We start from the raw sequence: 56,206 nt of genomic DNA on the forward strand, positions 1-56,206 counted from the left end.
CCGCCGGCCCCCCCCCCCCCCCGCCCCCGCCCCCCCCCCCCCCCCCGCCCCCCCCCCCCCCCCCCCCCCCCCCCGCGCCCGCGCCCCCCCCCCCCCCCCCCCGCGACTCGTGCGTTTCCGGCGTCCCGACTGTCCGGCATCGCGCCGATAACATTTCGCAAGCATCTTCCGACAAAAGGGTTGACGCTTCGCATAACGAGCCTTTACCATCGCCCCCGTCTGAATTACATGGAGTGTTCTGTGAACACCGATGCGAGTTGTAGTTGGTCCTCGACCAACTTGACTGCTGCCTGAGGAAACCGCGCAGAGCCTCGTCTTCTGCCGCATCCCGGGAAGCAGGATGCGGCGTCCTTCCGGCCTGACCGGCCAGAATCCCCCGCCGAATTTTTTCGATATCGCCGAATGTCCGCGCTGCGCAACCCTGCGTTGCAGCGTGCGTACGTTCGTGCTGCGCGCAGCGCAAGCTGCGTGCGTGTTCCGTTCGCGTGCCGTCCGGCCGCGCGCCCTCGTGCGTGCGTGGCTTCCGATCGCCCGTGCCGCCTACTCGCAACCGACAGGAGTGCAGATGAACTCGGACGACAGTAGTCGATTACCGCTCGCCGGTGCGACGCCGCGCATCGATCCTTCGGCCGCACTCCGCGCGCCGGCGAGCGTTCCCCCCTTCACCGATCCACAGCCGATCGCGCCTGACGCGATGCGGCGGGGAGCGCTCGTGCGTCGCTGACGTCACGGTCGCTCCCCGCCCGCCGCCTCGTGCGCAAGGAGCGACTCATGACACGACACAACACTTCGCAAACATCGCAAAAGAAACAGCGCGGCTTCATCAACGCCGGCCCCGGTCAGCAGAACGAACCGCGCAACATGCGCGCCGCGCAGGAAGCGGCCCGCCCGCTCGAAGAAACCTTCAAGTCGCTGCGCACCAGCACGCGCGGCCTCACCTACGACCAGGCCGCCGATCGCCTGCAGCACAACGGTCCGAACGAGATCGCGCACGACAAGCCGCCGCACTGGACGCGCCAGCTGCTGCACGCGTTCCACAATCCGTTCGTCTACGTGCTGCTGGTGCTGGCCACGATCAGCTTCTGCACCGACGTCTACTTCGCAGCGCCCGGCGATCGCTACTTCGTCGGGATGACGATCCTGCTGACGATGGTCACGATTAGCGCGCTGCTGCGCTTCGTGCAGGAATTCCGGTCGCTGCGCGCGGCCGAAAAGCTCAAGGCGATGGTCCGCACGACGGCGACCGTGCAGCGCGCGGTGACCGACGTGTCCGAGCCCGCGCGCCGCGAGGTGCCGATGCGTGAAGTGGTGGTCGGCGACATCGTGCACCTGTCGGCCGGCGACATGATCCCCGCCGACGTGCGCCTGCTCGCGTCGCGCGACCTGTTCATCAGCCAGGCCGTGCTGACCGGCGAAGCGCTGCCGGTCGAGAAATACGACACGCTCGGCGCGGTCGCCGGCAAGTCGGCCGGCGCAGGCGCGACGGGCTCGTCCGCCGCCGCGAACGATGCGTCGAAGTCGCTGCTCGATCTCGAGAACGTGTGCTTCATGGGCACGAACGTGGTGAGCGGCACCGCGACGGCCGTGGTCGTCGCGACCGGCGAAGACACCTACTTCGGTTCGCTCGCACGCAACGTCGTGAGCCACAAGCGCATCGAGACCAGCTTCGACCGCGGCGTCGCGAGCGTGAGCTGGCTGTTGATCAGGTTCATGTTCGTGATGGTGCCGATCGTGTTCATGATCAACGGCCTGACCAAGGGCGACTGGCTGAGCGCGCTCACGTTCGCGCTCGCGGTGGCCGTCGGCCTCACGCCCGAGATGCTGCCGATGATCGTGAGCGCGAACCTCGCGCGCGGCGCGATCGCGATGGCGCGTCGCAAGGTCGTCGTGAAGCGGCTGAACTCGGTGCAGAACTTCGGCGCGATGGACGTGCTGTGCACCGACAAGACCGGCACGCTCACGCAGGACAAGATCATCCTCGAGCACCATCTCGACCTGTCCGGCCACAAGAACGAGGACATCCTGCGGCTCGGCTGGCTGAACAGTTTCCATCAGAGCGGCCAGAAGAACCTGATCGACATCGCGGTGGTCGCGCGCGCCGACGAGATCGGCGAGCGCGTGAAGCCGCACGGCTACAAGAAGATCGACGAGCTGCCATTCGACTTCGTGCGGCGCCGCCTGTCGGTCGTGGTCGAGGACACGCACGGCACGCACCAGCTGATCTGCAAGGGCGCGGTAGAGGAAATGCTCGCGGTGTCGACCCACGTGCAGGACGAGGACGGCGTACGTCCGCTCGATTTCGTCGCACGCAAGCGGCTGCTCGAACAGGCGAACGCGTACAACGAGGACGGCTTCCGCGTGCTGGTGCTCGCGACGCGCACGATCCCGCGCGGCGACGAACTCGAACAATACCGCACCGCCGACGAGCGCGATCTCGTCGTGCGCGGCTTCCTGACCTTCCTCGATCCGCCGAAGGAATCGGCCGCGCCGGCGCTTGCCGCGCTGCGCGAGAACGGCGTGTCGGTGAAGGTGCTGACGGGCGACAACCCGACCGTCACGATGAAGGTCTGCCGCCAGGTCGGCCTCGAACCGGGCAAGCCGATGCTCGGCGCCGAAATCGAGGCGCTCGACGACGCGACGCTCGCCGAGGTCGTCGAACGCACGACGGTGTTCGCGAAGCTCACGCCGCTGCAGAAGGCGCGCATCGTGAAGGCGCTGCAGGCGAACGGCCACACGGTCGGCTTCCTCGGCGACGGCATCAATGACGCACCGGCGCTGCGCGACGCCGACGTCGGCATCTCGGTCGACAGCGGCGCCGACATCGCGAAGGAAACCGCCGACATCATCCTGCTCGAGAAGAGCCTGATGGTGCTCGAGGAAGGCGTGATCAAGGGCCGCGAGACGTTCGGCAACATCCTGAAGTACCTGAACATGACCGCCAGCTCGAACTTCGGCAACGTGTTCTCGGTGCTCGTCGCCAGCGCGTTCCTGCCGTGGGAGCCGATGCTCGCGACCCAGCTGCTCGTGTTGAACCTGATCTACGACACGTCGCAGATGCTGCTGCCGTGGGACAAGATGGATCCCGAGTTCCTGAAGAAGCCGCGCAAGTGGGAAGCCGGCAACATCGGCCGCTTCATGCTGTGGGTCGGGCCGACGTCGTCGGTGTTCGACATCACGACCTACGTGCTGATGTGGACCGTGTTCGGCGCGGGCGCGATGTATCACCTGCACGGCGGTTCGGGCGGCCAGATCGTGATGAACTCGGGCTGGTTCATCGAGAGCCTCGTGTCGCAGACGCTCGTCGTGCATCTGCTGCGCACGCAGAAGATCCCGTTCCTGCAGAGCACGGCCGCGCTGCCGGTGCTGCTGTCGACGTTCACCGCGATCGCGATCGGCTGCTGGCTGCCGTTCTCGCCGTTCGCGGATTCGCTCGGCTTCATGCACCTGCCGGGCACCTACTGGCTGTGGCTCGCGGCGACGATGGTCGGCTACATCCTGCTCGCGCAGATCGTCAAGACGATCTATGTGCGTCGCTACAAGCAGTGGTTCTGATCGCCTCCGAAACGACGGCGTGCCGGCCCGCGCGGGCCGGCCGCCCACGACACGACAACGGTGACTTCATGAAAAGAATGCTTTCTCTCGCGGCCGCGAGCGCCCTGCTCGCGCCGTTGTACGCGTACGCAGCCCATCCGCTCGTCAGCGACGACACGGGTACGCAGGGCAACGCGAACTGGCAGTTCGAGTTCAACGGCGAGCAAACCTCGAAGCAGGACGAAAACGGCCGCCATCAATTGTGGAACGCAACGCTCACGCGCGGGTTCGGCGAGCACGTCGATCTCTACGTGAACGCGCCTTACACGCATCTGCAAACGCGCACCGACGACCACGGCGCAGGCATCGGCGATGTCGAGATCGGCATGAAGTGGCGCTTCGTCGAACACGGGCCGCTGTCGCTTGCGCTGAAACCGCAGGTGACGATGCCGACCGGCAACGACGATCGCGGGCTCGGCACAGGCCGCGTCGGCACCGGCGCCACGCTGCTCGCGCAAGCCGACGTCGCGCGCTTCTCGCTGCTCGCGAATGCGGGCCTCGCGTACCAGCCGAACCGCCAGAGCGACCTGCGCTCGGTCTGGGCCGTGTCGGCCGCAGCGCTTTACAAGGCGACCGACAAGGTGCAGCTCGTGGCCGACATCGGCCTGTCGCGCAACACCGAGAGCACGGCCGGCGCGAATCCGGCGTTCGTGATCGCGGGCGCGATCTACTCGCCGAAGCCCTGGCTCGATCTCGACGTCGGCTACCGGCATGGGCTGAACGACCAGACCTACCGTCATTCCGTCATGGGTGGGGTAACGGCGCGGTGGTGATGTTGCATGTCGAACCACAATATGACGGGTCGCCTTCGGGCGACCCGTTTTTTCATCCGCGGTCGTTCCCACCGAACAGTTGCGCGCACACGGCGCGCCCCTCTTCGGTCAAGGCGGCGCTGCCGGTGCCGTCGTCGTTCAGCGTCGTCGCGCTCAGGCCGGCGGCGTCGAGTTGCGTCAGCACGCGGCGCAGCGTGCTCATCGGCAATTGCGTGCGCTTCGCGATCTTCGGCAGCGACCACGTTTTGCCGGACGGATCGGTCGCGGCTTCATGCAGCGTCGCGAGCGTCGCAACGAGTGCGGGATCGAGCGGGGAGTCGTCGGGTTCTGAAGTCATCGGGTCGGGTTCGTGAGCCGGCGCCGGGCCGGCATTCGGGCGGAAGGCGATCGCGGACACTATACGCCCGGTCACGCGCCCTTGATCGAGGCGCGCATGAACGACACGAAACGCGTGGTCACGGGATCGTCGCGGCCGGACAGCCACGCGAGCCCGACGCGCCATTTCGCGTCCCTGCCGGCGAGCAGCAATACGGTCGCGTCGCGCAGCAGGTACTGCGCGTGCGACGGAATGAACGCGACGCCGACCCCGGCCGCGACCGACGTGAGCACCGATTGCACGTCCTCCGCCTGCTGCGTAACCTGCGGCACGAAGCGCCGCCCGACGCACCACCGGTCGATCTGCGCGGCGAGCCCGGGACCGCGTGCGCGCTGCAGCGCGATGAAGCCGATCTCGTTGAGCACGTCGAGATCGGCCGGCACGCGCTTGAAGCCGAGGTGCGGCGGCACCGCGAGCGCGAGCGCCTCGTCGATCACCTTGAACGACGACAAGCCTTCATCCGACGGCAAACGCAGGAACCCCGCGTCGAGCTTGCCCGCGCGCATCCGGCGGGTTTGCTCGGACGACGACAGGTCGCTCAACGTGACCGCGACACCCGGATTGCGGCGCCGGAATTCCGCGACGAGTTTCGGCACGAGCGTCAGCACGGACAGGCAGATGCCGAGCCGCAGATGGCCGCGTTGCCCGCTGGTCGCCTCCCGTGCACGCGCGAGGATTTCGTCGGCATCGCGCACGAGCGCCTGTGCGTCGGGCAGGAAGCGTTCACCGAACGGCGTCAGCTCCGCGCCATGCCTGCCACGTTCGAACAGCTTGCCGCCGAGGCTCGCCTCGAGCGCGCCGATCTGCTTGCTAAGCGCCGGCTGGCTCATGTGCAGCGTGTCGGCCGCGCGGCTGAAATGGCTGAGCTCGGTGACCGTCAGGAAGGTTCGGAGCAGTTTCAATTCCATTCTTTAAAGGAATCATAGCGATCGAAACATTCATTTTACTGATTGAACGGCGTGACGTTCAATACGGGCATGCCCTTCGCGGAATTCACTGTCATGCCTGTTGATCAAGCGGCCGAGTGCTTGGCTGATACATCGTGCGATGCCGTCGCCGCAGCCGATGCACGCGCAACGAAGCGTCGTGCTGGACGCAGCGACGGACGCAGCCGCCGTTTTCGCTTCGGCGATGCGATTGAAGACGCGCCGGAACGCACCGTGACGGGTTCGATAGCGATCAGCTTTGCGGTAGTGTCGCGGCGGAACTGGCCGCGCTGAACCACGCCACCTGCTGCGGTGTGCCCCCGTCGAACATTCATCGTCATCGGTTTGTAGCGTCGTACCGCCATCTCCAGCGTTGCGCGGCAAACGACGACATTCGGCCACGTGCATCGCGATCCCCTCAAGGTTCTCTTGATGGATGCTGATCCGCTCGTCGGTCGACACGCACGGTGTTCGGGCCGCCGTCATGCGCGCGACCGGTAGTCACAGGCGACGCGGTGCTTCGTCTTCCATTCGCGATAGGTCGAATCCAGGCAAACCGGTCCATGCTTTCGACTGCGTCGCGCAAAGCGCGACTACGGCCCAGCACCGCCTGTAATTCGTCATGTTGGGACATGTACGACAAAGATATGCGGCCGCCAGTACGAAATGTAGAAAGCCGTTTCGGGTTCGCCGATCGTGGCATTGGAATTCCCCGAGTCAATCGACGGTTTTTTTCGTCAAGCGGTTATCATGGCAAAGACATGACGTTAGCGTGCCCGACACCATTCAGCGCAACCGAAACAGTCGGCGAATCTATCGGTTCGCCGCCTTGCAGGTTCATCACTTCACGCAATGGATCAACTGCTTCCGCACTACGAACGAGAACTTGCGCTACTGCGCCGATCGATTGGAACCTTCGCGACACGCTATCCCAAAATTGCCGTTCGCCTGGGGATTTCCGGCGACCATTCCGAAGATCCCCATATCGAACGGATGTTGCAGTCGTTCGCCCTCCTCGCCGCGGATATAGGTACTCGGCTCGACGACAACTATCCTGAATTTGCCGAAGCGCTCCTCGGCATGCTGTATCCCCAGTATCTTCGAGCGGTTCCGGCATGCGCAGTTGCCCAGTTCGATGTCTCGGACATGTTCGAAAAGCTCACTGAGCCGTCGGTCATTGCCCGCCACACGCAACTCGCAAGCAAGGTAGAAGACTGCCGTTTCCGCACCGTCTATGACGTAACGCTGGCACCTGTGCGCATTTCGGCAGCGCGCTACGCATCGGCTACGGCGGTGCCCTCCGACGTCGTGCTGCGTCCGGGTACGACCGGCCTGCTCTCCATCACCTTCGAGGTTGCGCGGCCCGACTTTCGCATCGAAGCCGTCCCCAGCCCGTTGCGCATCCATGTCAACGGCACCCGCGAAGTCGTCGGTGCAGTAATGGACACGATGACGATGCGCACGGTTGCGGCCTTCGTCGAAAACATCGAACGTCGCTGGTCAATGCTGCCCACACCGCCGCTCACCCCCGCAGGCTTCGATGGCGTTGAGAAACTGATCGACGAAGACGACGGGCCGCCGGCCCTGCGGCTACTGAGCGAATATTTTGCGTTTCCGAAGAAATTCGATTTCATTGACGTCGACCTCGCCGCGCTCGCGCATGCGGCAGGTTCCGACCAGCAGCTCACGTTGCATCTCGCCATTTGCGGCGTTCATCCGGATTCGTGGACGGCACAGCGACTGAAAAATCTGTCGGCGGACAATCTGAAGCTCTTTTGCACGCCGATCGTCAACCTGTTTCGGCTTACGTCGCTGCCAGTCAAGCGGAATCCGATCACGGACACGTACCCCGTGCATTCCCAGAATACGGATGCCGCCGGCGTCGAAATCTGGTCCGTCGACGCGGTCCGCACCACCACGGGCCGGTCCGGAGCGAACATCATTCATCCGTTCACGTCGCTCATGCACGGCAGTTCCGCCAAACCGGCCGGTCCCTATTGGGTTCTCAAGCAACACAACGTCGCCTCGCCATCGGGAAAGAAGGAAACCGCGCTGAGCCTGGTCGAACTCGACGGCCGACCGGCGACCGACACCGGGATCGAACAGATAACGGCGGATGTCTCCTGCTCGAATGGCAATTTCCCTCGCACGATGCGGGCTGGCGCCGAGGATGTCCGCCTGCTCGAAGTACGGAAACACGCCGACTTCTTCAAGGCTGCGGTGGACGAAGTTCAGGTCATATTCCCACTGCACTCGATTCGAATAAGACGGCAGCGGCTTGTGAAGATCGTAGCGGAACGCGCCGCGCGCTTGAGGATGCTCGTTGAATACATCGGTCAGAATTTGCTCGCCGTTCTGCTCCTGCCAGTCGCGCATATCGCGACGCAGCCGCAAGAAATAGAGCCAGGACGAGAATGCCAGCTTGTAATAGGTCAACGTCCCATCGAATCCCAACCGGCTGAATCTGTGAACGTAACCGTGGATCGGCATGTACGTGCCGTCGGTCTGTTGAATCCAAAGCGTGACGGGTTTGCCAAGTAGCGCGTTGAGTTCGATCTGACTGCCGCGCGGCGAAACCGCATCAACCACGAATTCATAATCGCGGCCCAGCTTGGCCGTTCCTTTTACGTAGAGCGGCAATAGCCAATCGACGCCAAGCGGCGTGTCGAGTTTGACTAGACGATTGTATTGCGCGTTGCCCAGACGCAACGTCTTATAAAGTGCGGTGTGGCCCATGCAGCTTGCCCTTGGTTTGGTATACAGGTGGGTTTCTGCCGAGGGCTGATTATAAATGTCTTTCTGAACAACACGACAGTGCTGAACGCCCGCCCACTAATCTCAATAAATTTACAGCTCAAAAGGTAACATTTACCAATACAATCCAATTAGGTAATTATTGCCATCCTGTGTAATCCATAACTTTGAGTCATATATCATTTCCCTGAGCATGGCCCGGATACGGCTACTCCGCCGACAGCCAAGGAACAGCATGAATCCGCGTGCATCACGCGCCATTGCGCGCGATCCAATCGTCATCGCCACACAATCGACCTTATAATTTCCCGCACCCGCTGACCGCCCACGCATTTCGCGCCGCCGCAACGCGCGTGAAAAGGAGACTCTCGCTTGACCGGCCTCATCGCGCGCCTGCCTCGCGCCCGGACCACCACCCTGCTCATCGCCCTTTCGTTCCTGACACTTGCGTTCGCAACGAACGCGACGGCGCAGCGTGCGCAGCCGCATCGCACGGCGACGCCCCATGCGCATGCGAAAGTCGTCAAGAAACAACCCGCCCACCGCAAGCACAAGGCCGTCAAGCACCGCCGCCCGCGCGTGACGCATCATGCAGTCAAGCGTCACGCGGCGCCCGCACCGCAGCACCGGCGCGCGAAACGCACGAACGCGGTTCGCCCGCGCCCCGCCGCGCAGCCGCGCCTGCTCGCGAGCTGCGGCTACAGCCCGCGAGCGGTAAGCTCGCTACATTCGCGCGCGGCCTACGTGCTCGACGTCGACTCCGGCACACCGCTGCTGGCCCGCAACGCACGCACGGTGCGGCCGATCGCGTCGATCTCGAAGCTGATGACCGCCGTCGTCGCACGCGACGCGGACCGGCCGATGAACGGCGTGCTGCGCGTCACCTCTCGCGATCGCGACACGATCAAGTTCACCGGTTCGCGGCTGCCGATCGGCGCCGAACTGTCGCGCCGCCAGATGTTCCATATCGCGCTGATGTCGTCGGAAAATCGCGCGGCCGCCGCGCTGAGCCGCGACTATCCGGGCGGCCGTGCCGCGTTCGTGAAGGCGATGAACCGCGAGGCGCGCCGGCTCGGGATGCGCGATACGCATTTCCGCGAACCGACCGGCCTGTCGCCGCACAACGTGTCGACCGCCGAGGATCTCGCGCGGCTCGTCGGCGCGGCCGCGCAGGATCCGCTGATCCGCTATTTCTCGACGGACACGTCGACCACCGTGCAGGCCGGCGACGGCGAGCTGCTGTACGTGAACTCCGATCCGCTCGTGCGTGACGGCCGCCTGCCGATCCGACTGCAGAAAACCGGCTTCATCAACGAATCTGGGCACGGCGTCGTGATGCGCATGCGCGTGAAGGGCCGCCGCGAAACGGTCGTGCTGCTCGGCGCACCGACGCGCGCCGGCGTGTCGAGCGATGCGCTGAAGATCCATCGCTGGCTGACCTGCTCGATCCGGTAAACGCGACGCGCGCGGCCGGCACATTCATCCACGAAGGAGCGATGCCATGCAGGACGAGTACCGTTTCAACGCGTTCGGACGCCTGCTCGCCGTCGTGCGCTCAAACGGCCGCTGGGCGGTGTTCGATCTCGGCACCGAAGGCAAGCGGCGACCGGCCAACCTGCACGTTCCGTCCGCGCTCGCCGCGGACGAACTCGCGCAATATCTCGGCGACCTGCTGCACGAAAATGCGTCGCCGAAGTACAACGACGTCGTGCCGGTTCCGTTGCCGCGCCGCGCATAGCGTCCGGCCGCACACTGCCCACAGTCCGACAATCGGCGGTTGCCGAGCCGCCGCCCGCTGTTCCTCTCCCGGCCTCGCCGGCGCATCGTGCGTCGGTGCGCGGTGCGTCGTACGTCATGCGCCGTGCATCGCGAACGCCCGCCAAACATGACAGTTAAACTTGCAAGTTTAACTGTCATGTTCTATGATCCGCCGCATGACTCCGCCACGCACGCCCCGCATTTCCGCCGACACCGTCGCCGCCGACTTGACCCTCGCGGTCGGCCAGCTGATTAGACGGCTGCGCGCCGAGATCGAATCCGAAGGGCTCGGCATGTCGCAGACGAGTGCGCTCGCGCGGCTCGAACGACAGGGCCCCATGACGACCGCCGATCTCGCGCGCGCCGAGGCGATGAAGCCGCAGTCGATGAAGGCGATTCTCGCGAGTCTCGAGGAAGACGGGCTCGTCGAACGCGAGCCGCATCCGACCGACGGCCGCCAGATCCTGTTCCTGCTGACCGCGGCCGGCCTGGCGGCACGGCGCAAGCGCGACACCGCGAAGCACAAGTGGCTCGGCGCCGCGATCGAGAAGCTCGATGCCGAAGACCTCCGCACACTCGCCGCCGCGATTCCGCTGATCCGGCGCATCGGCGAGCAGTGATCCCGCGTGCGTGCCGCGCGGCATTCGTACGGCACGTGCCCCTTCTCCCCATGCACGGAGCATCCGCATCATGAGCACAACCCGTCTCGACACGCATACGGCACTCGTCGTCATCGACCTGCAAAAGGGCATCGTCGCGCTGCCCACCGCCCACCCGGTCGCACCGGTGATCGAGCGCACGCGCGAACTGCTCGACGCCTTCCGCAGCCGCGGCCTGCCGGTCGTGCTCGTCAACGTCGCCGGCGGCGCACCGGGCCGGACGCAACTGCCGCCGCGCAAGGATCCGTTCCCGGTCGACTGGGCCGACCTCCTGCCCGAACTGAACCGCCAGCCTGGCGACCACGTCGTGACGAAGAAAACCTGGGGCGCGTTCACCGGCACCGATCTCGACGCGCACCTGAAGGCGGCCGGCGTCACGCAGATCGTGCTGGCCGGCATCGCGACGAGCATCGGCGTCGAATCGACGGCCCGACAGGCGCACGAACTCGGCTATAACGTGACGCTCGCGGTCGATGCGATGACCGACCTCAACGCGGACGCGCACACGAACAGCGTCGAACGGCTGTTCCCGCGTCTCGGCGAGACGGGCTCGACGCACGAGATCGTCGCGCTGCTCGACCGCCGCGGCGCGTGAACGACCCACGCGCGCGGCCGGCGCCGGGCCGTGCGGCCGAACGGCTCGGTCCGTCGATCTGGAAAGTCAGCGCGGTCGCGACGCTCGGCTCGCTGCTGTCGCAACTCGACGCGACGATCGTCAACGTCTCGCTGTCGAGCCTCGCGACCGACCTGCACGCGAGCCTGTCGACGATCCAGTGGGTGACGAGCGGCTACCTGCTCGCGCTCACGCTGGTGTTGCCGCTGAACGGCTGGCTGGTCGATCGCATCGGCGCGAAGGCGCTGTACCTGTGGTGTTTCTCAGCGTTCACGCTGACGTCGGCGCTGTGCGGGCTCGCGTGGTCCGCGCCGTCGCTGATCGCGTTCCGCGTGCTGCAAGGCGTCAGCGGCGGCCTGCTCGCGCCGATGGCGCAGATGATGATCGCGCGCGTGGCCGGCCAGCAGATGGCGCGCGTGATCGGCTATGCGGCGGTACCCGTGCTGATCGCACCGATCCTGGGGCCGGTCGTCGCCGGTACGATCCTGCAGTACGCGTCGTGGCGCTGGCTGTTTCTCGTGAACCTGCCGGTCGGCGCGCTGGCGCTGGCACTGGCCGTGTGGTTCCTGCCCGGCGACCGCGAGGAAACGCAGCAGCGCGAACTCGACTGGGTCGGCCTCGCGCTGCTGTCGCCGGCGCTCGTGCTGTTCCTGTATGGCGCGGAGCGCATCGACGCGGTACCCGGCATCGCCGCGATCGCGGGTTCGGTGCTGCTGCTCGCCGCGTTCCTGCGCGTCCAGCTGCGCAAAGGCGAGCGGGCGCTGATCGACCTCGCGCTGTTTCGCTCGCGCGTGTTCGGCGCGGCGGCGGCCACGCAGTTTCTGTCGAACGGCGCGATCTACGCGGGCCAGATGCTGATTCCGGTGTTCCTGATCGAGGCGTGCGGCCGCTCGCCCGGCGAGATGGGCTGGCTGCTGGCGCCGCTCGGGCTCGGCATGCTCGTCACCTATCCGTCGATGGGCGCGCTGACCAGCCGGTTCGGCGTGCGCCGGCTGGCCGCCGCCGGCGCGCTGCTCGCGCTCGCCGCGACGCTGCCGTTCGTGTATCTCGCGCTGGCCGGCTACGATCCCGCCGTGCTGGTGCCCGCGCTGTTTCTGCGCGGGATGGGCCAGAGCGCGATCGGCGCGCCGTCGATTTCCGCCGCGTATGCGTCGGTCGAGCGGCACAACCTGCCGATGGCGACGACGTCGCTCAATATCGTCCAGCGCCTCGGCGGCCCGACGTTCACGACGATGTGCACGCTGTTTCTCGCGTGGCGGCTGCAGGCCGAATCCGCGTCGACGGGCGGCACGCACGGGGCCGCCTACGCGTGGACGTTCGGCCTGCTTTGCGCACTGCATGCGGCGAGCTTCGCGACGACACTGCGGCTGCCGCGATGGTCGAGCGGCGCGGGCGGACGGCCCGCGGGGGCCGCGCGGGACGGTTCGCGCTGAGTGTCGGGGCTGCGCCGTGCGCGCAGCGCCGCTGCTACAGCCACATCGGCACGATCGACGCCGCGAGCAGGATCCCCAAGCCCGCATTCACGCAGCGCCACTGCCGCTCCGTGCGCAGCACGCGCGCGAACAGCAGCCCGGCACAACACCAGAGCGACAGCGACGCCATCGCCGCCACGCCGAACGCCAGCCCGAGCAACGCGCCGAGCCGCACGGGGCCGGACGCGAGCGCGGCGAACGACGCGGCCGCGCCGAGCGTCATCGCCCAGCCCTTCGGGTTGTGCCACAGCATCCATACGCCGCTGACGAATCCTTGCGGCCGCTGCACGGCCGCGTCGACACCGGGCTTGCCGCCGCGCGCGATGCGCGTGGCCAGCCACAGCAGATACAGCGAGCCGAGCACCTTCATCCCGAGCTGCAGCGCGGGCAGGGCCAGCAACACGCTGCCGAGCCCGGCCGCCGCCGCCGCGGCCATCGATGCCAGGCCGGCCGCGATGCCCGTCATCATCGGCAGCGAACGCCGATAGCCGAAATGCGCGCCCGATGCGGTTGCGAGGGTCGTCGCGCCACCCGGTGTCACCGTGGACACGATCACGAACAACAGCAGCGGCAAATAGTCTTGAAGCGGCACACGGGCTCCCGGTTCGGGTCGTCGAAGCTCCGTTTTACCCGCGCTCCGTGCATTACGACAGCAAAAGATTTTTATGCCAGTCATTAGCATTCATAATGCGAACCATGGCACGCAACCTCGACATCGCCCTGCTTCGCGCCTTCGTCACGGTCGCCGATCACGGCAGCATGACGGCGGCGAGCCACGCGCTGCACCTGACGCAAGGCGCGGTCAGCCAGCAGGTCGCGCGGCTCGAAACGCTGTCCGGCCCGCTGTTCGTGCGCGAGCATCGCAACCTGCTGCTCACGGCGGACGGCGAGCGTCTGCTCGCGCAGGCGCGCCGGCTGCTCGCCGCGCACGACGCACTGCTGACCGAGCTGACGGCCGGTGCGATGGAAGGCGCTGTGCGCATCGGCGCGCCGCAGGATCTCGTCGGCAGCTGTCTCGCGCCGATCCTGAAAGGCTATGCGCACGCCCATCCGCAAGTCGCGCTGTCGCTCGTGTGCGCGGCGTCGCCCGCACTGCGCAAGGCGCTCAGGCAAGGCGAGATCGATGTCGCGCTGATCGAGGCGCCGGTCGGGCCGTCGCGCGGCGAATGCATCGCCGTCGACCGTCTGGTCTGGGTCGGCGCGAAAGGCGGTAGCGCCCATCTGCAGACGCCGCTGCCCGTGTCGATGGTCGACCAGACCTGCGCGTTCCGCCCGACCGTGCTCGACGCGCTACGGGCCTGCGATCGCGCGTGGCGCACCGTGTTCGAGAACGGCAGCATCGACGCGACGGCCGCGACCGTGCGCTCCGATCTCGCGGTGACCGTCTGGCTCGCGTCCACCGTGCCGGCCGATCTCGACATTCTGCCGGCCGACAGCGGCCTGCCCGCCCTGCCGAACTTCGCGATCAACCTGCATCTGCCGCGCGGCCAGCACGCGCCGGCCGCGGCGGAACTGGCCCGCCATTTGCGCAACGGCTTCGCGCGCGTGCGCGCAGCCGCTTAGCGGTGAAGCTTCCCGCGTTCCACTTCCCGCGTTCCGCCTCCCGCCTCCCGCGTTCCCCCAGCTTTCCGCTTTCCAATTTCCGCTACGTGACCCCCGGCTCCTGCTGCGCCGGCGTCACGCCCGCCGCTTCCAGCGCCTGGTGCAGTGTCGGGAAAATGCACGACGCGCCGACGATCTCCGTGATCCGGTGGCGCTCCATATCGGCGTGCAGGTAGCGGTTCACGCGCCCGAACAGCACGCCGATCCGGCGCGCGTGCAACGCCTTGACGAGATCGGTGATCGTCCGCGCGGCCGAGTAATCGAGATCGGTGATCGCGCCCGCGTCGACGATGAACCAGCGCAGCGGTACCGGCGACGCGTCGACGAGTTCGGTCACTTCGGCGGCGAACCGATGGTCGTTCGCGAAGAACAGGTCGGAGCCGAACCGGTAGACGATCAGCCCCGGCGCCGTCATCGCGCCCGGCCGGGCCGGCACCGGCAGCCACCGCCCGTTGCCGTCGGCGGCTTCGAGCACCATCGTGTGCGGCTGATAGCTGTGGCGCACGTGCCGCATCAGCGACAGCGCGACGGCCAGCAGGATCCCGTGCTCGACACCGACCGTCACGACGGCCGCGGCGGTGACGAGCGCGAGCGTGAATTCGCCAGGGCTTTCCCTGCGGATCGCCGCGAGGCTGCGCACGTTGATCAGCCCGAGCGCGATCGTGAACACGATGCCGGCCAGCACCGCATGCGGCAGGTACTGCAGATACGCACTCAGGAACAGCAGCACCGCCGCGACGACCGCGGCGAACGCCAGATGCCCGATCTGGCTGCGCACGCCCGCGCCGTCGGCCATCGCGGTCTGCGTCGGGCTGCCGTTGACGACGAACGCGCCGCCCACCGCCGCCGCCGCGTTCGCGGCCGCGAGCCCGAGGATGTCGGCGTTGGTGTCGACGTCCTCGCCGTACTGCTGCGCGAACACGCGGGCCGCCGCCGCGCTCTGCGCAATGATCATCACGAAGCACGACGCGGCGACCGGCACGAGATCGAGGAACTGCTGCCACGTGACGGACGGCCAGCGCAGCGGCGGCAAGCCGCCCGCGACGGGCCCGAGCACGGCGATGCCTTGCGCGGCGAAGCCGAAGCAGTCGCTCGCGGCGATGCTGCCCGCCACCGCGATCATCGGCATCGGCACGCGCGGCACAAAGCGCTTGCACGCGAGAATCGCGACGACGACGAGCGTCGCGAGCGCGAGCGTCGGCCGATGCGCGTGGATCGCATGCGTGACGACGTAGTCGAGCTGGGCGACGCTGCGCGATGCCGGATACGGCACGGACAAGCCGAGCATGTCGCCGAGCATCGCGATCGACACCTGCACGCCGACGCCGGCCAGGAAGCCGACCAGCACCGTGCGCGACAGGAAATCGGCGAGAAAGCCGAGCTTGAAGATGCGCGCGAGCAGCAGCATCGCGGCGGTCAGCAGCGCGACCATGCCGGCCAGCGCGACGTACTCGGCGCTGCCCGCCGGCGCCATCGACGACAGGCGGCTCGCGAAAATGGTCGCGGTCGCGGAGTCGGCGGCGACCACCAGATGGCGCGACGCGCCGAAGCACGCGAACGCGATCAGCGGCAGGAACACGGTATAGAGGCCCGTCACGGCCGGCATGCCGGCGATGCGCGCATAGCCGAGCACCTGCGGGATATCCATCGACGCGAGCGAGATGCCCGCGAACACGTCGCGGATGGCCGACGCGCGCCGAATCGGCAGAATGCCCTTCAGCAGCCGCACGCGTGACGGCTGGCTTTCGTTGGAATCTTGCATGCGTGAAATGCGTGGTTGACCGGAACGACGTGGAAGCGGAGTTCGCGAAGCCGTTCGCGCATCGTGCCCCGAGCGGGCGATGCGTGGCAAGTGCACAGTATGTTGCGCGGCGTGAACACACTGACTCAAGGACTCAAGGACTCGAGGAAAATCCGCGCAACGGCGAGAATGTTGAGGAGCCCTGCGTCACGCATTCGCGACATCCGGCCGGAACCCGATGGCACAATCACGGTCCCTTTCATGTGCCCTTCACCGGGCGCGCGCCGCGTCGCGGTTCAGATTCAACGCACGAGAAGGCCCCTGTCCACCCTTATGACCCTGAACGAATCCTGGTTTGCGCCGCTCGTCGGCATCCTCATCCTGCTCGCCGCCGCCGGCGCAATCGCCGCCGCCGTCCATTTCCTGCTGTTTCGCGTGGTCGCGCGCCTCGCGCGGCTGTCGGCCACCCGCATCGACGACGCGCTGTTCGAGTTCGGCGCATTCAAGTGGCTGAACCGCATCGTGCCGTTCGTCGTGATCAAGCTCGGGCTCGGCGCGGTGCCCGGAATTCCCGCCGTGGCCGCGCAGGCTGCCGACAAGGTGCTGTTCGCGCTGATCGTGTTCCTGGTGTCGATGACGATCAGCGCGACGCTGTCCGCGCTCGAACACTCGCATCGCACGAGCCGGCGCGACCAGCCGCGCCTGTCGCTGAAAGGCGCGATGCAGCTCGTCAAGCTCGTGATGTTCATCACGGCCGCGCTCGTCGTGATCGGCGACGCGACCGGCAAGCAGATCGGCCTGCTGCTGTCGGGCATCGGAGCGATGTCGGCGGTGCTGATGCTGATCTTCAAGGACACGCTGCTCGGCCTCGTCGCCGGCGTGCAGCTGTCGTCGAACGACATGCTGCGGATCGGCGACTGGATCACGATGCCGTCGGCCGGCGCGGACGGCACCGTCATCGACATCACGCTGAACACGGTCAAGGTCGCGAACTTCGATCACACGATCATCACGGTGCCGACCTGGAAGCTGATCACCGAGAGCTACCAGAACTGGCGCGGGATGACCGAGGCCGGCGGGCGCCGCATCAAGCGCGCGCTGTTCATCGACGCGACGAGCGTGCGCTTTCTCGGCAACGACGAGATCGAACGGCTCGAACGCCTGACGCTGCTGAAGGACTACCTGGCAGACAAGGTCGACGCGATCGCGCAATGGAACGGCACGCTCGGCGCGGCCGGCGAATGCCCGGCGAACCGCCGCCAGCTGACGAATCTCGGCACCTTCCGCGCGTACGTCGCGAACTACCTGAAGGGCCATCCGCACATTCGCCGCGACATGACGTGCATGGCGCGCCAGCTGCCGCTGACGGCCGAAGGCATTCCGCTCGAACTGTACTGCTTCACCGACACGACGACCTGGGTCGATTACGAGGCGATCCAGTCCGACCTGTTCGATCACCTGATCGCGGTGCTGCCGGAGTTCGGGCTGCGTGTGTACCAGCATCCGTCGGGCTTCGACATGCGCCGGATGGTCGACACGGCGCAAGCCGGACTGCCCGCGCCGTCCGAGCGGTGACGCTTGCCTGCGCGGCCGGCAATGCGGTGTGTCGCGGCGGGCGCCGCGCCGCTCACCGCCCCGCGCACTCGGATGCGAGCCGCCCCACCACCTTCAGCGCCTCCTCGATCTGCCGCGACCACGGATAGCTGTAGTTGAGCCGGATGAAGTGCCGATAATCGGCGGTTGCCGAGAACATGTGGCCGGGCCCGATCGTGATCCCTTGCGCGAGCGCGAGCGCATACAGCTTCATCGCATCGACCTGCCGCGGCAGCTCGACCCACAGCACGTACCCGCCCTGCGGCTGCGACAACCGCGTGCCTTCCGGGAAGAAGCGCCGCACCATCGCGCTCATCAGGCTCGCCTGCTGCGCATACTGCTTGCGCATCCGCCGCAGGTGAAAATCGTAGCCGTCGTGCTTCAGGTATTCGGCAATCGCGAGCTGCTCGATCGCGGGCGTCGCGAGCGTGTTCAGGAATTTCAGTTTCTCGACCTGGTCGCGGTAGCGGCCGGGCATCGCCCAGCCGATCCGGTAGCGCGGCGACAGGCTCTTCGTGAACGATGCGCAATGCAGCACGAGCCCGTCGCGGTCGTACGACTTCAGCGCGCTCGGCGTCGTGTCGCCGAAATGCAGCTCGTGATAGACGTCGTTCTCGATCGCGGGCACGCCGTGCTTCGCGAGCAGCTCGACGAGCGCGCGCTTGCGTGCATCGGGCATCTGGAAGCCGAGCGGATTCTGGAAATTCGGCATCACCATGCACGCGGCGATGCGCTCGCGCGCGAGGATCCGTTCGAGCGCGTCGAGATCGATGCCGTCGCCCGGATGGGTCGCCACCTCCAGCGCGCGCATGCCCATCCGCTCGATCGCGTGCAGCATCGCGTAGAACGTCGGCGACTCCACCGCGATCGTGTCGCCCGGTTTCGCGACCGCCTGCAGGCACAGGTTGATCGCCTCGGTCGCGCCGATCGTCATCACGATCTCGCCCGGCTCGACCGGAATTCCGCGCTCCGCGTAGCGCCGCGCGATCTGGCGGATCAGCTCCGGGTTGCCGGGCGGCAGGTCGTCGATCACGCCCCAGCGCGTGCGGCGCCGCCCGATCGTCTGCGCGTAGCGTGCGAGACGCTGCACCGGGAACTGCGACGCATCGGGATACGGCGAGCCGAGCGGCACCGCGTCGTCGCGCGAGATCGTGCGCAACGTCGACAGCACGAGCCGGCTCACGTCCACCGCCGACGGCTCGGCCGCCGGCGCCGACATGTGCAGCTCTGCCTCGGCCGGCGCCGTGGCGCGCGCCCGCACGAAGTAGCCCGACTGCGGCCGGCTCTCGATCAGGCCGCGGCTCTCCAGCACGAGGTACGCGCGCAGCACGGTCGTGACGCTGAGCTGCTGCTGCCGGCTCGCCTGGCGCACCGACGGAATCCGCTCGCCGGGCCGGTACACGCCGCGCTCGATCTGCGCCTGCAGATCGTCGGCCAGTTGTTCATAACGCTTCACGCGCCTCCCTTTCAACTTCCCTTCAACAACACAGTTGCGGTCCGCACTGCCCGGATGGCCGAAACTGTACTCTTTTTTGAAGATGAAAGGTGTACACACAGCGGCCGGAGCGCCGCGCGTACTCTGCGTGCATCGCCCCTGACACCCTGCATCATGAAAAAGAAATCCGCCGCCGCGCGCATCGAACCGTACACCCACCCGGCTGCCGGCTGGGGCGCGCTGAAAGCCGTCACGATCAACCTGATCAAGGAAAAGGTCACCGGCGGCAACTACCGCACGCTGCTGCGCCAGAACCAGCCGGACGGCTTCGACTGCCCGGGTTGCGCGTGGCCGGACCGCCAGCACGCATCGACGTTCGAATTCTGCGAAAACGGCGTGAAGGCCGTGGCCGCCGAAGCGACGAGCAAGCGCGTGACGCCCGAATTCTTCGCCGCGCATACGGTCACCGAGCTGCTCGAACAGTCGGATTTCGAGCTCGAACAACACGGCCGCCTGACCGACCCGATGGTGTACGACGCGCAGACCGACCGCTACGTGCCGATCGCGTGGGACGACGCGTTCGAGCTGATCGCGCGCCACCTGCGCGCGCTGCCGGACCCGAACCAGGCCGCGTTCTACACGTCCGGCCGCGCGAGCAACGAGGCGGCGTTCCTGTACCAGTTGCTGGTGCGGCTGTACGGTACGAACAACTTCCCCGACTGCTCGAACATGTGCCACGAGGCGACGAGCCGCGGGCTGCCGGCGTCGGTCGGCGTCGGCAAGGGCACCGTCACGCTCGACGATTTCGAGCACGCGGACATGCTGCTGATCTTCGGCCAGAACCCGGCGACCAACCATCCGCGGATGATGGGCGAGCTGCGCGAATGCGCGAAGCGCGGCGCGACGATCGTGTCGATCAACCCGCTGAAGGAACGCGGGCTCGAGCGTTTCGCCGATCCGCAAAGCCCGCTCGAGATGCTGACGATGTCGGGCACGAAGATCGCGTCGACCTTCATCCAGCCGACGATCGGCGGCGATTTCGCGCTGATCAAGGGGATGGCGAAGCGCGTGCTGGAGCTCGACGATGCCGCGCGCGCCGCCGGCGCGCCGCGCGTGCTCGACACCGCGTTCATCGACGAGCACACGGCCGGCTTCGACGCGTTCGCCGACGATCTGCGCAATGAAAGCTGGTCCGCGCTGACGGCCGAAAGCGGCGTGCCGTACGAGCAGATCGACGGCCTTGCGCAGCGCTACGCGCGCAGCGAGCGCGTGATCGCGACGTGGGGCATGGGCATCACGCAGCACAAGCATTCGGTCGCGACCGTGCAGATGCTGACGAACCTGATGCTGATGCGCGGCAACATCGGCCGCCCCGGCGCGGGCCTGTGCCCGGTGCGCGGCCACTCGAACGTGCAGGGCAACCGCACGGTCGGGATCGAGGAAAAGCCGTCGCAGGCGTTCCTCGACCGGCTCGGCCACGTGTTCGACTTCGAGCCGCCGCGTCACCACGGCTACGACGTCGTCGAAACCATCGAAGGGATGCTCGAAGGCCACGTGAAGGTGCTGATCGGCCTCGGCGGCAACTTCGCGATGGCGACGCCCGACACGCCGCGCACGTGGGCAGGCATGCGCCGCTGCGATCTCTCCGTGCACATCACGACGAAGCTGAACCGCAGCCACCTGATCCACGGCCGCGACGCGCTGATCCTGCCGACGCTCGGCCGCACCGAGATCGACCTGCAGGACAACGTCGCGCAGGGCGTGACGGTCGAGGATTCGATGAGCATGGTCCACGTGTCGTACGGGATGAACAAGCCGGCGTCCGCGAACCTGATGTCGGAACCGGCGATCGTCGCGCACATGGGCCACGCGCTGTTCGGCAGCGGCAAGATCGACTGGCTCGCGTACAAGGACGACTACGCGAAGATCCGCGACGCGATCGAGGCGACGCTCGACGGCTTCTACGACTACAACACGCGTATCGCGCGGCCGGGCGGCTTCCACCTGCGCGTCGCGTCGCGCGATCGCGAATGGCTGACGCCGACGGGCAAGGCGAACTTCATCGCGCATGCGCTGCCGACCGACACGCCGATCCAGCGCGCCCGCGCACTGCACGGCGAGCGCCTGATGACGCTGATGACGACGCGCTCGCACGACCAGTACAACACGACCGTCTACGGGCTCGACGACCGCTATCGCGGCGTGTACGGCCAGCGCCGCGTGGTGTTCGTCAACCGCGACGACCTCGCGATGCTCGGCCTGAAGGCCGGCGACCGGGTCGACATGGAAACCGTGTGGCACGACGGCATCGAGCGGCGCGCGGACGGCTTCCTGCTCGTCGAATACGACATCCCGCGCGGTTGCATCGGCGCGTACTACCCGGAAACGAACCCGTTGGTGCCGCTCGACAGCGTCGGCGACGTGTGCAACACGCCGACATCGAAGTCGGTGCCGGTGCTGCTGCATCGCGCGGCCACGCCGGCGTCGGCTGCCGCCTGACGGAGCGCCGCGATGATCGTCCGGCCGCGCGAGCACTGGCTGCGGATGCTGCTCGTCTGGAACGGGTCGGTGCTGCCGACCATCCTGCCGCAGCTCGTGCTGACGCTCGCGATCAGCCTCGTCGCGGTGTGGGGAGGCGGCCGCGTGCTCGGCGAGAAGGTGCCGCTGAACCCGACGCCGTTCACGCTGATCGGTCTCACGCTCGCGATCTTCGCGGGGTTTCGCAACAACGCGAGCTACGAACGCTATCGCGAGGGCCGGCAGCTGTGGGGTGGCGTGCTGACCGCCACGCGCACGCTGGTGTCCCAGGCGCTCTGCTACGGCGCGGTCGACGGCGACGATGCCTCACGGCAGGCGTTCGTGCGCAAGGTCGTCGCGTTCGTCTATGCGCTGAAGCATCAACTGCGCGGCACCGCTCCGGCGCCGGACCTGCGCACGCTGCTCGACGACGCGACCTATGCGCGCATCGTCGCCGCCCGATTTGCGCCGATCGCGATCGTTCATGAACTGCGCGCAGCCTTCGCCGCGCGCGCCGATGCGGGCCATCTCGCCGATACGCGGCTGTGGATGCTCGACGCGCGCCTCGACGATCTGGTCTCGATGGTGAGCGGCTGCGAGCGCATCGCGTCGACCCCGATCCCGTTCTCGTACGACGTGCTGCTGCACCGGACCATCTATGCGTACTGCGTGCTGCTGCCGTTCGGCCTCGTCGATTCGATCGGCGCGGCGACGCCGTTCGTCACCGTGTTCGTCGCCTATACGCTGATCGCGCTCGACGCGATCGCGCATGCGATCGCGGAGCCGTTCGGCGACGGGCCGAACCACCTCGCGCTCGATGCGATGACGCGCACGATCGAGCGCACGCTGCTCGAACTGAACCGCGAGCCGCTGCCGGCGGAGGTGACGCCCGGCCCGGCGTATCGGCTCACCTGACGGGCCGATACGGCCGACGCGCTGTAATAAACACTTGCAAGCGATACAGCCGGAAACGTCAACAGCCGGGGCCCGCACAGCGTTTTTTCGACAAGCGCGCACGTTTCGTGACGCGCAACGACAGGAGAAAACGTCATGCGAGCCCTTACCCGCCATCTCGCGATCGCCACCACCCTGATGTCGGTGCTGACCGGCACCGCGTTCGCCGAAACGCCGTGGCAGCAGGCGCATCCGCGCCGCGAGGAGGTCAACCAGCGTCTCGCCAACCAGAATCGCCGGATCCGTCACGAAGTGAAGGAAGGCGAGATGTCGCACGCCCGGGCCGCGCGCCTGCACCGTGACGACCGCAGGATCCGCCGGGAAGAGCGGGACATGGCCGCGCAGGATCGCGGCCACATTACGCAGAGCGAAAAGCACGTGCTGAACCAGCAGGAAAATGCGGTCAGCCACAAGATCGGCCAATAACGCCGGCAAACGTCGATTCGCCATCGCTTGAAACGCCCGCTGCCGCCGCGCGACAGCGGGCGCTTGTTGTTGTATCGAATCGTTTCAGCCGGCCGTTCGTGTCAAGTGCCGCGGGTATACTCCGACGTCAGCCGCCGCCCGTATCGACCGTCAAAAACGGCACGATTGCGGCGGTTTCGTCGCGAAGCTTCGCGTTTCGCGTACCCCGCGCCCCAGCCTCGACACGAGACACACGACGATTCCGATCATGAAACGATTCCTGCTGCTCCTTCCCGCCGCCCTGCTCGCCGCCTGCGGTTCCGCGCCCTCGTCCGACTCGGCCGCGTCCGGCGCGGCGCCGATGATCTACGTGTCGTCGGCGCGTCCGGCCCACGCGATCGCCAACTGCCTCGACAGCCGCCTGTCCGGTACCGAGCAATCGCAGCACAACGGCGTGACCGACATCACCGTCGGCTCACGCTCGTACTTCGTCACGCTCACGCCGTCGGGCAACGGTTCGGTCGTCAAGGTCGTGCGCGGCTCGGGCAGCGAGCCGGCCGAGGAAGCGATGCGCTTCGCGATCGCGCGCTGCGTGATCTGACCGACGCCGGTGCCGGGCACCGCGCCCGGCACGCAAGCCGCTTCCCCCGGGGCGCCGTCAGGCGCGCCCGTCGAATTTTTTCATCCGGGCGGCCGTCGATGAGAGAATCGCACCACGATTCCCTTTCCACGGAGCCCGCATGAAGCACCTGCTGTCCCGGCTGTTCGTCAGCGCCGCGCTCGTCGCGCTTGTTCCGGCGCTGCCGGCGCAGGCCGCGACGCCGCCCGGCATTTTCGTCGTCGCCACCCAGCTCGGCGAATTCACGACCCTCGATCCGAGCGAGATCTACGAGCTCGTGCCGTCCGAGTACGTCGCGAACACCTACGAACGGCTCGTGCGGGTCGACCTGAAGGACCCGACGCGCTTCGACGGGCAGATCGCACAATCCTGGACGGTCGGCGCCGACGGGCTCACCTATACGTTCAAGCTGCGCTCCGGCCTCGCGTTCCACTCCGGCAACCCGGTCACCGCCGACGACGTCGCATGGTCGCTGCAGCGCACCGTCCTGCTCGACAAGGGCCCGGCCGGCGTGCTCGCCGATCTCGGCCTCACGAAAACGAACGTGATGCAGAAGGTGCGCGCGGTCGACCCGCAGACCTTCGTGCTCGAAACCGACCGCAAGTACGCGCCGAGCTTCGTGCTCAACGTGCTGAGCGCGTGCCCGGCGTCGGTGCTCGACAAGAAGCTGCTGATATCGCACCAGCAAGGCAACGATTTCGGCAGCGGCTGGCTGAAGACCAACGACGCGGGCTCGGGCCCGTACCAGCTCGCCAAGTGGACGCCGAACGAAAGCATCGTGTTGCAGCGTTTCGACAAGTACCGCGCGCCGTACCCGATGAAACGCGTCGTGCTGCGCCACGTGCCCGAGGCATCCGCGCAGCGGCTGCTGCTGGAAAACGGCGACGTCGACGCCGCGCGCAACCTGAGCCCCGACAGCCTCGCCGCGCTGACCAAGGCCGGCAAGATCAAGGTCGCGTCGTGGCCGGTATCCGCGCTGCTGTACCTGAGCCTGAACACGAAGAACCCGAATCTCGCGAAGCCCGAAGTCCAGCAGGCGATGAAGTGGCTGGTCGACTACGACGGCATCCAGCGCAACATCGTCAGCACGACCTACAAGGTCCACGAGACCTTCCTGCCCGAAGGCTTCCTCGGCACGCTGAATGCGAACCCGTACAAGCTGAACGTCGCGAAGGCGAAGGCGCTGCTCGCGAAGGCCGGCCTGGCGAACGGCTTCGACGTGACGATGGACATGCCGAACGATTATCCGTACCTCGAGATCGCGCAGGCGCTGCAGGCCAACTTCGCGCAAGGCGGCATCCGCGTGAAGCTGATCCCGGGCGATGCGAAGCAGGCGATCGGCAAGTACCGCGCGCGCCAGCACGACATCTTCATCGGCGAATGGTCGCCCGACTACATGGACCCGAACAGCAATGCGCGCGGCTTCGCCTGGAATCCGGACAATTCCGACCAGTCGAAGACGAAGATGCTCGCGTGGCGTAACAGCTGGGACATCCCGCAACTGACGAAGGACACCGAGGCCGCGCTGGTCGAGCCGTCGCCCGCGAAGCGCGCGCAGCGTTACGAGGCGCTGCAGAAGGCCGTGCTCGCGAACTCGCCGTTCATCATCATGTTCGAGAAGGTCGTGCAGGTCGCGACGCGCCCCGGCACGACCGGGCCGGAGATCGGCCCGATCAACGACCTCGTGTCGTACCGGACGCTGGCGAAATAAGCCCGGCTGCCCGCGCGACCGGCGAGACCGGCGCGCGGGTGCATCCGTCATCCAATACGCTTCGCTCGGGGACTACACAATGCGCTCATTACAAGAACTGCGGCTGGAATTCCTCCAGTACAAGATCGAACCGATCGGCTGGCTCGGCGACAGCCCGTCGCGCTTCGACTTCTATACCCGCACGGCCGCCGGATGCGACAGCATCCTCGAGCTGGGCGTGTTCACCGGACTGACCACGACGGCCTTCATGCTCGCGCAGCCGAAGCGGCTCGTGTCGGTCGACATCACCGATCAGTATTTCCACATCCAGGACGAGCTGAAGCACGCGGCGCAGGAACTGGCGATCGACTTCGAATTCAGGATTGCCGATGACCTTGCAATGGATCCGCTCGCGTGCGACCTGCTGTTCATCGACACCACGCACACGTACGAGCAGACGCTCGCCGAACTGAACCGGTTCGGCCCGCTCGCGCGCAAGAAGATCGTGCTGCACGACATGAACACGTCGGGCGTCTACCAGGCCGTATTCCAGTGGCTGTGGGACAACAAGCAGTTTCACATCACGTATCACGACAGCCGCGGCTGCGGCGCGGTCGTGTGCGAGCGTCACGTCGGCTATTGAGCCGCGCACGCGCAACGGGAGGCACCATGCATGCGAACGGACACGCGGTCTGCGTGGCGATCAACGACAACAACCGCGCGTGGTACGAGATGCTCGTGCCGTTCCTGCTGTCGCTGCGGCAGACAGGCTACGACGGGCAGGTGGCCGTCATCGGCTACGGGCTGTCCGAACGCAAGCGGCGCATCCTGGAAAGCCAGTCGGTCGACGTGGTCGAAGCGTCGAGCGCGCATGCGCTGCCGGTCGGCCGCTTCATCGAGGCCGCCGACTATTGCGCGCGCAATCCGCACATCACGAAACTCGCGCTGTACGACGCGGACATCTGGTTCTGCGCGTCCTCGTTCGACCTGTTCTCCCGGATCGCCGACGACCGCCTGTACGCATGCCCCGACCCGCTGTTCTGCACGTTCGTCGTCACGCCGCTGATCGGCGAGCGGCGCGACGCGCACTGGCGTCTCGTCGTCGACGACGTGCAGGCGCGTCACGGCGGTGCGCTGCAGGCCGGGCTCGTCGCCGGCACGGCCACGGCGTGGGCGCGCTTCGCGGCGCATCTGCGCGACTGCGTCGCCCGCATCGGCACCGACTTTCAGGAATGCTTCGGAATCGACACGACGTTCCTGCACCTGTGGGGCGCACGCGGCGAAACCGCGCTGCTCGACCCGGTCCAGAACTTCGTCAGCAAGAACGGCATTCACGAATCGTTCGACCCGAGCAACGGCACCACGACGTTGCGCTATCAGGGCGAACCGATCCGCGCGCTGCACATGACCGGCGACATCCGTTTCTTCGATCGCTGGCGCTACTACGCGAACCACGTCGACGCCGCATTGCGCGACGGCATGCCGTTCGCGCTGTCGGACGGCACGCCGGCACCGTCCGACACGGCCGCCGCCCGCATCGCCGCGACCGAATACGTGCGTTCGGCCGGGCTGACCGTCAGCTCCGCCGCGATCGAGGGCAGCGCGGGCGCATACCTGCAGGCGCTCGACGAACCGGGCGGCACGATGCTCGTCGGCAGCGGGAACCACGAGATCGTGTTGACCGCGACCCGCGACATCGCGCGGCTGAACGTGTACATCACGCACCCGTCCGGCTCGCCGTCGCCGCTGCGATGCGAGGTGCTGATCGATGGGCAGGCGCAGCACAAGGGCCCTGATCTGATGACCCATTTCTGGTATCGGATCTCGGCCGGCACCGTCATCACGCTGCGCTCGACGAGCCTCGGCGGCCAGCAGTGCAACGCGATCTGGCGGCTGCGCGAGGCGCCGGACATGCAGCAGTAGGCAGTGGACGACGCGTAGGCGGTTCGCCGCCCGACGTCAGGCGCGCGGTGTTTCGGCGAGACGTTTGGCGGCGAACCGCAATCCGCCCAGAATGCGTTCGGCGATCCGCGCCGGAAACCCGGCCGGCAGCGTCGCGCCGACCGACTCGATCACGTGCGGCGTCGCGGCGACCAGCCGTTCGATGATCGGCGTCGCGATATCGCCGAGCAGACAATGCTCGGCCATCGCACTGAAGTGACGGCGTGTGATGTCGCGCATCGCGTAGTGCTTGCGCTTGCCGTGCACGGCCATCGCGAGTTTGGCCTTGTGCCACGACCACTGGTTCGCGCCGTCGCCCTCGACCGGCCAGATCGACATCACGTCGTAGAGCGGCGTCAACCGGAACCGACCGCCCGGCAGCAGGCGCAGGCTGAAGTTCTTCGCATGCCCGTCCGGTGCGGCGAGCATCCAGAACACGATCAGTGCGGCAAACAGCGTGTCGAGGTCGTCCTGCGCCGTTTCCGACCGGCGCAGGATGGCGGCCAGATCCGGCACGCCGGGGCCGCCCTGCGATTCGTATTTCAGATGCGGCGGCACGCCGAGTGCCTGGCAGAAATCCTCCTGCGGCAAGCGCAACAGCCATCCACCTTCACGATGCAGCGCACGATCGAAACGCGCGACCGACAGCACCTTGTGCTCGCCGAAACGCACGATTTCGGCATCGGCCGTCGGCAGGCCGTACGCGCGCAGGATCGCGAGACACAACCACTCGTTTTCGACGGAGGCGGTGAGATCCGCACGCTTGTTGCCGACCAGACCGAGCGGCAACTTCAGAATATGCGTGGTCGGCGTCGCGCCGTGCGGGCGCATCCATCGCCCGTCGTGAAGCAGCAGTGCGGTCTTTTCCTGCGCGCCGGCGAGCGACAGGCGGAAGTCGTCGTCATCCTGCGCACCACCCGCCACCCCACTCGCCTGATCGAGCACGCGCGCGACCTCGTCGTCCGACAACGGCGTACCGTCGATGCGGTCATGGCCGGCCGGTACTTCGTCCTCGCCGAGCAGTTGCACCGCGCCGACGCAGTCGCGGCCGAGCGCGGCGAGCAGATCGAACGGCTCGATCGTCGCCGTGCCGAACCGGGATGCCAGCCGGCGACGAATGGCGTCGCTGTCCGGCAGCAGATTGTCGAAGTAGTGGTTCACACGCTTGCCGCGCAACGGCGTATCGCCGACGCCGAACGGCAGCGACAGCGACAACGGGCGGCCCGCGGCGGACTGCTTCCAGCCGGCGTCGTACCGCAACTCCATGTCGCCGCGCGCCGGAATCCGCCATGTCCCGACCCGCTGGCCGTTGGCCCAGATCGACAGCGCGCGGGTGTGCGAGTTGCGCCCCATCGCTTACCAGTCGATGTCGGCAGCGTCGCGCCCGTCCTTTGTGCGGACGCTGAGCTCGAGACCGTACAGCGCGGTCAGTTCGAGCAATTGGCTGAGCGACAGGCTGGCGGTGCGCGTGGTCTCGAGCGACGACAGGCGCGACTGGCCGACGCCGATGCGCGCCGCCGCCTCGGCTTGCGTCAGCCCCTTGGCCTGACGCGCGGACGACAGGATTTCGCCCAGTTGCGCGGGCGTATTGACGATGAAATCCACGGCTCGGGTCCAGTAGGCAATAAATGCAGTATATCTCTGACAGACATAAACGCAAATTATTGCTGACAGACATAAGCGTAAAATATCTCTGTCAGAAATAATCTGCGTGATTACGCATCGCGACATTGCCGTCGGGGACGCGTACCCGACCCTATCACCCTCCGCCAAACCATAGTTTTTATCCGCTGGCGCGAATGATTTTGGTTTTGTTAGATGGATGACACCGAATCATCCGATGACAAACATCTAACAGACCGATGACCTGCGCGTTCGCCCATACCGTCGAATCCCGCTTTGCCGAGCTGACGCCGACCGCGAAGCGCATCGCGAGCTACATGCTCGCGAATCTCGACCGTCTCGGGCTCGAAACCGCCGACCAGATCGCTCAGCAGGCCGGCACCAGCGGCATCTCGGTCGGGCGCTTCCTGCGCAGCATCGGCTACCGGAACCTCGACGATCTGAAACGCGAACTGCGCGGCGGCAGCGATCGCCCGTGGATGATCACCGATCGCCTCGACGAATATCGCCGCGCCGCCGGCACACACGTGAGCGACGACGACGGCACCCGCGGCGACGGCACGCTGGCATCGTCGCTCGATCGCGAACTCGACGCGATCCGCCACGTCTACCGGCTCGCCGAAGAACCCGTGTTCGCGCAGGTCGCGGACCGGATCGCGCATGCCGACGCCGTGTTCATCCTCGGCATCCAGTCGACCCGCGGCATCAGCAATGCGTTCAGCAGCTATCTCGAATACCTGCGCCCGCGCGTGTTCTATTCCGACGGCCAGTCGGGCTCGTACGTCGATTCGCTGAACTCCGAATTCGAGCGGCCGTACTGCATCGTCACCGATACGCGTGCCTATTCGCGCAGCGCGCGCCGCTATTGCCAGGCGGCCGCCGAGCGCGGCCAGCCGTTCGCGCTGGTCACCGATCTCTATTGCCCATGGGCGCGTGAATGGCCGGCCGACCTGCTGCAGGTGAAGACCGACGTCGGCCAGTTCTGGGATTCGCTCGCGCCGCTCACCTGCCTGTTCAACCTGCTGATCACCGCCGTGGTCGACCGCCTCGGTCCCGCGATCGACCGGCGCGTCGCGCGCAACCGCGAACTGCAGCGCACGTTCGACCAATTCGAATCCTGAGCGCCCCGACCGCCGATGAACCCACCCCGCCTCGTCGAAATCACACCCGCCACGCATCGCGTCGAGATCGATCTCGTCTACGCGACCGAGCGCAACCTGACCGGCAAGGCGATCTACCGCCGCGCGCATTGCCTGCTGCTCGAGCCCGCCGAAGCCGCGCTGCGCCGCGCGGTCGACGTCGCCGCGCAGGCCGGCTTCACGCTGCGCGTCTACGATGCGTACCGGCCGCCGCAGGCGCAGCAGGTGCTGTGGGATTTCCTGCCCGACCCGAACTTCGTCGCCGATCTCGGCCGCGGCTCGAACCACAGCCGCGGCACCGCGCTCGACCTGACACTCGTCGACGCGAACGGCGAGGCGGTCGACATGGGCACCGGCTTCGACGAGATGGTGGCCGCGTCGGGCCACTTCCACGCGGGGCTGCCCGAAGCCGTGCAACGCAACCGGCTGCTGCTGCTCGGCGTGATGCACGCGGCCGGCTTCGCGCATATCGACAGCGAGTGGTGGCACTACGAGCTGCCCGGCTCGCACGCGTTGCCGCAGATCGACAACGCCGCGAGCGGCCCGTGGCGCCTGATGTAACGACGCTGCACGTTCCCTTCACCGTTCACGTTCAACGACTTCAACGACACATGGAGAAACGCACATGAAGCCCCTGACCTCCCGGCTCGTCGCGGCGCTGGCCGCCGCGTCCGTGCTCGCCGCCGTTCCGCTTGCCGCCGCACGCGCGGAAACGCCGAAGGACATGTTCGTGATGGCCACGCTGCTCGACGAATTCACGACACTCGATCCCGGCGAGATCTACGAGCTGGTGCCGGAGGAATACGTCGCTAACACGTACGACCGGCTCGTGCGCGTCGACCTGCGCGATCCGTCGAAATTCAACGGCGACGTCGCGCAGTCGTGGACGGTGAGCCCCGACGGGCTGACCTATACGTTCAAGCTGCGCCCGGGCCTCAAGTTCCACTCGGGCAACCCGCTGACGGCCGACGACGTCGCCTGGTCGATCCAGCGCGCGGTGCTGCTCGACAAGGGCCCGGCCGCCGTGCTGACCGGCATCGGCCTCACGAAGGCGAACGTCGTCGCGAACGTGAAGAAACTCGACGACCAGACGGTGTCGATCACGACCGACCACAAATACGCGCCGACCTTCGTGCTGAACGTGCTCGGCTCGTGGCCCGCGTCGGTGCTCGACAGGAAGCTGCTGCTGTCGCACCAGCAGGGCGACGACTTCGGCAACGCATGGCTGAAGACCAACGAGGCCGGCTCCGGCGCATACAAGCTGGTCAAGTGGGCGGCCGGCGACAGCATCGTGCTGCAGCGCTTCGACGGCTACCGGCTGCCGCTCGCGATGAAGCGCATCGTGCTGCGCCACGTGCCCGAAGCGGCGAGCCAGCGCCTGCTGCTGGAAAACGGCGACGTCGACGCGGCGCGCGACCTGAGCCCCGACGATCTCGCGTCGGTCGTGAAATCCGGCAAGGCGAAGGTCATGGCCTCGCCGCAGGCGACGCTGCTCTATCTCGGCCTGAACACGAAGAACCCGACGCTCGCAAAGCCCGACGTGCAGGAAGCGCTGAAGTGGCTGGTCGATTATTCCGGCATCCAGACCAACGTCGTGAAGACGACTTACAAGGTGCACCAAACCTTCCTGCCCGAAGGCTTCCTCGGCACGCTGAAGGCGAACCCGTACAAGCTCGACGTCGCGAAGGCGAAGGCGCTGCTTGCGAAGGCCGGCGTGCCGAACGGCTTCTCGGTGACGATGGACGTGCGCAACGACTATCCGTATACGGAGATCGCGCAGGCCGTGCAGGCGAACTTCGCGCAGGCGGGCGTCAAGGTGCAGCTGATTCCCGGCGACAACAAGCAGACGCTCGCGAAATACCGTGCGCGCCAGCACGACATCTATATCGGCGAATGGTCGGCCGACTACATCGACCCGCACAGCAACGCGCAGGGTTTCGCATGGAACCCCGACAACTCCGACAAGTCGAGCTATAAAATGCTGGCCTGGCGCAACAGCTGGGACATTCCGCAACTGACGAAGGAGACCGACGCCGCGCTCGCCGAGCCGACCGCCGCGCAACGCGCGCAACGGTATCAGGCGATGCAGAAGGACCTGCTCGCGCGCTCGCCGTTCGTGATCATGTTCGAGAAAGTCGCGCAGGTCGCGACGCGGCCCGGCGTGAGCGGGCTCGAAGTCGGACCGATCAACGATCTCGTGTCGTACCGTAACCTGAAGAAGCAATAAGATTCGCCGCATGTCGACTCCCGTCTCCTCCCTCGAAGCACTGCGCACGCTGCCCGCGCGCCGCCCGGCCGTACGCTGGGCGCTGCGCGTGCTGCGCTGGGCGCTCACGCTCGCCGTCACGTTCGCGGGGCTGCTCGCGCTGACGTTCGTGATCGGCCGCAAGGTGCCGATCGATCCCGTGCTCGCGATCCTCGGCGATCGCGCGTCGGCCGAGGCGTACGCGGCCGAGCGCATCGCGCTGGGCCTCGACAAGCCGCTCGTCACGCAGTTCATGATCTACGCGCGCGACGTGCTGCACGGCGATCTCGGCATGTCGCTGCTGACGTCGAACCCGGTGCTCGACGACATCAGGCGCGTGTTCCCCGCCACGCTCGAACTCGCGACGATCGCGACGCTGATCGGCATCGCGATCGGCGTGCCGCTCGGCGTCGCGGCCGCGGTGAAGCACAACCGGCCGATCGACCACGTCGCGCGCTTCGTCGGCCTGATCGGCAATTCGGTGCCGGTGTTCTGGCTCGGGCTGATGGGGCTGCTGCTGTTCTATGCGCGGCTGCACTGGGTCGGCGGCCCCGGCCGGCTCGATCCCGTGTACGACGGGATGGTCGACCCGCGCACGGGCAGCCTGCTGATCGACGCGGCGCTCGCGGGCGAGTGGGACGTGTTCCGCAACGCGGTGTCGCACATCGCGCTGCCGGCCGCGATCCTCGGCTACTACTCGGTCGCGTACCTGAGCCGGATGACGCGCTCGTTCATGCTCGACCAGCTGAGCCAGGAATACATCGTCACCGCGCGCGCGAAAGGCCTGTCCGAGCGCCGCGTGATCTGGCGGCACGCGTTCGGGAACATCGCGGTGCCGCTCCTGACCGTGATCGCGCTCACGTACAGCAACCTGCTCGAAGGCTCGGTGCTGACCGAGATCGTGTTCGCGTGGCCCGGGCTCGGCTCGTACCTGACGGGTGCGCTGCTGAACGCCGACATGAACGCGGTGCTCGGCGCGACGCTCGTGATCGGCGCGATGTTCATCACCGTCAACCTGCTGACCGACGCGCTGTACCGCGTGTTCGATCCGCGTGCGCGCTGAGGGCTGCCGCGACATGACTGCTGCCGCCCTGCTTCCTTTCCCGTCCATGCCGAAGGTGTCCCGACCATGAATGCCGAGCGTCTCACGCTGCGCGCGTGGCTGCTTTCCGATGCGCCCGCGTCGCGCGCGCAGGCCGCGTTCGGCCTCGCGTATCGCCGCTGGCGCCGCTTCGCCGCCAATCCGCTCAACCTGTTCGGGCTCGCGATCCTGGTCGCGCTGATCGTCGTCGCGATCGTCGGCCCGCTGATCATGCCGCACGATCCGCTGCGCCAGGTGCTGTCCGACCGCCTGCTGCCGCCCGGCTCGCCGTCGCACTGGCTCGGCACCGACCAGCTCGGCCGCGACATCCTCTCGCGGCTGATCGACGGCTCGCGCCTCACGCTCGGCATCGCGCTGCTCGTGGTCGTGATCGTCGTGCCGATCGGCCTCGCGATCGGCACGACGGCCGGCTATTGCGGCGGTTTCGTCGACAGCGTGCTGATGCGCATTACCGACATCGCCCTCGCGTTCCCGAAGATCGTGCTCGCGCTCGCGTTCGCGGCCGCGCTCGGGCCCGGCGTGATCAACGCGGTCGTCGCGATCTCGATCACCGCGTGGCCCGCCTATGCGCGGCTCGCGCGCGCGGAGACGATCCGCATCGCGCAGGCCGACTACATCCACGCGGCGCGCCTGCAGGGCGCATCGGGCCCGCGGATCCTGCTACGCTACATCGTGCCGCTGTGCATGTCGTCGGTGATCGTGCGCGCGACGCTCGACATGGCCGGCATCATCCTGACCGTCGCGGGCCTCGGCTTCCTCGGCCTCGGCGCGCAGCCGCCGAGCCCCGAATGGGGCTTCATGGTCGCGTCCGGCCGCAACGTGCTGCTCGACGCGTGGTGGGTCGCGACGCTGCCCGGCGCGGCGATCCTGCTCGTCAGCCTCGCGTTCAACCTGCTCGGCGACGGGCTGCGCGACGTCTTCGATCCGCGTCATGGAGCGTGACATGTCACTGAATTCCGTCAACGCCGCCGCGCCGCTCTGCGAGATCGACGGCCTGAAGATCGGGTTTCGCGGACACGACGGCGTCGTGTCCGACGCGGTGCGCGACCTGTCGCTGACGCTCGCGCCCGGCGAACGGCTCGGCATCGTCGGCGAATCGGGCTCCGGCAAATCGCTGACGGGCCGCGCGCTGCTCGGCCTGCTGCCCGAAGCCGCGCGCTGGTCGGCCCGCACGATGCGCTTCGCGGGCCACGACCTGCTCGCGATGTCGGCGAGCGAACGCCGGCGCCTGTGCGGCAGCCAGATGGGGATGATCCTGCAGGATCCGAAGTATTCGCTGAACCCGGTGATGACGGTCGCGAAGCAGATGGGCGAAGCATTCCGGCTGCATGAGCCGGGGCTGCGCGGCCGCGCGCTGCGCGAACGGATCGTCGATGCGCTCGCGGCCGTGCAGATCCGCGATCCGGCGCGCGTCGCCGATGCGTATCCGCACGAGCTGTCGGGCGGCATGGGCCAGCGCGTGATGATCGCGATGATGGTGTCGACCGGTCCGCGTCTGTTGATCGCCGACGAACCGACCTCCGCGCTCGACGTCGCGGTATCGATGCAGGTGCTCGCGGTGCTCGACGCGATGATCGCGCGGCACGGCACGGGGCTGATGTTCATCAGCCACGACCTGCCGCTCGTGATGTCGTTCTGCGATCGCGTCGCGGTGATGTATGCGGGCCGCGTCGTCGAAACCTGCGCCGCGCGCGACCTGCGCAACGCCACGCATCCCTACACACGCGGGCTGCTCGCGGCGAACCCGCCGCTCGCGAACCCGCCCGACGAACTGCCGGTGCTGCGGCGCGATCCGGCATGGCTCGATACCGTTTCGCCTGCCGGCGCGGCGACGGCACAACAGGAGTCCGCACCATGATCGACGTCGATCACGCCTCGATCCGTTTTCCGACCCGCACGGGCCATGTCGACGCCGTGCGCGATGCGAGCTTCGCGGTGCGCGACGGCGAAGTGTTCGGGCTCGTCGGCGAATCGGGCTCCGGCAAGTCGACGCTGCTGCGTGCGCTGACCGGCCTCGTGCCGCTCGCGGGCGGCAGCCTGTCGATCGACGGCCGGCCCGTCGGCGGCACGCCCGACCGCGCATTCCGCCGCCACGTGCAGATGGTGTTCCAGGATCCGTACGCGTCGCTGCATCCGCGCTTCACGGTCGACCAGACGCTGCGCGAGCCGCTGTCGATCCACGGGATCGACGACGCCGACGCGCGCATCGCCCGCGCGCTGTCCGAAGTCGGGCTCGGCCCGGCGTTCCGCTTCCGCTATCCGCACCAGCTGTCGGGCGGCCAGCGCCAGCGTGTCGCGATCGCGCGCGCGCTGATCGTCGAGCCGCGCGTGCTGCTGCTCGACGAGCCGACCTCCGCGCTCGACGTGTCGGTGCAGGCGGAGATCCTGAACTTGCTGCGCCGCCTGCATCGCGAACGCAACCTGACGATGATCCTCGTCAGCCACAACCTCGCGGTGATCGGCTTTCTGTGCCAGCGCGTCGCGGTGATGCAGCATGGCGAAATCGTCGAACAGCTGCGGATCGAGGACGTGCGCGCCGGGCAGGTGGCACGCGACTACACGCGCACGCTGCTGCGCGCGACCGAAGGCTATCGCCGGCTCGATCCGGTCGCCTGACATGTGCGCGACGCGCGGGCGTGCGATACTCGGCACCCCGTGCGTCGGTGCGCCAGCGCGCCGACGCGCCACCGAATGGAACCCTCGCGCGCCGCGCGGGTCCATGTCCTTTCGTCAACAGCTCAACAGCTATAGGGAGGCGTTCATGCTGCAATTCATCGAAACCCTGGTGGTCGGGCTCATCGTCGGCCTCCTCGCCCGTGCGCTCAAGCCCGGCGACGACAAGATGGGTATCCTGATGACCATCGTGCTCGGCATCGTCGGCTCGCTCGTCGCGGGCTACATCGGCCGCGCTGCCGGCTGGTATGCGCCGGGCCAGGGCGCAGGCTGGATCGCGTCGATCATCGGCGCGATCGTGCTGCTCGTGATCGTCGGCGCGGTGCGCAAGCGCGCGGGCTGACCGCCGCATCGCCCGCGTCGGTGCACAACGGCCGCTCGTTCACACGAGCGGCCGTTTTTCTTTTTGCATACCTCAATTCGCGCCCCCCCTCGAATCGTTGAATCCTCAACGATTTACCGGCAAACGCCGCATCCATTGACGCCCCTTCCGCAAGCGTACGCCACCGGCAATACCCTGACTTGCGGCCGCACAAATTTGAGATAAATTGATTGAAGGAATACGGCGTCATTTGCTTATTGCCGTTATTTCCGTCTTTTCATTCAAGAGGTCCGATGGATTTGCCGTTTACGCATACAGCACCGCAGCGTTGACGGACTGCCATTCGAGCGGCCCCGCTGCGACGCGCTTCCTCTCTGGAGCCTGTCATGAAGCATCGCCTGTTTGCCGCCTCGTTTGCCCTGGCTGCCGCGCTTCTGGCCTCGTCCTCGTCATTTGCCGCCGGCACGTCCGGCATCATCCACTTCACCGGCATGATCGTCGAGCCGCCGTGCTCGTTCGCGCTCGACACCGCCGACACCGCGCATGCGCACGTGCGCGCCGACTGCCCGCGTCCGGCGACCGGACAGGTCGCGTTCGTCGACGCGGCCAGCCTGCGCACGATCAAGACCACGACCTTTACGCAGGCGTCGCGCGCAATCGTTTTACCGGACCGTCCGGCCAACGCGCATGCGCCGATGATCGCCGTCATCACCTATCAGTAAGCAACACGCGCCTCGGACGTCGCGTGGCGCGTCAGTCGCGATGGCTGGCGATCCAGTCGCTGAACGCGCGAATTTTCTGCTGGCTGCCGATGCTCTCGGGATAGACGAAGAAATAGCGGGCGCCGGTCTCGAGCACGATGTCGAACGGCCGTTCGAGCCGGCGTGCGCTGACGTCGTCGTCGACGAGCGTCACGTCGCCGATCGCAACGCCGAAGCCCTGCATCGCCGCGTTCGTCGCGAGATCGAGCGTGTCGAAAGTCGGGCCGCGCTCCGCGTCGACGGCACGCTCGCCCGCGTAATCGAGCCACGCGCGCCAGTCGCGATGGTCGCGCGTCGGATGCAGCAGCGTATGGCGCGCGAGATCGCCGACCTCATCGAGCGGCGTCGCGTGCCGCAGCTCGGGTGCGCACACCGGCGTCAGCCGCTCGTCGAACAGCGGCAGCGCGAACACGCCCGCGCCCGGCGACGTGCCATAGACGACCGCCGCATCGAACGGCTCGGCCGAGAAATCGACGACGTGCTGCCACGCGGTCGTGATCTGCACGTGGAGATCGGGATGCTCGCCCTGGAAGCGCATGATGCGCGGCAGCATCCAGCGCATCACGCAGGTCGGCACCTTCAGCGCGAGATCGGTGCGCTGCCGCGTGAGCTTCATCGAGATGTCCTCGATCCGCGCGAAGCTCTCGTTGACGACCGGCAGCAATTGCTCGCCCTCCGCCGTCAGCGTGAGGCCCTTCGCGTGCCGCTTGAACAACGGAAAGCCGTAGTGCGCTTCGAGTGTCAGGATCTGCCGGCTCACCGCGCCCTGCGTGAGGCACAGCTGCTCGGCCGCGCGCGTGAAGCTGCGGTGGCGAGCCACGGTCGAGAAGATCTGCAGCGCGTGCAGGGGCGGAAGTCGGCGCATGACGAAGCGGGTAAGGCGGGTAAACGGACCGCGGATCGCGGATCGACCGCGCTGAACGACGGCGCGGCAGGACCGCGCGTCGACATCGGCGCGCGCTGATCGACACGATAAGCCAAACGCGGACTTTACGCGAGGTGCGCCGGGCGCTCAGGTCGTAGGAACTAGCGCGCCCGCCGCGATGCGTGACGCCGACGCGACGACGTCCGCGCGTGCCGCCGCGCTCAGGCGGTGGGAACGAGCGCACCCGCCGCGATACGCGCCGCCGACGCGACGACGTCCTCGCGTGCCGCCGCGCTCAGGCGGTGGGAACGAGCGCACCCGCCGCGATACGCGCCGCCGACGCGACGACGTCCGCGCGTGCCGCCGCGTCGGCACGCGGCTGCGTGAACGACACGGCCAGCACGATCGGCGCGCGCGACGGCGGCCACAGCACCGCGACGTCGGTCGTCGTGCCGTAGCCGCCGGTGCCGGTTTTGCCGGCACTGCGCCAGCCGGGCGGCACGCCGGCCGCGATTCCGGTCGCGCCGCCGGTCATCCATTCGGTGAGCTGCGCACGCTGCGGCTCGCGCAGCGTGTCGCCGAGCAGCAGCCGCTGCAGCATGTCGACCATCGCGACCGGCGTCGACGTATCGCGCTCGTCGCCGGGCGCGGCCTGGTTCAGTTCGGGTTCCCAGCGGTCGAGCCGGAACGCGGTGTCGCCGCTTTCATGCGCGAACGACGTGACGGCCTGCGGACCGCCGAGCACGCCCATCAACAGGTTCCCCGCGCCCTTGTCGCCCGACTGCAGCAGCGCGGTGCAGAGCTGCGCGATCGTCATCCCCGTATCCACATGGCTTTCCGTCACCGGCGACCCGGCCACGACCTCGTAGCGGCGGTACAGGATGCGGCGCGGCAGCAGCGATGCGTCGAGCGAACCGCGAGCGAGTATCGCGGCGGCGGCGACGACCGCATAGGTGCCGCACAGCGGGAAGCGCTCGCGCGCGTGATGCGCGATGCGCGTGCCGTTCGACGTATCGAGTGCGGCAACGCCGAGCCGGCCGTTCGACGCTTTTTCGAGCGCGGCGAGTTCCGCCTGGGCGACGTGGGCGCGCCCCTGGTCGGCGACGGGTGCCGACGAGCAGGCGGCGACGAACGGCGCGGCGACGGCGGCGAGCAACAGCGAGCGGCGTGTCGGAGAGTGTTCCATGGATGAAGGCTGTTCGGTCGGAAACGGTGGCACGGAGCAACGCACGCGCGCATTGGCGATGCGCGCGTGTTCACGCCGACGGCCGGCTCGCGACGGCATTCGCCGCGCATCCCCGAAGACGTCCGTCGGCCCCGCATGCGGCGGGACTCACATGAACAGACCCTAGCGTAGCAGCGCGCGCCGCTCGCGTCAGCCTTGCGACGAAGGCAGGTACGGCATCGGATTGACGGGCTTGCCGTCACGCCGCACCTCGAACAGCAGCGCGACACGCGAGTTGTCGAGGTCGCCCATCTCGGCGATCTCGTCGCCCTGGCGCACGATGTCGCCGGTCTTCACGAGCAGCTTGCGGTTGTGCGCATAGGCCGTGAGGAAATCGGCGTTGTGCTGGACGATGATCAAGGTGCCGTAATCGTTCAGGCCGGTGCCCGCGTACATCACGCGGCCGTCGGCGGCCGCACGAACCGGATCGCCCGGCCGGCCGGCGATCTGGATGCCGCGGTTCTGCCCCGGCTTGAATGCATCGACGATCTTGCCCTGCGCGGGCCATCTGAGCGCCACCGCGCCCGCATGGCGCCGGGTCTCCTTCACGACCTGCCGGTCGCTCGCCGTCGATGCGCTCGCCTGCGCGGCGCCCGCCGCATTGCTCGCGGCGGCCGGTGCGGCCGCCTGCGCGCTGGCCGACGCGCCCGGCGCCTGCAGCGGCTGCTGCCGGACGATGCGCAGCACCTGCCCCATGCGCAGCCTGCCGCGCCCGTCGAGCTTGTTCCAGGTCCGCAGGTCGGCGACGCTGCAGTCGTTGGCGGACGCGATGCCCGACAGCGTGTCGCCGCGTTTCACCACGTACTTCTGCGCGACGAGAATGGGCGCCGGCGGCGCCGCCGGCGCGGCGGCGGGCTGGCCCGACGTCGAGCCCGCCAGCGTATCGCTCGGCGGGACGGACGGCGTACTGGCGCAACCGGCCATGACGAGCACCGCGGCCAGGCCGGACAGCCACGCCGACTTGCGGCAAATCTCGCGCTGTTTCATGGACGATCGACTCCGGTTTGACAATCTTTCAAGCATCTCAAAAACGGAACGGCCGACGTGTAACCGGATGCAAACAATGATGACAAACGATCACGAACCGGGTGCCGGCAAACACTTGTTACCGGGAATACGGTCGGATTCGGAAAAACTTGACGGTATTGGACGGGCGATTCGGAAGAAATTTCGCGATGCGCCGATTATTTCGAACGGCTTTCATCGCGCGCCTAACCGCGCCGGCGAGCCAATGCGGCCTGCGCCGCCCGCCCGCTCAACGCAGCCAGTCGACCAGTTCCGCGCAGGCCCACGCGATGCCGATGCAGAGGAACAGCACGTGCAGCGCGATCTTGAACGACACGCCCCACGACGAATCGACCCGCATGACAGTCTCCCCCGGTTGATATGCGGCCATGATCCGGCATCGATCCCGCCCCGAAAATGCGGAACCGGCGAACCGGGTCTCAGGCCCAGCCTGAGACCGGTGCGACGGTTCCTGCTAACTTATCGGCCATACCCATCCTTACGCGCCCCCACCGATCATGCGCTTCGACCTGACCGACCTGCGGCTCTTCCTGAACATCTGCGAGGCCGGCACGATCACGGGCGGCGCCGAGCGCACCCACATCACGCTGCAGGCCGCCAGCGAGCGGATCCGCGGGATGGAGGACGAGCTCGGCGTGCCGCTGCTGCACCGGACCAAGTCGGGCGCGCAGGTAACCGACGCCGGCCGCGCGCTCGAGCACCACGCGCGCACGGTGCTGCAGCAGATCGACCACATGCGCGGCGAGCTGCAGCAATACGGCCAGGGGCTGCGCGGGCATATCCGGCTGCTGTGCAACACGGCGTCGCTGAGCGAATACCTGCCCGACGCGCTCGCCGCGTATCTGCCGCTTCACCCGAAACTGTCGATCAGCGTCGAGGAGCGCTCGAGCCAGGAAATCGTGCATGCGATCCGCAACAGGACGGCCGAGGTCGGCATCGTCGCCGATTCGGTCGGACTCGGCGGGCTCGAACAGAAGCCGTTCAGAGAGGACTGGCTGATCGCGGTCGTGCCGGCCGGTCATCTGCTCGCCGCGCGCGACAAGGTCGCGTTCGACGAGATCGCCGACGCGGACTTCATCGGGCTGACCGACGGCAGCGCGCTGCAGGTCCATCTGGCGGACCAGGCGCGTGCGCTCGGCAAGCGTATCCGCTACCGTGTGCAACTGAAGAGTTTCGATGCGATCTGCCGCGTGATCGCAAGCGGCGTGGGGATCGGCATCGTGTCGCGCCATGCGGCCGAACGCGCGATGCAGACGATGGACGTGCGGCTCGTCGAGCTGTCCGATGCGTGGAGCCACCGCAAGCTGACGCTCTGCGCGCGCTCGTTCGATGCGTTGCCGAAATACACGCAGGCGTTCGTGTCGTATCTGTCGGGCGACATGCCGCCACGCTGAACGTCGCGCGCGCCGCAACAGCGTGGCGATACCCGAGGAGACATCGCAGCCATGACCGGACCCGAACTCGCGATGCACTATCGCGCCTACATCGACTGCCTGAACCGGCAGGACTGGCCGGCGCTCGGCCGGTACGTCGCCGACGACGTGATCCACAACGACCGGCCGCTCGGCCTGGCCGGCTATCGCGCGATGCTGGAGCAGGATTTCCGCGACATTCCGGATCTCCATTTCGAGGTCCGGCTGCTCGTGTGCGAACCGCCGCGCATCGCATGCCGGCTGCGCTTCGCCTGTGCGCCGAAAGGGACCTTCATGGGGCTCGCCGTCGACGGCACGCGCGTCACGTTCGCCGAAAACGTCTTCTACGAATTTCACGACGGAAGGATCCGGCAGGTCTGGTCGGTGATCGACAAGGCCGCGATCGAAGCGCAGCTGTGACGCTGCCGGCCGTCACGGCTTACCGCAGCCCCGACACGGCCATATAGGCGCCGAGCGCGATCATCCCGACGAAGAAGCAGCGCTTGAACGCCTTCTCGCTCATCACGCGCCGCGCGTACTGCCCGCCGATCATCCCCGCGAGCGCCGGCACGAGTGCCAGCGCCGATACGCCGAGATCGACCGTCTGCAGCGCGCCCGTCACGCGCAACTGCAGGCCGAGCGTGATCGTCGACGCGGTAAACGACAACCCGAGCGCCTGGATCAGGTCGTCCTTCGACAGGCGCAGCGCCTGCAGGTACGGCACGGCCGGCACGACGAACACGCCGGTCGCGGCCGTCACGACGCCCGTCAGGTAGCCAACCGCGGCCGACAGCCACTTTTCGTGACGGCCCGGCGCGGGCAGCCGCGCGGCGGCGAGCCCCCAGCCGCCGTATGCGACCAGCACGATGCCGAGTGCCGCACGGGTCCACGCGCTGCCGGCCGCGAGCGCGGGCAGCCCGCCCGTCAGCGTGCCGAGCGTCAGCCCGGCGAGCAGCGGCCACAAACGCCGCAGCAATGGCCCGAACGACGGGCCGAGCCACAACTGCCACACGTTGGTGATGAACGACGGCACGAGCAGCAGGCTCGCGGCGGCTGACGGCGACATCGCGAGCGTCAGCAGCCCCATCGCGATCGTCGGCAGCCCGAGGCCGATCATGCCCTTGACCGCGCCGGCGAGCAGAAAGACCAGCACGATGATCGTCAGCGTATGCGTTTGCATGGCGGGGGTTCGGTCCGGTTGAATACGGCGCCGATGGTGAACCACCGTCACGCCGTCGGCCATCTGGCTTTGCCTGAGGCTGGCTCGGGCCCGCCCGGCGGGGCCTGTCACCCCGCTACCCCGCAACGCATCGCCTCATCGCCTCATCGCCCCGTTGCCCCGTTGCCCCGTCGCACCGTCGCACCGCCATGCGCGCCGTTCAGGCACCGTGCGCCGGCCCCCGTCCCTGCTCGCTGTCGAGGTGCGCCATCTGCGCGGCCGGATAACGCTCGCCGGCAGCCGCCCCGGCGGGAACCGCCGCTTCGATGCGGGCGAGATCACCGACCGTTAGTTGCAATTTAGATGCCTGAAGCGCGTCCTGGAGTTGCGTGCGCTTGCGTGCGCCGATCAGCGGCACGATGTCGTCGCCGCGCGACAGCGCCCATGCGATCGCGATCTGCGCCGGGTTGCTGCCCTTCTCGTCGGCGATCGCGCGCAGCGCGTCGACCAGCGCGAGGTTGTGCGCGAGGTTCTCGCCCTGGAACCGCGGGCTGGCCGCGCGGAAATCGCGCTCGCCCTGCCGCGCCGCGCTCCAGCCGCCGCCGAGCAGCCCGCGCGACAGCACGCCGTAGGCCGTCACGCCGATCCCGAGTTCGCGGCACACCGGCAGGATGTCCGTCTCGATCCCGCGCGACAGCAGCGAGTATTCGATCTGCAGGTCGGCGATCGGCGCGACGGCCGCCGCGCGGCGGATCGTGTCGGCCCCGACCTCCGACAGGCCGATGTGGTGCACGTAGCCGGCCTTCACGAGATCGGCGATCGCCCCGACCGTCTCTTCGATCGGCACCGCCGGATCGACGCGCGCTGGCCGGTAGATGTCGATGTGGTCGGTGCCGAGCCGCTTCAGCGAATACGCGACGAAATTACGGATCGCCTGCGGCCGCGCGTCGTAGCCGACGAACGCGCCGGCCGGATCGCGCAGCGCGCCGAACTTCACGCTGATCAGCACCTGGTCGCGCGTGCGGCCGCGCAGCGCGTCTCGGATCAGCATCTCGTTGTCGCCCATCCCGTAGAAGTCGCCGGTATCGAGCAGCGTGATCCCGTTGTCGAGCGCCGCGTGCAGCGTCGCGACGCTTTCGTCGCGATCCGCCGGCCCGTAGAGATCCGACATCCCCATGCAGCCGAGCCCGATCGCCGATACCTGCGGGCCCGTGCGGCCCAGTTGACGCTTGTCCATGTCCGTTTCCTCGCGGTGGTGAGTGAATGAACCGGATTCTGGGCGTAATGCGGCGCGCGATAAACGCGAAACGCCCAACCAAATCATTCGACGCTGATTAACAATGGAGCCTCCCGATCCGTCACGTTTCCGCCCCGCATGGACCATCTGCATGCAATGCGCATCTTTGCGCGCGTCGCCCACCTCGGCAGCTTCACGAAAGCCGCCGAGCAGTTGCAATTGCCGCGCCCGACCGTCAGCAATGCCGTCCAGTACCTGGAGAAGCACCTGAAGGTGCGCCTGTTGCAGCGGACGACGCGGCGCGTCGCGCTGACCGCGGAAGGCGCGACCTACTACGAGCGCTGCACGCGACTTCTGGCCGACCTGGACGACGCCGAGACGCTGTTCGACGAAGCCGGTGCGTCGCCGCGCGGCCTGATCCGCGTCGACCTCCCCGAGCGCTTTGCACTGGACAAGGTGATTCCGGCGCTGCCGGATTTCCACGCACGCTATCCCGACCTGCGCGTCGTGCTGAGCACGACCGACCGCTTCGTCGATCTCGTCGCCGACGGGATCGACTGCGCGGTGCGGGTCGGCGTGCTGTCCGACACGTCGTTGGTCGCGCGGCGCGTCGGCGAGATGGCGCAGATCAACTGCGCGTCGCCCGCGTATCTTGCGCGATACGGCACGCCGCGCTCGCCGGACGATGTGCCCGACCACGTCGCGGTCGGCTATTTCTCGAGCCGCACGGGCCGCGAGCTGGACTGGGAATATGCAGACATGGATTCCGGCGCGCTGCAGACCGTGAAGATGCGCAGCGTGGTCGCGGTGAACAGCTCGCACGCGTATCTCGCGTGCTGCCTCGCGGGCCTCGGGCTGATCCAGGCGCCGCGCGACGGGCTCGCGCCGCTGCTGGAAGACGGCTTGCTGGTCGAGGTGCTGCCGGAATGGCATGCGGCGCCGCTGCCGGTGTCGGTCGTGTTTCCGAACGGCCGGCATCTGGCGCCGCGCGTGCGGATCTTCGTCGACTGGCTCGCGCACACGCTCGACGACGCGCACCGGGCGCAATGACGACGGCCGGCGCCAGGGCAGCCCACCCCGGGCGCCGGCCGGTCAAGCGCATCAGAACTTGTGGCGGATCGCGGCGCGCACCGCGAACTGGTTCGCCGACGACGACGGACCGTCCGTCCCGACCACGTAGCCGCCGTCGGCCGCGGTGCCCGTCTTGTCGCCGGCGACCTTCTGCCATGCGCCCTGCAGGTAGACGTCGGTGCGCTTGGACAGGCTGTAGTCGGCCATCAGCCCGACGGTGTGATATTTCGGCTTGAACGAACCGGCTGCGGCGTCGAACTTGCCGTCGGTATACACGTACTGCGCGCCGAGATAGAAATCGGGCGTGAGCTGGTACTTGCCGTTGATCTCGAAGTTCTGGAACCTGGTCGCCGTGAGCCCGAGGCCGTCGAACGTCGACGCCGGCAGGTAGACGGTCGACACCGGGTTCTTCACGTCGGTCTTCGTATAGACGAAGCCGACCGTCGCCGGACCGAACGTATAGTTGATGCCGCCGCCGAAGATCCGCAGGCGGTCGGCGACGAAGTTCGCGTCGTCGGCCGCGATCGCGCCCGCATTGCCGACGCCCGGGCTGTTCGCCTGCAGATACGCGGCCGCGACCTGCAGCCCGGCCAGCGAATACTGCGCGCCGATGCTGTACTGGCGGTTGGTCGAGAAGCCCGTGCTGTTGCTGAAGCTGTAGGTGCCGCCGAACGACAGCCCGTTCCAGTCGGGACTCGCGTACTTGACCGCGTTGTTGACGCGGAAGGAGTTGTCCGTGTTGTCGTTGTCGAACGGGTGCGAGAACAGCGTGCCGCCCCAGTTGCCGTTCGCGGTGAGCGGCGCGAGATAGTCGACGACCGCATCGTACTGGCGGCCGAAGGTCAGCGTGCCGAAGCGCGACGCGCTCAGCCCGACGAACGCCTGGCGGCCGAACATCCGGCCGCCCTGGTTGAACCGGCCGTTGTTCACGTCGAAGCCGTTTTCCAGCGTGAAGATCGCCTTCAGCCCGCCGCCGAGGTCCTCGCTGCCCTTCAGGCCCCAGCGGCTGCCCTGCGCATAGCCGCTCGCGAGCTGGTAATTCGTTTTTCCGACCCCGTTCACGCTCACGTTGTTCGTGTAGTTGAAGCCCTCGTCGATCAGGCCGTACAGCGTCACGCTGTCCTGCGCGAAGGCCGGCGCGGCGAAAGCAGCCAGCGCGGCGGCAAAAATGACGTGCTTCTTCATGACGGATCTCCGGAGCCGGGTGCCGGGCAGGCCATTCGCCCGGCGATTGTTTGGTCTGTTTTATAGAGGTGGCCCGCAGGGCGGACTGCGCGGTGTGCGGCCGCGAGGACAAAATGGTGTCACGTCGCAAACCGCCCGTCCATCGGGGCGTGGGCGCGGCCAGCAAAGCGTTGCGCTCGTCCAACTGCCCTGTTTTTCCGATGCCATGAGCACGCTTATCGGCAGCGGCCGGCCGGCCCGCTATCCGCGTAAACCCGGACGGCACCGTATCGGTGGCACAATGCGCATCCGTTCGTCATTTCTTCACGAATTCATGCTTCACCCCGATTCATGCGCGGCAGGTGCCGGCCGCGCACGCGGCGCGCGCCGGGAGGCGGCCCGATGACCGCCGCCGCCCGGGCCGGCCGCTACGCCGAACTCGATTTCTTCCGCGGCCTCGTGCTGCTGGTGATCGTCGTCGATCACATCGGCGGCAGCATCCTGTCGCGCGTGACGCTGCATGCGTACGCGCTGTGCGATGCGGCCGAGGTGTTCGTGTTCCTCGGCGGTTTCGCGACCGCCATCGCGTACAACTCGCTCGCCGAGCGCCACGACGAGGCCGCCGCGCGCCAGCGTTTCATCCGCCGTGCGTTCGAGATCTACCGCGCATTCCTCGTGACGGCCGGCCTGATGCTGCTGATCACCGCCGTGCTGAACGCGTTCTCGATCGACGGCCCGAACATGCCGACCAACGATCTCGACGGCCTGCTCCACAAGCCGCTCGCCGCGCTGCGCGACATCCTGCTGTTCCGCCGCCAGCCGTATCTCGCGTCGGTGCTGCCAATGTATGCGTTCTTCGCGCTGCTCGTCCCGCTCGCGCTGCCGCTCGCGCGCACCCAGCCGTGGCTGATGCTCGCGTTCAGCGGCTCGCTCTGGTACGCGGCGCCGCACGTCGCGCGCTTCTTGCCGACCGTCGAAGGCGCGCCGTGGGACTTCAACCCGTTCGCGTGGCAGTTCCTGTTCGTGCTCGGCGTGATCGCGCGCTGCCAGCCCGTCTACCAGACGCTCGCGCCGAAACCCCAGGGCTGGCTGCTGACGGCCGTGTCGCTCGCGATCGTCGCGGCCGGCGCGTACTACCGGCTGCGCGTCGAGCCGTTCCCGACCGATCCGTCGATCAAGCAGAACCTCGGCGCGCTGCGGCTCGCGAACTTCCTCGCGATCGCGTGGCTCGCGGCCAAGCTCGTGCACCTCGGGTGGATGAAGAAGGTCGCGCACGCGATGCCGTGGATCGGCACGATCGGCCGCCAGGGGCTGCTGTGCTTCGTCGCCGGCACCGGCATCTCGCTCGCGGTCGACTCGCTGCTCTACCAGGCGACCGAAGGCTATCTCGACGTGCCGCTCGGCCTGGCCGCCGACGTCGTCGCGATGGGCCTGCTGTATCTCGTCGCGAAGCTTTATGCGCCGCTGGTGTCGCGGCTGTCGTTCCCGTTCCGTACGCGGCGATGACGTGCCGCGCCGTCACGCGCCGCTGCTACGATAGCGGGCGCCTCTCCTGAAACGCTTCGCCATGCGCCGACTCGCCCTTCCGTTCGCCGTCGCCCTGATCGCCGGCTCCATCGCCACTGCCCACGCCACGCCGGGCGGGCCCGCGGCCGCGCCGGCGACGTCCGCGCCCACGATCGTCCCGCCCGCAACGGTGGCGCCGGCCGCCCAGGAACCGCCGGTGAATCCGGGCAGCAGCGTCGTGCTGCGCGCGTTCCGGTCAGCGTCGCTCAAGCGCGACTGGTCGTACACGGTCTACCTGCCGCCCGGCTATAACCCGGAAGGCGCGCGCTACCCGGTGCTGTACCTGCTGCACGGCAATGCCGGCAATGCAAACGACTGGATCACGCAGGGCCGGCTGCAGGCCACGGCCGACACGCTGATCGAACGCCGCGAGATCCCGCCCGTCGTGATCGTGATGCCGCAAGGCGGCACCGACTGGTACGTCGACCGCAAGGAGAAGATGCAGAGCGCGTTCCTGAACGACCTGCTGCCGGAAGTCGAAGCGCACTTCGCGGTGTCGAACCAGCGCGCGGGCCGCGCGATCGGCGGCGTGTCGATGGGCGGCTTCGGCGCGCTGCGTTTCTCGCTGCTCGAACCGGGCCTGTTCTGCGGCGCGATGCTGTTGAGCCCCGCGATCTACGCGAACGAGCCGCCGCTCAATTCCGCCGCGCGCTATGTCGGCGTGTTCGGCGACCGGCAGTTCGACCCGCGCGTGTGGCACGAGCTGAACTACCCGGCCCTGATGCGCGGCTATTTCGCGCGCAACTGGCGCGTGCCGATGTTCATCGCGGCCGGCGACGACGACCTGACGATCCAGGCCGAATCGAGCGTGCTGTACACGCAGCTGCGCCGCGCGCAGAACCCGGCCGAACTGCGCATCGTCGATGGCGGGCACACGTGGGACGTGTGGCGCGGGGTGCTCGGGTCGGGGTTGAAGTACGCGCTGGAATGCGTGAAGTAATGCGTGACGTAATGGAGCCGGCCGACGCGTCAGGCAACCGCACAACGATCACCTGACGCCGCTTCCTACTCTGCGCCGGCGTCACCGGCGCAAGGCGCGCGCCGCGCTGTCGCGCTGCCTCGCGGCCGATTCAATTCCACGCGTGACGCGCCGGCCGAACGCCGTTCAGGTAGTAGTTGCCGACGAGGTGATACTTCCACCGCACCGGATCATGCAGCGTGTGCGTGCGCGCATTGCGCCAGTGCCGGTCGAGATTGTGTTCGGCGAGCGTCGACTGCGTGCCCGCCAGCTCGAACAGCTTCTCGCCCGCTAGCAGCGCGATCTCGGTCGTCAACACCTTCGCCTCGCCGACCGCGACCGATGCACGCGCGACATCGTCGTCGGTCACCGTGCCGCGCGCGCCGATCTCGTCGAGCGTGCGCGCCGCACGTTCGAGCAGCGCTTCCGCCGCATGCAGCTGGATGTGCAGACGGCCGATCTCGCGGACGATCAACGGATCGTCGGCCGCCCGCTCGACGCCGCTGTCGACCCACGGCCGCGTGCGCGTGCGCACGAACGCCTCCGTATCGGCGATCGCGGCCTTCGCGATGCCGGCATCGATCGCCGCCTGAATGATCTGCGACAGCGGGCCGTTGAGCGTCGGCTCGTCCGACACGCGCTGCGCGTGCAACACATGCGAAGCCGGCACGCGCACGCTGTCCAGCACCACCGTGCCGCTCGCGGTCGTGCGCTGCCCGAAGCCCGACCAGTCATCGATCACGGTCAGCCCCGGCGTCGGCTGCGGGATATAGGCGAGCCACGCCTGCTGCGCATCGTCGAGGCCGAGCACCGGCACGTAATGCGCGAACAGTGCGCCGGTCGAATAGAACTTCGTGCCGTCGACGACATAGTCGTCGCCGTCGCGCCGCACGCGCGTCTTCAGGTCGAGCACGTGCTTCGTGCCCTTCTCCGAGAAGCCGTTGCCGAAGCGCTTGCCGCTCAGGATCTCCGCGAAGAAATGGCGCTTCTGCGCATCGGTGCCGGCCAGCGCGATCACGTCGACCAGCCCGAAGTGGTTCTGCGGCAACTGCCCGAGCGACGCATCGGCCGCCGCGACGATCTTGATCACCTCGGTGAGCGTCACGTTCGAGACGCCCGCGCCGCCGTAGGCCTTCGGCACCGTGATCGCCCACAGCCCCGACTGCGAGAACCATTCGATCTCGTCGCGCGGCAGCCGGCGCTCGCGGTCCCGCTCGGCCGCCCCTTCGGCCAGCCGTTGCGCGAGTGCCTGCGCAACCGCGATCGCCTGCGCGTCGTCGGCGATCACGCGGGCCACCTGCGGTCTTGCGTCGGCCGGCCGGTCCTGAATCGTCGCGCTCGTATCTGACATCGGGCTCTCCTGTCGAATCACGAAAGCACTCAATCTAGCAGCGCGCCGCAGGCCGGCAAACCGAGCGATTCTCGTAACGATATTCCTTTGGATAACAAACGACATCGCACGGCACCGCATCCGCTTCCGCGCTTCGGCGTCGCAATCGACGCCCTGGCGTCGACGTTTCACGGCGCCGTTCGCGTAATGCGTAGCGACGATAACGATCTGCGAATCCGTTATTGGAACGTGCGCGTCGTGCTTCCTATACTGGGCTCCCGGTGCAAACGGCCCCGCCCTACGAGGAACCCCGCATGACTTCGTCGCACGCAGATACCGAATTGTCCACCGGCACCGACTACGACGCACTCGCGAGCCGGTTCCGGCCGATCTTCGACCGGATTGCCGCCGGCACCGCCGAGCGCGAACGCCGCCGCGAACTGCCGTACGAAGCGATCGGCTGGCTCAAGGCCGCCGGCTTCGGCGCGATACGGCTGCCGGTGCGTGACGGCGGCGCCGGCGCGTCGCTGCCGCAGCTGTTCCGGCTGCTGACCGAACTCGCCGCCGCCGACTCCAATCTGCCGCAAGCGTTGCGCGGCCACTTCGCGTTCGTCGAGGACTGGCTGAACGCGCCGCCCGGGCCGCAGCGCACGACGTGGTTCGATCGTTTCGCGAGCGGCCAGCTCGTCGGCAATGCGTGGTCGGAGGCCGGCGACGTTCCGCTCGGCCAGACGATCACCAAGGTATCGGAGCAGAACGGCCGGCTCGTGTTGAACGGCCGGAAGTTCTACAGCACCGGCAGCCTGTTCGCGGACTGGATCGACGTGTTCGCGCAGCGCGAAGAGGATGGCAGCGACGTGATCGTCGCAATCGCCACCGGGCAGCCCGGCGTGATACTCGAAGACGACTGGGACGGCTTCGGCCAGAAAACGACCGGCAGCGGCACGACGCGCTTCGAGAATGCGGCGGTCGACGCCGACCACGTGATCGATTTCGCACGCCGCTTCAAATACCAGACCGCGTTCTACCAGCTGTTCCACGTCGCCACGCTGGCTGGCATCGGCCATGCGATCGTGCGCGACGCGGGCGAGCTCGTGCGCGGCCGCACGCGCGTGTACAGCCACGGCAACGCCGCGCGCGCCGGCGACGATGCGCAGCTCCAGCAGGTGATCGGCGAAATCGCGTCGTGGGCCTATGCGGCCGATGCGCTCACGCTGCGCGCTGCGCAACCGCTGCAGCAGGCGTACGTCGCACGCTTCGGCGGCGACGACGAAGCCGAACATGCCGCCAACGTCGCCGCCGAAATCGAATCCGCGCAGAGCCAGCTCGTCGTGTCGGAACTCGTGCTGCGCGCGGCGACGCGCCTGTTCGACGCGCTCGGCGCATCCGCGACGCGCAGCACGACCGCGCTCGACCGTCACTGGCGCAACGCGCGCACGGTGTCATCGCACAATCCGCTCGTCTACAAGGCGCGGATCGTCGGCGACTGGGTCATCAACGGACGCACGCCACCGTTCGTCTGGCGCGTCGGCAACGGTGCAGGTGCGCAAGCCGGCACGGAAACGGGAGCGGCGCGATGAGCAAGACCATCCGCTTCAACGCGTTCGAAATGAATTGCGTCGGCCATCAGTCACCCGGCCTGTGGGCGCATCCGCGCGATCGTTCGTGGCAGTACAAGGATCTCGACTACTGGACCGATCTCGCCCGAGTGCTCGAACGCGGGATCTTCGACGCGATCTTCATCGCGGACGTGATCGGCTATTACGACGTCTACCAGGGCAGCAACTACCACGCGCTGCACCAGGCCGCGCAGATCCCCGTCAACGATCCGCTGCAGCTCGCCGCGCCGATCGCAACGGCGACCGAGCATCTCGGTATCGGCATCACCGCGTCGACGACGTTCGAGCATCCGTACACGTTCGCGCGCCGGCTGTCGACCGCCGACCATCACACGAAGGGCCGGCTCGCGTGGAATATCGTCACGTCGTATCTGGAAAGCGGCGCGAAGAACGTCGGCGACAACGGACTGCGCACCCATGACGACCGCTATGCGGTCGCGGCCGAATACGTCGAGGTGCTGTACAAGCTGTTCGAAGGCAGCTGGGAAGACGGCGCGGTCGTGCGCGATCGCGACGGCCGCGTGTTCACGCATCCGGAGAAGGTGCACGAGATCGGCCACAAGGGGCGCTTCTTCGACGTGCCCGGCTATCACCTGTGCGAGCCGTCGCCGCAGCGCACGCCGGTGCTGTTCCAGGCCGGCGCGTCCGGCCCCGGCAAGGCGTTCGCCGCGCAGCACGCCGAATGCGTGTTCGTCGCCGCGCCGACCCGCCCGCAACTCGCGCGCTATGTCGCCGACGTGCGCGCGCAGGCCGCCGCCGCGGGCCGCGACCCGCACGACGTGCTGATCTACAACCTCGTCACGGTGATCGTCGACGAGACCGACGAGAAGGCGCAGGCCAAGTTCGACGAGTACCGCCGCTATGTGTCGTACGACGGCTCGCTCGTGTTCATGTCCGGCTGGACCGGCATCGATTTCGGCCAGTACGCGCCGACCGATCCCGTCCGGCGCGTCGAGACGAACGCGATCGTGTCGGCCGTCGAGCATCTGGCCGGCGGCGATACCGCGTGGACGATCGAGGAACTGGCCGCGTGGGGCGGCATCGGCGGGATGGGGCCCGTGTTCGTCGGCTCCGCGCAGACCGTCGCGGACATCCTGCAGGAATGGGTCGCCGCGACCGACGTCGACGGCTTCAATCTCGCGTATGCCGTTGCGCACGAAACCTTCGAGGACATCGTGCGCTACCTCGTGCCGGAGTTGCAGCGGCGCGGCGTCTATCCGACCGAATATGCGCCGGGCACGCTGCGCGAGAAGCTGTTCGGTGCGTCGGCGCGGCTGCCGGACAACCATCCGGCCGCGCGGTTTCGCGACATCGAACAGGTCAAGCGCGACGCGCAACAGGTGGCCGACTACGCGTGACGGCCAGCCGGGCTGGCCAGCCTGCACGAGGGCTGGCCAGCCGCCCCGACGAACGACCGTGCAACTGCCGCGCCGATCACCGGTCGCGCTGCCGCCGATCGCACCGCGCCCTGCCGCTCACAGCCACGTCCCGCCCTGCCGCTCGTTCGGTTCATCGGCGAGCGCGTCGAAATCGTGAATCCAGTCCAGGTGATGCAGCACGCTGTCGCGCTCGCCGAGACGCGCATTGCGCGCCTGCGCGGCCGGCCCGTCGGGCAGATGCAGCACGTCGGCCGCGGAGATCGACGCGTACTGCACCTTGCGCGTGCGGCCGCGCCGCAGCCGCTCGTACGCTTCCTGCGCCTCGCGCCAGTTGCCGCGCCCGGCCTTCGCCAGCTGCGCGGCCAGCACCATCGCGTCCTCGATCGACTGGTTCGCGCCCTGCCCGTGATGCGGCACCAGCGCATGCGCGGCGTCGCCGATCAGCGTCACGCGCCCGCGGCTCCAGCGGCCGAGCGGCGGCCGGTGGAACAGCCCCCAGCGTTGGCTGATCGGCACCGCGGTGATCATCTGCACCACCGCCGGATGCCAGTCCTTGAACAGGCGCAACTGCTCGCCCTCTTGCGCCGGCATGACCCAGTCGCGCGACGGCCACGGCGACGGATGACGCTCGACCAGCAGGAAGTTCTGGTCGCCGTTGTCGCCGATCGGATAGTGCAGCAGATGGCCGTGCGGCCCGACCCAGAACTGAATGGTCTCGGGATCGGGCAACAGGTCCATCCGCTCGGCCGGCACCACGCCGCGAAAGCCCGAGCACCCCGAATACAGCACGTCGTCGTAGCCGAGCATCCAGCGCCGCGTGATCGAACGCGCGCCGTCCGCGCCGATCACGAGATCGGCGTCGACGCGTGCGCCATTGGCGAACCTCAGCGTGACGCGATCCGGATGCTGCGCGAGATCGACGAGCCGATGGCCGAGATGAATCTGCTCGACACCGACCGCCTTCGACAGGATCGCCTGCAGGTCCGCGCGATGCACGCCCCAGTACGCGCCGCCGAACTGCCGGCGATAGTCGGGTTCGCCGCGATGATGCCCGATCACCGTGCCGCTGCGCCCGTCGCGATAGACGAGGCCGGGAATCTCCGCGCACACCGAGTCGAAAGCCGGCCGTAATCCCATCCGTTCGTAGAAGCGCGTCGCGTTGGCCGACAGCGCGACGGCTGCCCCCACCTCGCGCAGCACGTCGGTCTGCTCGTACAGTTGCGCGTCGATGCCCAGCTCGCGCAATGCAAGCGCCAGCGTCAGGCCGCCGATGCCGGCCCCGACGATCGCGATCCTCAGATTCGTCTGCATGATGAACGTGTCTCCGATATTCAGATGGTGAGTGGTCGAGACCGCGGTGCGCGTGCCCCGCCCGGCGCGCCTGTCGAATGCGAGCGCCGTATCGGTATTTTCAGCAGCGCCCCCTTATCCCACAATAAAATGCAGGGAATCTGCCTCATCACCAAACGGAATGATCGGAGACAACCCGGAACCATGGAACTGAGCGAGATCGACCTCAATCTGTTGCTGCTGTTTCAGCGACTGATGCAGGAGCGGCGAGTGTCGACCGTCGCCGAGCAGATGAACATGAGCCAGCCGGGCGTCAGCAACGCGCTCGCGAAGCTGCGCCGCCGGCTCGGCGATCCGCTGTTCGTGCGCGGGCCGGGCGGCGTGGTGCCGACACCGTTCGCGCTGCGCCTGGCCGAACCGGTTGCGCACGCGCTGTCGACGCTGCATGCCGCGCTCAACCCCGAGACCGGTTTCGATCCGCTGCGCGCATCGCGCACGATGACGATCGGGATGACCGATATCGGCGAAGTCGTGTTCCTGCCCGCGCTGCTCGAACACCTGTCGCGCACGGCACCGGGCATCGCGCTCAATACGGTGCGCAACACGAGCGTCAATCTCGCCGACGAGATGGCCGACGGCCGCGTCGATCTCGCGATCGGCCTGCTGCCGCAGTTGCAGGGCGGGTTCTATCAGCGCCGGCTGTTCGATCAGCGATACGTGTGCCTGTTCCGGCGCGGGCATCCTCTCGAGGACGCGCCGCTGACCGTCGACGCATGGCGAGCGGCCGAGCATCTCGTCGTGGTGTCGGCCGGCACCGGTCACGGCCAGGTGGACGAATGGCTGAAGCGCCGCCGCGTGAAGCGCCGCGTGCGGCTGACGGTGCCGCATTTCATGAGCGTCGGCTATATCCTGCAGCGCACCGACCTGATCGCGACCGTGCCGGAACACCTGGCGCTGCAGCTCGCCGCGCCGTTTTCGCTCGGCTGGCGCGCGTTGCCGGTCACGCTGCCGGGCGCGCCGATCCACATGCTGTGGCATGCGCGCGTGAATCAGGATGAGGGCAACCGGTGGCTCAGGGACGTCGTGGTCAGCCTGTTCGCGGAAGCCGGAACGCGTGGACGCAAGGCCGCGCCGACGCGCAAGGCATAGCCGCTCGCGTCGCGAAATCCGGCGTGCGCGGTAGGATGTCGCTTCGACCGGCGCGGCGAGTCCATCGCGCGCCCGCCGCCGCTTTCCTCATCCAACCCGCAGGAAATCAAGCCATGTCTGCCTCGAAGAAGTTCGCCGCCGTCACGGGCGCCGGATCCGGCATCGGTCGTGCCGCGGCAATCGCGCTCGCGAGCGCCGGATTTGCCGTCGCGCTGATCGGACGCAAGGAAGCCTCGCTGCGTGAAACGAAAGAGGCGATCGTCGCCGACGGTGGCGACGCACACGCGTTTCCGGCCGACGTCACCGACGAAGCGTCGGTCGAACACGCATTCGCGCAGATCGCGCAGCGGTTCGGGCGGCTGGACGTCCTCTTCAACAATGCCGGGCGCAATGCGCCGGCCGTGCCGCTCGACGAACACGAGTTCGACGTATGGAACGACGTCGTCGCGACGAACCTGACGGGCGTCTTTCT

51 protein-coding genes and 2 pseudogenes (1 of these 53 cut by a window edge) are annotated in these 56,206 nt (G+C 67.5%); 36 read left to right on the plus strand and 17 right to left on the minus strand.

Annotation, left to right across the window (positions count from 1 at the left end):
- Positions 1-340 precede the first annotated feature (340 nt).
- From DID99_RS11135 to DID99_RS11145, 3 genes are all read left to right on the plus strand, one after another.
- On the plus strand, positions 341-724 hold the full coding sequence (locus DID99_RS11135; RefSeq protein WP_185733762.1) for a hypothetical protein: 384 nt from the start codon (positions 341-343) through the stop codon (positions 722-724).
- A 47-nt stretch (positions 725-771) separates the two neighbouring features.
- Positions 772-3,552, plus strand: coding sequence for a magnesium-translocating P-type ATPase (gene mgtA, locus DID99_RS11140; protein ID WP_124666676.1), 2,781 nt, complete (start codon positions 772-774; stop codon positions 3,550-3,552).
- A gap of 68 nt (positions 3,553-3,620) precedes the next feature.
- Positions 3,621-4,364: a transporter gene (locus DID99_RS11145; protein ID WP_124666677.1), complete on the plus strand. Its 744-nt coding sequence runs from the start codon at positions 3,621-3,623 to the stop codon at positions 4,362-4,364.
- 52 nt (positions 4,365-4,416) lie between these two features.
- On the opposite strand, the gene DID99_RS11150 is transcribed toward DID99_RS11145, so the two are convergent.
- From DID99_RS11150 to DID99_RS38465, 3 genes are all read right to left on the minus strand, one after another.
- The gene (locus DID99_RS11150) at positions 4,417-4,701 is read right to left on the minus strand and encodes a transcriptional regulator (protein ID WP_044843344.1); all 285 of its coding nucleotides are present in this window, start codon (positions 4,699-4,701) and stop codon (positions 4,417-4,419) included.
- A gap of 71 nt (positions 4,702-4,772) precedes the next feature.
- Positions 4,773-5,648, minus strand: coding sequence for a LysR family transcriptional regulator (locus DID99_RS11155; RefSeq protein ID WP_124666678.1), 876 nt, complete (start codon positions 5,646-5,648; stop codon positions 4,773-4,775).
- A 30-nt stretch (positions 5,649-5,678) separates the two neighbouring features.
- A complete protein-coding gene (locus tag DID99_RS38465; protein ID WP_185733758.1) occupies positions 5,679-6,128 on the minus strand; it encodes a hypothetical protein in 450 nt (149 codons plus the stop codon).
- A gap of 390 nt (positions 6,129-6,518) precedes the next feature.
- Here DID99_RS38465 and tssF point away from each other — a divergent pair.
- Positions 6,519-7,802 (plus strand): annotated as a pseudogene (tssF, locus tag DID99_RS11165) (type VI secretion system baseplate subunit TssF); the annotation flags it as partial.
- Positions 7,803-7,838: 36 nt separating this feature from the next.
- Here the strand turns inward: tssF and DID99_RS11170 are convergent.
- Positions 7,839-8,402 (minus strand): annotated as a pseudogene (locus DID99_RS11170) (phage late control D family protein); the annotation flags it as partial.
- Between the two features lie 390 nt (positions 8,403-8,792).
- Here DID99_RS11170 and DID99_RS11175 point away from each other — a divergent pair.
- The 5 genes from DID99_RS11175 to DID99_RS11195 all read left to right on the plus strand — a co-directional run bounded on the left by DID99_RS11175 (position 8,793) and on the right by DID99_RS11195 (position 12,883).
- On the plus strand, positions 8,793-9,875 hold the full coding sequence (locus tag DID99_RS11175; RefSeq protein WP_124666680.1) for a serine hydrolase: 1,083 nt from the start codon (positions 8,793-8,795) through the stop codon (positions 9,873-9,875).
- A gap of 46 nt (positions 9,876-9,921) precedes the next feature.
- Entirely contained in the window at positions 9,922-10,158 is a 237-nt protein-coding gene (locus DID99_RS11180) for a hypothetical protein (RefSeq protein WP_124570623.1), read from the plus strand.
- A 184-nt stretch (positions 10,159-10,342) separates the two neighbouring features.
- On the plus strand, positions 10,343-10,798 hold the full coding sequence (locus DID99_RS11185; protein ID WP_124666681.1) for a MarR family winged helix-turn-helix transcriptional regulator: 456 nt from the start codon (positions 10,343-10,345) through the stop codon (positions 10,796-10,798).
- A 70-nt stretch (positions 10,799-10,868) separates the two neighbouring features.
- Positions 10,869-11,432, plus strand: a complete 564-nt coding sequence (locus tag DID99_RS11190) for an isochorismatase family protein (protein ID WP_124666682.1) — start codon at positions 10,869-10,871, stop codon at positions 11,430-11,432.
- Positions 11,429-12,883, plus strand: a complete 1,455-nt coding sequence (locus tag DID99_RS11195) for a DHA2 family efflux MFS transporter permease subunit (RefSeq protein ID WP_124666683.1) — start codon at positions 11,429-11,431, stop codon at positions 12,881-12,883. Before DID99_RS11190 ends, DID99_RS11195 begins: the two co-directional genes overlap by 4 nt.
- Positions 12,884-12,917: 34 nt before the next feature.
- Here the strand turns inward: DID99_RS11195 and DID99_RS11200 are convergent, their stop codons facing one another.
- Positions 12,918-13,514 carry a LysE family translocator gene (locus DID99_RS11200; protein WP_124489625.1) on the minus strand — a complete coding sequence of 199 codons (597 nt, stop codon included), beginning with the start codon at positions 13,512-13,514 and terminating at the stop codon, positions 12,918-12,920.
- 95 nt (positions 13,515-13,609) lie between these two features.
- Here DID99_RS11200 and DID99_RS11205 point away from each other — a divergent pair, with 95 nt between their 5' ends.
- Complete coding sequence (locus DID99_RS11205) at positions 13,610-14,485, plus strand: LysR substrate-binding domain-containing protein (protein ID WP_124666684.1); 876 nt, start codon at positions 13,610-13,612, stop codon at positions 14,483-14,485.
- 82 nt (positions 14,486-14,567) lie between these two features.
- Here DID99_RS11205 and DID99_RS11210 read toward each other — a convergent pair whose 3' ends face one another.
- A complete protein-coding gene (locus DID99_RS11210) occupies positions 14,568-16,286 on the minus strand; it encodes a SulP family inorganic anion transporter (protein ID WP_124666685.1) in 1,719 nt (572 codons plus the stop codon).
- A 312-nt stretch (positions 16,287-16,598) separates the two neighbouring features.
- Between DID99_RS11210 and DID99_RS11215 the strand changes: the two genes are divergently transcribed.
- A complete protein-coding gene (locus tag DID99_RS11215; RefSeq protein WP_124666686.1) occupies positions 16,599-17,840 on the plus strand; it encodes a mechanosensitive ion channel family protein in 1,242 nt (413 codons plus the stop codon).
- A gap of 52 nt (positions 17,841-17,892) precedes the next feature.
- On the opposite strand, the gene DID99_RS11220 is transcribed toward DID99_RS11215, so the two are convergent.
- Positions 17,893-19,314 carry a PLP-dependent aminotransferase family protein gene (locus DID99_RS11220; protein WP_124489623.1) on the minus strand — a complete coding sequence of 474 codons (1,422 nt, stop codon included), beginning with the start codon at positions 19,312-19,314 and terminating at the stop codon, positions 17,893-17,895.
- A 153-nt stretch (positions 19,315-19,467) separates the two neighbouring features.
- Between DID99_RS11220 and DID99_RS11230 the strand changes: the two genes are divergently transcribed.
- The 7 genes from DID99_RS11230 (at position 19,468) to DID99_RS11260 (ending at position 27,401) form a co-directional block, all read left to right on the plus strand.
- Entirely contained in the window at positions 19,468-21,792 is a 2,325-nt protein-coding gene (locus DID99_RS11230) for an FdhF/YdeP family oxidoreductase (RefSeq protein WP_124666687.1), read from the plus strand.
- A gap of 12 nt (positions 21,793-21,804) precedes the next feature.
- On the plus strand, positions 21,805-22,725 hold the full coding sequence (locus tag DID99_RS11235; RefSeq protein ID WP_124666688.1) for a bestrophin family protein: 921 nt from the start codon (positions 21,805-21,807) through the stop codon (positions 22,723-22,725).
- Positions 22,726-22,860: 135 nt separating this feature from the next.
- Positions 22,861-23,190 (plus strand): hypothetical protein, encoded by a 330-nt coding sequence (locus DID99_RS11240; RefSeq protein WP_124666689.1) that lies wholly within the window; start codon positions 22,861-22,863, stop codon positions 23,188-23,190.
- Positions 23,191-23,437: 247 nt separating this feature from the next.
- Positions 23,438-23,770, plus strand: a complete 333-nt coding sequence (locus DID99_RS11245) for a sugar ABC transporter ATPase (protein ID WP_124666766.1) — start codon at positions 23,438-23,440, stop codon at positions 23,768-23,770.
- Positions 23,771-23,909: 139 nt separating this feature from the next.
- Positions 23,910-25,499: an ABC transporter substrate-binding protein gene (locus DID99_RS11250; protein ID WP_124666690.1), complete on the plus strand. Its 1,590-nt coding sequence runs from the start codon at positions 23,910-23,912 to the stop codon at positions 25,497-25,499.
- 79 nt (positions 25,500-25,578) lie between these two features.
- Entirely contained in the window at positions 25,579-26,121 is a 543-nt protein-coding gene (locus DID99_RS11255) for a class I SAM-dependent methyltransferase (protein ID WP_044843252.1), read from the plus strand.
- A gap of 26 nt (positions 26,122-26,147) precedes the next feature.
- Complete coding sequence (locus DID99_RS11260; protein ID WP_124666691.1) at positions 26,148-27,401, plus strand: hypothetical protein; 1,254 nt, start codon at positions 26,148-26,150, stop codon at positions 27,399-27,401.
- A gap of 36 nt (positions 27,402-27,437) precedes the next feature.
- Here the strand turns inward: DID99_RS11260 and DID99_RS11265 are convergent, their stop codons facing one another.
- Positions 27,438-28,772, minus strand: a complete 1,335-nt coding sequence (locus DID99_RS11265; protein WP_124666692.1) for a type II toxin-antitoxin system HipA family toxin — start codon at positions 28,770-28,772, stop codon at positions 27,438-27,440.
- Between the two features lie 3 nt (positions 28,773-28,775).
- A complete protein-coding gene (locus tag DID99_RS11270; protein ID WP_044843249.1) occupies positions 28,776-29,024 on the minus strand; it encodes a helix-turn-helix transcriptional regulator in 249 nt (82 codons plus the stop codon).
- Positions 29,025-29,281: 257 nt separating this feature from the next.
- Between DID99_RS11270 and sapR the strand changes: the two genes are divergently transcribed.
- The 9 genes from sapR to DID99_RS11315 all read left to right on the plus strand — a co-directional run bounded on the left by sapR (position 29,282) and on the right by DID99_RS11315 (position 37,245).
- Entirely contained in the window at positions 29,282-30,163 is an 882-nt protein-coding gene (gene sapR, locus DID99_RS11275) for a sap1 transcriptional regulator SapR (RefSeq protein ID WP_124666693.1), read from the plus strand.
- Positions 30,164-30,178: 15 nt separating this feature from the next.
- Positions 30,179-30,742 (plus strand): D-alanyl-D-alanine dipeptidase, encoded by a 564-nt coding sequence (gene ddpX, locus DID99_RS11280; protein ID WP_124489615.1) that lies wholly within the window; start codon positions 30,179-30,181, stop codon positions 30,740-30,742.
- 64 nt (positions 30,743-30,806) lie between these two features.
- Positions 30,807-32,408 carry an ABC transporter substrate-binding protein gene (locus tag DID99_RS11285; protein WP_124646306.1) on the plus strand — a complete coding sequence of 534 codons (1,602 nt, stop codon included), beginning with the start codon at positions 30,807-30,809 and terminating at the stop codon, positions 32,406-32,408.
- 10 nt (positions 32,409-32,418) lie between these two features.
- On the plus strand, positions 32,419-33,489 hold the full coding sequence (locus tag DID99_RS11290) for an ABC transporter permease (RefSeq protein ID WP_124570633.1): 1,071 nt from the start codon (positions 32,419-32,421) through the stop codon (positions 33,487-33,489).
- A 66-nt stretch (positions 33,490-33,555) separates the two neighbouring features.
- Positions 33,556-34,470 carry a nickel transporter permease gene (gene nikC, locus DID99_RS11295; protein WP_124492228.1) on the plus strand — a complete coding sequence of 305 codons (915 nt, stop codon included), beginning with the start codon at positions 33,556-33,558 and terminating at the stop codon, positions 34,468-34,470.
- A 1-nt stretch (position 34,471) separates the two neighbouring features.
- Positions 34,472-35,386 (plus strand): ABC transporter ATP-binding protein, encoded by a 915-nt coding sequence (locus tag DID99_RS11300; RefSeq protein WP_124666694.1) that lies wholly within the window; start codon positions 34,472-34,474, stop codon positions 35,384-35,386.
- Positions 35,383-36,144, plus strand: a complete 762-nt coding sequence (locus DID99_RS11305) for an ABC transporter ATP-binding protein (RefSeq protein ID WP_124520696.1) — start codon at positions 35,383-35,385, stop codon at positions 36,142-36,144. Before DID99_RS11300 ends, DID99_RS11305 begins: the two co-directional genes overlap by 4 nt.
- Before the next feature lie 145 nt (positions 36,145-36,289).
- Positions 36,290-36,544, plus strand: a complete 255-nt coding sequence (locus DID99_RS11310) for a GlsB/YeaQ/YmgE family stress response membrane protein (protein ID WP_124488210.1) — start codon at positions 36,290-36,292, stop codon at positions 36,542-36,544.
- Positions 36,545-36,909: 365 nt separating this feature from the next.
- Positions 36,910-37,245 carry a type 1 fimbrial protein gene (locus DID99_RS11315; protein ID WP_124666695.1) on the plus strand — a complete coding sequence of 112 codons (336 nt, stop codon included), beginning with the start codon at positions 36,910-36,912 and terminating at the stop codon, positions 37,243-37,245.
- A gap of 31 nt (positions 37,246-37,276) precedes the next feature.
- Here DID99_RS11315 and DID99_RS11320 read toward each other — a convergent pair whose 3' ends face one another.
- The 3 genes from DID99_RS11320 to DID99_RS11330 all read right to left on the minus strand — a co-directional run bounded on the left by DID99_RS11320 (position 37,277) and on the right by DID99_RS11330 (position 40,361).
- Complete coding sequence (locus DID99_RS11320) at positions 37,277-38,149, minus strand: LysR substrate-binding domain-containing protein (protein WP_124666696.1); 873 nt, start codon at positions 38,147-38,149, stop codon at positions 37,277-37,279.
- A gap of 295 nt (positions 38,150-38,444) precedes the next feature.
- Positions 38,445-39,335, minus strand: a complete 891-nt coding sequence (gene bla / locus DID99_RS11325) for a class A beta-lactamase (protein ID WP_124488122.1) — start codon at positions 39,333-39,335, stop codon at positions 38,445-38,447.
- A gap of 189 nt (positions 39,336-39,524) precedes the next feature.
- A complete protein-coding gene (locus DID99_RS11330) occupies positions 39,525-40,361 on the minus strand; it encodes a peptidoglycan DD-metalloendopeptidase family protein (protein WP_124488123.1) in 837 nt (278 codons plus the stop codon).
- A 536-nt stretch (positions 40,362-40,897) separates the two neighbouring features.
- Here DID99_RS11330 and DID99_RS11335 point away from each other — a divergent pair.
- Both DID99_RS11335 and DID99_RS11340 read left to right on the plus strand, forming a co-directional pair.
- On the plus strand, positions 40,898-41,794 hold the full coding sequence (locus tag DID99_RS11335; RefSeq protein ID WP_124520701.1) for a LysR substrate-binding domain-containing protein: 897 nt from the start codon (positions 40,898-40,900) through the stop codon (positions 41,792-41,794).
- A 51-nt stretch (positions 41,795-41,845) separates the two neighbouring features.
- Positions 41,846-42,232 carry an ester cyclase gene (locus tag DID99_RS11340; protein WP_124666697.1) on the plus strand — a complete coding sequence of 129 codons (387 nt, stop codon included), beginning with the start codon at positions 41,846-41,848 and terminating at the stop codon, positions 42,230-42,232.
- Positions 42,233-42,251: 19 nt separating this feature from the next.
- Here DID99_RS11340 and DID99_RS11345 read toward each other — a convergent pair whose 3' ends face one another.
- Both DID99_RS11345 and DID99_RS11350 read right to left on the minus strand, forming a co-directional pair.
- Positions 42,252-42,992, minus strand: coding sequence for a sulfite exporter TauE/SafE family protein (locus tag DID99_RS11345; RefSeq protein WP_124488125.1), 741 nt, complete (start codon positions 42,990-42,992; stop codon positions 42,252-42,254).
- 199 nt (positions 42,993-43,191) lie between these two features.
- Complete coding sequence (locus DID99_RS11350; RefSeq protein WP_124666698.1) at positions 43,192-44,208, minus strand: aldo/keto reductase; 1,017 nt, start codon at positions 44,206-44,208, stop codon at positions 43,192-43,194.
- A gap of 138 nt (positions 44,209-44,346) precedes the next feature.
- Between DID99_RS11350 and DID99_RS11355 the strand changes: the two genes are divergently transcribed.
- Positions 44,347-45,258 (plus strand): LysR family transcriptional regulator, encoded by a 912-nt coding sequence (locus DID99_RS11355; RefSeq protein WP_124666699.1) that lies wholly within the window; start codon positions 44,347-44,349, stop codon positions 45,256-45,258.
- A gap of 51 nt (positions 45,259-45,309) precedes the next feature.
- Here the strand turns inward: DID99_RS11355 and DID99_RS11360 are convergent, their stop codons facing one another.
- Positions 45,310-46,464 (minus strand): porin, encoded by a 1,155-nt coding sequence (locus DID99_RS11360; RefSeq protein ID WP_124666700.1) that lies wholly within the window; start codon positions 46,462-46,464, stop codon positions 45,310-45,312.
- Positions 46,465-46,845: 381 nt separating this feature from the next.
- Between DID99_RS11360 and DID99_RS11370 the strand changes: the two genes are divergently transcribed.
- Positions 46,846-47,949 carry an OpgC domain-containing protein gene (locus DID99_RS11370; RefSeq protein ID WP_044843341.1) on the plus strand — a complete coding sequence of 368 codons (1,104 nt, stop codon included), beginning with the start codon at positions 46,846-46,848 and terminating at the stop codon, positions 47,947-47,949.
- Between the two features lie 61 nt (positions 47,950-48,010).
- On the plus strand, positions 48,011-48,949 hold the full coding sequence (locus tag DID99_RS11375; protein ID WP_124520705.1) for an esterase family protein: 939 nt from the start codon (positions 48,011-48,013) through the stop codon (positions 48,947-48,949).
- 130 nt (positions 48,950-49,079) lie between these two features.
- Here the strand turns inward: DID99_RS11375 and DID99_RS11380 are convergent, their stop codons facing one another.
- Positions 49,080-50,318, minus strand: coding sequence for an SfnB family sulfur acquisition oxidoreductase (locus tag DID99_RS11380; protein WP_124646312.1), 1,239 nt, complete (start codon positions 50,316-50,318; stop codon positions 49,080-49,082).
- 293 nt (positions 50,319-50,611) lie between these two features.
- Here DID99_RS11380 and DID99_RS11385 point away from each other — a divergent pair, with 293 nt between their 5' ends.
- The gene (locus DID99_RS11385; protein ID WP_044843227.1) at positions 50,612-51,877 is read left to right on the plus strand and encodes an acyl-CoA dehydrogenase family protein; all 1,266 of its coding nucleotides are present in this window, start codon (positions 50,612-50,614) and stop codon (positions 51,875-51,877) included.
- On the plus strand, positions 51,874-53,274 hold the full coding sequence (locus DID99_RS11390; RefSeq protein ID WP_124666701.1) for an LLM class flavin-dependent oxidoreductase: 1,401 nt from the start codon (positions 51,874-51,876) through the stop codon (positions 53,272-53,274). The genes DID99_RS11385 and DID99_RS11390 overlap by 4 nt, the downstream gene beginning before the upstream one ends.
- Before the next feature lie 117 nt (positions 53,275-53,391).
- Here DID99_RS11390 and DID99_RS11395 read toward each other — a convergent pair whose 3' ends face one another.
- A complete protein-coding gene (locus DID99_RS11395; RefSeq protein ID WP_124666702.1) occupies positions 53,392-54,606 on the minus strand; it encodes an FAD-dependent monooxygenase in 1,215 nt (404 codons plus the stop codon).
- A gap of 183 nt (positions 54,607-54,789) precedes the next feature.
- Here DID99_RS11395 and DID99_RS11400 point away from each other — a divergent pair, with 183 nt between their 5' ends.
- Together DID99_RS11400 and DID99_RS11405 are read left to right on the plus strand one after the other, a co-directional pair.
- A complete protein-coding gene (locus DID99_RS11400; RefSeq protein ID WP_124488134.1) occupies positions 54,790-55,734 on the plus strand; it encodes a LysR family transcriptional regulator in 945 nt (314 codons plus the stop codon).
- A 113-nt stretch (positions 55,735-55,847) separates the two neighbouring features.
- Positions 55,848-56,206, plus strand: the start of a protein-coding gene (locus DID99_RS11405; protein WP_124666703.1) for an SDR family oxidoreductase. 400 nt of this gene lie beyond the right edge of the window; the window shows 359 of its 759 coding nt (coding positions 1-359); its start codon is at positions 55,848-55,850; its stop codon lies beyond the right edge, outside the window.

Source organism: Burkholderia sp. Bp8986, from assembly GCF_003854225.1.
In the GTDB taxonomy this organism is placed as follows: domain Bacteria; phylum Pseudomonadota; class Gammaproteobacteria; order Burkholderiales; family Burkholderiaceae; genus Burkholderia.

What these genes read in the sequence shown, in the direction of transcription:
- DID99_RS11135 (WP_185733762.1), top strand. Translation starts at nt 341, where the DNA reads ATGCGGCGTCCTTCCGGCCTGACCGGCCAGAATCCCCCGCCGAATTTT.
- mgtA (WP_124666676.1), top strand. Translation starts at nt 772, where the DNA reads ATGACACGACACAACACTTCGCAAACATCGCAAAAGAAACAGCGCGGC.
- DID99_RS11145 (WP_124666677.1), top strand. Translation starts at nt 3,621, where the DNA reads ATGAAAAGAATGCTTTCTCTCGCGGCCGCGAGCGCCCTGCTCGCGCCG.
- DID99_RS11150 (WP_044843344.1), bottom strand. Translation starts at nt 4,701, where the DNA reads ATGACTTCAGAACCCGACGACTCCCCGCTCGATCCCGCACTCGTTGCG.
- DID99_RS11155 (WP_124666678.1), bottom strand. Translation starts at nt 5,648, where the DNA reads ATGGAATTGAAACTGCTCCGAACCTTCCTGACGGTCACCGAGCTCAGC.
- DID99_RS11180 (WP_124570623.1), top strand. Translation starts at nt 9,922, where the DNA reads ATGCAGGACGAGTACCGTTTCAACGCGTTCGGACGCCTGCTCGCCGTC.
- DID99_RS11185 (WP_124666681.1), top strand. Translation starts at nt 10,343, where the DNA reads ATGATCCGCCGCATGACTCCGCCACGCACGCCCCGCATTTCCGCCGAC.
- DID99_RS11190 (WP_124666682.1), top strand. Translation starts at nt 10,869, where the DNA reads ATGAGCACAACCCGTCTCGACACGCATACGGCACTCGTCGTCATCGAC.
- DID99_RS11205 (WP_124666684.1), top strand. Translation starts at nt 13,610, where the DNA reads ATGCGAACCATGGCACGCAACCTCGACATCGCCCTGCTTCGCGCCTTC.
- DID99_RS11210 (WP_124666685.1), bottom strand. Translation starts at nt 16,286, where the DNA reads ATGCAAGATTCCAACGAAAGCCAGCCGTCACGCGTGCGGCTGCTGAAG.
- DID99_RS11215 (WP_124666686.1), top strand. Translation starts at nt 16,599, where the DNA reads ATGACCCTGAACGAATCCTGGTTTGCGCCGCTCGTCGGCATCCTCATC.
- DID99_RS11230 (WP_124666687.1), top strand. Translation starts at nt 19,468, where the DNA reads ATGAAAAAGAAATCCGCCGCCGCGCGCATCGAACCGTACACCCACCCG.
- DID99_RS11235 (WP_124666688.1), top strand. Translation starts at nt 21,805, where the DNA reads ATGATCGTCCGGCCGCGCGAGCACTGGCTGCGGATGCTGCTCGTCTGG.
- DID99_RS11240 (WP_124666689.1), top strand. Translation starts at nt 22,861, where the DNA reads ATGCGAGCCCTTACCCGCCATCTCGCGATCGCCACCACCCTGATGTCG.
- DID99_RS11245 (WP_124666766.1), top strand. Translation starts at nt 23,438, where the DNA reads ATGAAACGATTCCTGCTGCTCCTTCCCGCCGCCCTGCTCGCCGCCTGC.
- DID99_RS11250 (WP_124666690.1), top strand. Translation starts at nt 23,910, where the DNA reads ATGAAGCACCTGCTGTCCCGGCTGTTCGTCAGCGCCGCGCTCGTCGCG.
- DID99_RS11255 (WP_044843252.1), top strand. Translation starts at nt 25,579, where the DNA reads ATGCGCTCATTACAAGAACTGCGGCTGGAATTCCTCCAGTACAAGATC.
- DID99_RS11260 (WP_124666691.1), top strand. Translation starts at nt 26,148, where the DNA reads ATGCATGCGAACGGACACGCGGTCTGCGTGGCGATCAACGACAACAAC.
- DID99_RS11265 (WP_124666692.1), bottom strand. Translation starts at nt 28,772, where the DNA reads ATGGGGCGCAACTCGCACACCCGCGCGCTGTCGATCTGGGCCAACGGC.
- sapR (WP_124666693.1), top strand. Translation starts at nt 29,282, where the DNA reads ATGACCTGCGCGTTCGCCCATACCGTCGAATCCCGCTTTGCCGAGCTG.
- ddpX (WP_124489615.1), top strand. Translation starts at nt 30,179, where the DNA reads ATGAACCCACCCCGCCTCGTCGAAATCACACCCGCCACGCATCGCGTC.
- DID99_RS11285 (WP_124646306.1), top strand. Translation starts at nt 30,807, where the DNA reads ATGAAGCCCCTGACCTCCCGGCTCGTCGCGGCGCTGGCCGCCGCGTCC.
- DID99_RS11290 (WP_124570633.1), top strand. Translation starts at nt 32,419, where the DNA reads ATGTCGACTCCCGTCTCCTCCCTCGAAGCACTGCGCACGCTGCCCGCG.
- nikC (WP_124492228.1), top strand. Translation starts at nt 33,556, where the DNA reads ATGAATGCCGAGCGTCTCACGCTGCGCGCGTGGCTGCTTTCCGATGCG.
- DID99_RS11300 (WP_124666694.1), top strand. Translation starts at nt 34,472, where the DNA reads ATGTCACTGAATTCCGTCAACGCCGCCGCGCCGCTCTGCGAGATCGAC.
- DID99_RS11305 (WP_124520696.1), top strand. Translation starts at nt 35,383, where the DNA reads ATGATCGACGTCGATCACGCCTCGATCCGTTTTCCGACCCGCACGGGC.
- DID99_RS11310 (WP_124488210.1), top strand. Translation starts at nt 36,290, where the DNA reads ATGCTGCAATTCATCGAAACCCTGGTGGTCGGGCTCATCGTCGGCCTC.
- DID99_RS11315 (WP_124666695.1), top strand. Translation starts at nt 36,910, where the DNA reads ATGAAGCATCGCCTGTTTGCCGCCTCGTTTGCCCTGGCTGCCGCGCTT.
- DID99_RS11320 (WP_124666696.1), bottom strand. Translation starts at nt 38,149, where the DNA reads ATGCGCCGACTTCCGCCCCTGCACGCGCTGCAGATCTTCTCGACCGTG.
- bla (WP_124488122.1), bottom strand. Translation starts at nt 39,335, where the DNA reads ATGGAACACTCTCCGACACGCCGCTCGCTGTTGCTCGCCGCCGTCGCC.
- DID99_RS11330 (WP_124488123.1), bottom strand. Translation starts at nt 40,361, where the DNA reads ATGAAACAGCGCGAGATTTGCCGCAAGTCGGCGTGGCTGTCCGGCCTG.
- DID99_RS11335 (WP_124520701.1), top strand. Translation starts at nt 40,898, where the DNA reads ATGCGCTTCGACCTGACCGACCTGCGGCTCTTCCTGAACATCTGCGAG.
- DID99_RS11340 (WP_124666697.1), top strand. Translation starts at nt 41,846, where the DNA reads ATGACCGGACCCGAACTCGCGATGCACTATCGCGCCTACATCGACTGC.
- DID99_RS11345 (WP_124488125.1), bottom strand. Translation starts at nt 42,992, where the DNA reads ATGCAAACGCATACGCTGACGATCATCGTGCTGGTCTTTCTGCTCGCC.
- DID99_RS11350 (WP_124666698.1), bottom strand. Translation starts at nt 44,208, where the DNA reads ATGGACAAGCGTCAACTGGGCCGCACGGGCCCGCAGGTATCGGCGATC.
- DID99_RS11355 (WP_124666699.1), top strand. Translation starts at nt 44,347, where the DNA reads ATGGACCATCTGCATGCAATGCGCATCTTTGCGCGCGTCGCCCACCTC.
- DID99_RS11360 (WP_124666700.1), bottom strand. Translation starts at nt 46,464, where the DNA reads ATGAAGAAGCACGTCATTTTTGCCGCCGCGCTGGCTGCTTTCGCCGCG.
- DID99_RS11370 (WP_044843341.1), top strand. Translation starts at nt 46,846, where the DNA reads ATGACCGCCGCCGCCCGGGCCGGCCGCTACGCCGAACTCGATTTCTTC.
- DID99_RS11375 (WP_124520705.1), top strand. Translation starts at nt 48,011, where the DNA reads ATGCGCCGACTCGCCCTTCCGTTCGCCGTCGCCCTGATCGCCGGCTCC.
- DID99_RS11380 (WP_124646312.1), bottom strand. Translation starts at nt 50,318, where the DNA reads ATGTCAGATACGAGCGCGACGATTCAGGACCGGCCGGCCGACGCAAGA.
- DID99_RS11385 (WP_044843227.1), top strand. Translation starts at nt 50,612, where the DNA reads ATGACTTCGTCGCACGCAGATACCGAATTGTCCACCGGCACCGACTAC.
- DID99_RS11390 (WP_124666701.1), top strand. Translation starts at nt 51,874, where the DNA reads ATGAGCAAGACCATCCGCTTCAACGCGTTCGAAATGAATTGCGTCGGC.
- DID99_RS11395 (WP_124666702.1), bottom strand. Translation starts at nt 54,606, where the DNA reads ATGCAGACGAATCTGAGGATCGCGATCGTCGGGGCCGGCATCGGCGGC.
- DID99_RS11400 (WP_124488134.1), top strand. Translation starts at nt 54,790, where the DNA reads ATGGAACTGAGCGAGATCGACCTCAATCTGTTGCTGCTGTTTCAGCGA.